This is a genomic window from Syntrophales bacterium (assembly GCA_035363115.1).
Classification (GTDB): domain Bacteria; phylum Desulfobacterota; class Syntrophia; order Syntrophales; family PHBD01; genus PHBD01.
Window position 1 is genome coordinate 1,148,379 of the sequence record DAOSEM010000001.1, and the last position, 56,467, is coordinate 1,204,845.

The 56,467-nt window shown below is 61.8% G+C and carries 57 protein-coding genes (1 of these 57 running past the window's edge); 45 read left to right on the top strand and 12 right to left on the bottom strand.

What is annotated here, in order from left to right; translation table 11 throughout:
- The first annotated feature begins 548 nt into the window (after window positions 1–548).
- From PLO63_04865 to PLO63_04890, 6 genes are all read left to right on the top strand, one after another.
- Window positions 549–1,631 carry a 4Fe-4S binding protein gene (locus PLO63_04865; protein ID HOI73461.1) on the top strand — a complete coding sequence of 361 codons (1,083 nt, stop codon included), beginning with the start codon at window positions 549–551 and terminating at the stop codon, window positions 1,629–1,631.
- 100 nt (window positions 1,632–1,731) lie between these two features.
- Complete coding sequence (locus PLO63_04870) at window positions 1,732–1,962, top strand: amphi-Trp domain-containing protein (protein ID HOI73462.1); 231 nt, start codon at window positions 1,732–1,734, stop codon at window positions 1,960–1,962.
- Between the two features lie 74 nt (window positions 1,963–2,036).
- Window positions 2,037–2,855, top strand: a complete 819-nt coding sequence (locus PLO63_04875) for a DUF169 domain-containing protein (GenBank protein HOI73463.1) — start codon at window positions 2,037–2,039, stop codon at window positions 2,853–2,855.
- A 317-nt stretch (window positions 2,856–3,172) separates the two neighbouring features.
- A complete protein-coding gene (locus tag PLO63_04880; GenBank protein ID HOI73464.1) occupies window positions 3,173–4,183 on the top strand; it encodes a TRAP transporter substrate-binding protein in 1,011 nt (336 codons plus the stop codon).
- 17 nt (window positions 4,184–4,200) lie between these two features.
- Window positions 4,201–4,686 (top strand): TRAP transporter small permease, encoded by a 486-nt coding sequence (locus tag PLO63_04885; GenBank protein ID HOI73465.1) that lies wholly within the window; start codon window positions 4,201–4,203, stop codon window positions 4,684–4,686.
- Window positions 4,687–4,689: 3 nt separating this feature from the next.
- Entirely contained in the window at window positions 4,690–5,976 is a 1,287-nt protein-coding gene (locus PLO63_04890; protein ID HOI73466.1) for a TRAP transporter large permease, read from the top strand.
- On the opposite strand, the gene PLO63_04895 is transcribed toward PLO63_04890, so the two are convergent.
- On the bottom strand, window positions 5,973–6,887 hold the full coding sequence (locus PLO63_04895) for a hypothetical protein (protein HOI73467.1): 915 nt from the start codon (window positions 6,885–6,887) through the stop codon (window positions 5,973–5,975). The two genes, PLO63_04890 and PLO63_04895, sit on opposite strands and share 4 nt — an antisense overlap.
- Before the next feature lie 266 nt (window positions 6,888–7,153).
- On the opposite strand from PLO63_04895, the gene PLO63_04900 reads away from it, so the two are divergent.
- The 3 genes from PLO63_04900 to PLO63_04910 all read left to right on the top strand — a co-directional run bounded on the left by PLO63_04900 (window position 7,154) and on the right by PLO63_04910 (window position 10,468).
- Window positions 7,154–8,134 carry a ketoacyl-ACP synthase III gene (locus tag PLO63_04900; protein HOI73468.1) on the top strand — a complete coding sequence of 327 codons (981 nt, stop codon included), beginning with the start codon at window positions 7,154–7,156 and terminating at the stop codon, window positions 8,132–8,134.
- Window positions 8,135–8,518: 384 nt separating this feature from the next.
- Complete coding sequence (locus PLO63_04905; protein ID HOI73469.1) at window positions 8,519–8,758, top strand: acyl carrier protein; 240 nt, start codon at window positions 8,519–8,521, stop codon at window positions 8,756–8,758.
- 63 nt (window positions 8,759–8,821) lie between these two features.
- Window positions 8,822–10,468: a hypothetical protein gene (locus PLO63_04910; GenBank protein HOI73470.1), complete on the top strand. Its 1,647-nt coding sequence runs from the start codon at window positions 8,822–8,824 to the stop codon at window positions 10,466–10,468.
- A gap of 15 nt (window positions 10,469–10,483) precedes the next feature.
- Here the strand turns inward: PLO63_04910 and PLO63_04915 are convergent, their stop codons facing one another.
- On the bottom strand, window positions 10,484–11,398 hold the full coding sequence (locus tag PLO63_04915) for a 2-dehydropantoate 2-reductase (protein ID HOI73471.1): 915 nt from the start codon (window positions 11,396–11,398) through the stop codon (window positions 10,484–10,486).
- Window positions 11,399–11,636: 238 nt separating this feature from the next.
- On the opposite strand from PLO63_04915, the gene PLO63_04920 reads away from it, so the two are divergent.
- Both PLO63_04920 and PLO63_04925 read left to right on the top strand, forming a co-directional pair.
- The gene (locus tag PLO63_04920) at window positions 11,637–12,047 is read left to right on the top strand and encodes an MliC family protein (GenBank protein ID HOI73472.1); all 411 of its coding nucleotides are present in this window, start codon (window positions 11,637–11,639) and stop codon (window positions 12,045–12,047) included.
- Window positions 12,048–12,234: 187 nt separating this feature from the next.
- Window positions 12,235–12,645 (top strand): 4Fe-4S binding protein, encoded by a 411-nt coding sequence (locus tag PLO63_04925; protein HOI73473.1) that lies wholly within the window; start codon window positions 12,235–12,237, stop codon window positions 12,643–12,645.
- A gap of 84 nt (window positions 12,646–12,729) precedes the next feature.
- Here PLO63_04925 and PLO63_04930 read toward each other — a convergent pair whose 3' ends face one another.
- Complete coding sequence (locus PLO63_04930) at window positions 12,730–13,080, bottom strand: hypothetical protein (protein HOI73474.1); 351 nt, start codon at window positions 13,078–13,080, stop codon at window positions 12,730–12,732.
- 168 nt (window positions 13,081–13,248) lie between these two features.
- Here PLO63_04930 and mtaB point away from each other — a divergent pair, with 168 nt between their 5' ends.
- The 11 genes from mtaB to PLO63_04985 all read left to right on the top strand — a co-directional run bounded on the left by mtaB (window position 13,249) and on the right by PLO63_04985 (window position 25,998).
- Window positions 13,249–14,631 (top strand): tRNA (N(6)-L-threonylcarbamoyladenosine(37)-C(2))-methylthiotransferase MtaB, encoded by a 1,383-nt coding sequence (mtaB, locus tag PLO63_04935; GenBank protein ID HOI73475.1) that lies wholly within the window; start codon window positions 13,249–13,251, stop codon window positions 14,629–14,631.
- Window positions 14,624–15,319: a ribonuclease III gene (rnc, locus tag PLO63_04940; GenBank protein HOI73476.1), complete on the top strand. Its 696-nt coding sequence runs from the start codon at window positions 14,624–14,626 to the stop codon at window positions 15,317–15,319. The genes mtaB and rnc overlap by 8 nt, the downstream gene beginning before the upstream one ends.
- Window positions 15,316–16,374, top strand: a complete 1,059-nt coding sequence (locus tag PLO63_04945; GenBank protein HOI73477.1) for a radical SAM protein — start codon at window positions 15,316–15,318, stop codon at window positions 16,372–16,374. Before rnc ends, PLO63_04945 begins: the two co-directional genes overlap by 4 nt.
- A 329-nt stretch (window positions 16,375–16,703) precedes the next feature.
- On the top strand, window positions 16,704–17,879 hold the full coding sequence (locus tag PLO63_04950; protein HOI73478.1) for a methyl-accepting chemotaxis protein: 1,176 nt from the start codon (window positions 16,704–16,706) through the stop codon (window positions 17,877–17,879).
- Window positions 17,880–18,093: 214 nt separating this feature from the next.
- Window positions 18,094–19,002: a GTPase Era gene (era, locus tag PLO63_04955; protein ID HOI73479.1), complete on the top strand. Its 909-nt coding sequence runs from the start codon at window positions 18,094–18,096 to the stop codon at window positions 19,000–19,002.
- 23 nt (window positions 19,003–19,025) lie between these two features.
- Window positions 19,026–20,237, top strand: a complete 1,212-nt coding sequence (locus tag PLO63_04960; protein ID HOI73480.1) for an MFS transporter — start codon at window positions 19,026–19,028, stop codon at window positions 20,235–20,237.
- Between the two features lie 168 nt (window positions 20,238–20,405).
- A complete protein-coding gene (locus PLO63_04965; GenBank protein ID HOI73481.1) occupies window positions 20,406–21,893 on the top strand; it encodes a hypothetical protein in 1,488 nt (495 codons plus the stop codon).
- 101 nt (window positions 21,894–21,994) lie between these two features.
- Window positions 21,995–23,107, top strand: a complete 1,113-nt coding sequence (locus tag PLO63_04970; protein ID HOI73482.1) for a branched-chain amino acid ABC transporter substrate-binding protein — start codon at window positions 21,995–21,997, stop codon at window positions 23,105–23,107.
- 240 nt (window positions 23,108–23,347) lie between these two features.
- Window positions 23,348–24,253 (top strand): branched-chain amino acid ABC transporter permease, encoded by a 906-nt coding sequence (locus tag PLO63_04975; protein HOI73483.1) that lies wholly within the window; start codon window positions 23,348–23,350, stop codon window positions 24,251–24,253.
- 21 nt (window positions 24,254–24,274) lie between these two features.
- A complete protein-coding gene (locus tag PLO63_04980; protein HOI73484.1) occupies window positions 24,275–25,234 on the top strand; it encodes a branched-chain amino acid ABC transporter permease in 960 nt (319 codons plus the stop codon).
- Window positions 25,231–25,998: an ABC transporter ATP-binding protein gene (locus PLO63_04985; protein HOI73485.1), complete on the top strand. Its 768-nt coding sequence runs from the start codon at window positions 25,231–25,233 to the stop codon at window positions 25,996–25,998. The genes PLO63_04980 and PLO63_04985 overlap by 4 nt, the downstream gene beginning before the upstream one ends.
- A gap of 61 nt (window positions 25,999–26,059) precedes the next feature.
- Here the strand turns inward: PLO63_04985 and PLO63_04990 are convergent, their stop codons facing one another.
- Window positions 26,060–26,638: a PilZ domain-containing protein gene (locus PLO63_04990; protein ID HOI73486.1), complete on the bottom strand. Its 579-nt coding sequence runs from the start codon at window positions 26,636–26,638 to the stop codon at window positions 26,060–26,062.
- Window positions 26,639–26,710: 72 nt separating this feature from the next.
- On the bottom strand, window positions 26,711–27,967 hold the full coding sequence (locus PLO63_04995) for a PilT/PilU family type 4a pilus ATPase (protein HOI73487.1): 1,257 nt from the start codon (window positions 27,965–27,967) through the stop codon (window positions 26,711–26,713).
- A 299-nt stretch (window positions 27,968–28,266) separates the two neighbouring features.
- On the opposite strand from PLO63_04995, the gene PLO63_05000 reads away from it, so the two are divergent.
- Both PLO63_05000 and PLO63_05005 read left to right on the top strand, forming a co-directional pair.
- A complete protein-coding gene (locus PLO63_05000; GenBank protein ID HOI73488.1) occupies window positions 28,267–28,989 on the top strand; it encodes an ABC transporter ATP-binding protein in 723 nt (240 codons plus the stop codon).
- A 126-nt stretch (window positions 28,990–29,115) separates the two neighbouring features.
- On the top strand, window positions 29,116–29,856 hold the full coding sequence (locus PLO63_05005; GenBank protein HOI73489.1) for a hypothetical protein: 741 nt from the start codon (window positions 29,116–29,118) through the stop codon (window positions 29,854–29,856).
- Here the strand turns inward: PLO63_05005 and PLO63_05010 are convergent.
- Window positions 29,846–31,012, bottom strand: coding sequence for an ABC transporter substrate-binding protein (locus tag PLO63_05010; protein HOI73490.1), 1,167 nt, complete (start codon window positions 31,010–31,012; stop codon window positions 29,846–29,848). The two genes, PLO63_05005 and PLO63_05010, sit on opposite strands and share 11 nt — an antisense overlap.
- 237 nt (window positions 31,013–31,249) lie before the next feature.
- Between PLO63_05010 and PLO63_05015 the strand changes: the two genes are divergently transcribed.
- The 7 genes from PLO63_05015 (at window position 31,250) to PLO63_05045 (ending at window position 37,439) form a co-directional block, all read left to right on the top strand.
- Window positions 31,250–32,125: a DMT family transporter gene (locus PLO63_05015; protein HOI73491.1), complete on the top strand. Its 876-nt coding sequence runs from the start codon at window positions 31,250–31,252 to the stop codon at window positions 32,123–32,125.
- A gap of 442 nt (window positions 32,126–32,567) precedes the next feature.
- Entirely contained in the window at window positions 32,568–34,256 is a 1,689-nt protein-coding gene (locus PLO63_05020; GenBank protein ID HOI73492.1) for a methylmalonyl-CoA mutase family protein, read from the top strand.
- A gap of 21 nt (window positions 34,257–34,277) precedes the next feature.
- On the top strand, window positions 34,278–34,682 hold the full coding sequence (locus PLO63_05025; protein HOI73493.1) for a cobalamin B12-binding domain-containing protein: 405 nt from the start codon (window positions 34,278–34,280) through the stop codon (window positions 34,680–34,682).
- 4 nt (window positions 34,683–34,686) lie between these two features.
- Window positions 34,687–35,658: a methylmalonyl Co-A mutase-associated GTPase MeaB gene (meaB, locus tag PLO63_05030; protein ID HOI73494.1), complete on the top strand. Its 972-nt coding sequence runs from the start codon at window positions 34,687–34,689 to the stop codon at window positions 35,656–35,658.
- Between the two features lie 139 nt (window positions 35,659–35,797).
- Complete coding sequence (locus PLO63_05035) at window positions 35,798–36,364, top strand: cob(I)yrinic acid a,c-diamide adenosyltransferase (GenBank protein ID HOI73495.1); 567 nt, start codon at window positions 35,798–35,800, stop codon at window positions 36,362–36,364.
- A gap of 311 nt (window positions 36,365–36,675) precedes the next feature.
- Window positions 36,676–37,203, top strand: coding sequence for a DUF2284 domain-containing protein (locus PLO63_05040; GenBank protein HOI73496.1), 528 nt, complete (start codon window positions 36,676–36,678; stop codon window positions 37,201–37,203).
- Window positions 37,204–37,244: 41 nt separating this feature from the next.
- A complete protein-coding gene (locus PLO63_05045) occupies window positions 37,245–37,439 on the top strand; it encodes a hypothetical protein (GenBank protein ID HOI73497.1) in 195 nt (64 codons plus the stop codon).
- Window positions 37,440–37,557: 118 nt separating this feature from the next.
- On the opposite strand, the gene PLO63_05050 is transcribed toward PLO63_05045, so the two are convergent.
- The 5 genes from PLO63_05050 to PLO63_05070 form a co-directional block, all read right to left on the bottom strand.
- Complete coding sequence (locus tag PLO63_05050; GenBank protein HOI73498.1) at window positions 37,558–38,715, bottom strand: acyl-CoA dehydrogenase family protein; 1,158 nt, start codon at window positions 38,713–38,715, stop codon at window positions 37,558–37,560.
- 183 nt (window positions 38,716–38,898) lie between these two features.
- Window positions 38,899–39,804, bottom strand: coding sequence for a CoA-transferase (locus tag PLO63_05055; protein HOI73499.1), 906 nt, complete (start codon window positions 39,802–39,804; stop codon window positions 38,899–38,901).
- Window positions 39,805–39,825: 21 nt separating this feature from the next.
- On the bottom strand, window positions 39,826–40,881 hold the full coding sequence (locus PLO63_05060) for a CoA-transferase (protein HOI73500.1): 1,056 nt from the start codon (window positions 40,879–40,881) through the stop codon (window positions 39,826–39,828).
- Between the two features lie 463 nt (window positions 40,882–41,344).
- On the bottom strand, window positions 41,345–41,689 hold the full coding sequence (locus PLO63_05065) for a hypothetical protein (GenBank protein ID HOI73501.1): 345 nt from the start codon (window positions 41,687–41,689) through the stop codon (window positions 41,345–41,347).
- A 1-nt stretch (window position 41,690) separates the two neighbouring features.
- Window positions 41,691–42,899 (bottom strand): YcaO-like family protein, encoded by a 1,209-nt coding sequence (locus tag PLO63_05070; protein HOI73502.1) that lies wholly within the window; start codon window positions 42,897–42,899, stop codon window positions 41,691–41,693.
- Between the two features lie 304 nt (window positions 42,900–43,203).
- Between PLO63_05070 and PLO63_05075 the strand changes: the two genes are divergently transcribed.
- From PLO63_05075 to dnaB, 12 genes are all read left to right on the top strand, one after another.
- Window positions 43,204–44,565, top strand: a complete 1,362-nt coding sequence (locus PLO63_05075; GenBank protein ID HOI73503.1) for an acetyl-CoA C-acyltransferase — start codon at window positions 43,204–43,206, stop codon at window positions 44,563–44,565.
- A gap of 147 nt (window positions 44,566–44,712) precedes the next feature.
- Entirely contained in the window at window positions 44,713–45,570 is an 858-nt protein-coding gene (locus tag PLO63_05080) for a 3-hydroxybutyryl-CoA dehydrogenase (protein HOI73504.1), read from the top strand.
- A 153-nt stretch (window positions 45,571–45,723) separates the two neighbouring features.
- Window positions 45,724–46,056 (top strand): STAS domain-containing protein, encoded by a 333-nt coding sequence (locus PLO63_05085; GenBank protein HOI73505.1) that lies wholly within the window; start codon window positions 45,724–45,726, stop codon window positions 46,054–46,056.
- 38 nt (window positions 46,057–46,094) lie between these two features.
- Complete coding sequence (locus PLO63_05090; protein ID HOI73506.1) at window positions 46,095–46,547, top strand: ATP-binding protein; 453 nt, start codon at window positions 46,095–46,097, stop codon at window positions 46,545–46,547.
- A 17-nt stretch (window positions 46,548–46,564) separates the two neighbouring features.
- Entirely contained in the window at window positions 46,565–47,515 is a 951-nt protein-coding gene (locus tag PLO63_05095) for a GNAT family N-acetyltransferase (GenBank protein HOI73507.1), read from the top strand.
- Between the two features lie 100 nt (window positions 47,516–47,615).
- A complete protein-coding gene (locus PLO63_05100) occupies window positions 47,616–49,283 on the top strand; it encodes a SpoIIE family protein phosphatase (protein HOI73508.1) in 1,668 nt (555 codons plus the stop codon).
- 131 nt (window positions 49,284–49,414) lie between these two features.
- A complete protein-coding gene (locus PLO63_05105) occupies window positions 49,415–50,317 on the top strand; it encodes a hypothetical protein (protein HOI73509.1) in 903 nt (300 codons plus the stop codon).
- A 143-nt stretch (window positions 50,318–50,460) separates the two neighbouring features.
- Entirely contained in the window at window positions 50,461–50,922 is a 462-nt protein-coding gene (gene rpsF / locus PLO63_05110) for a 30S ribosomal protein S6 (GenBank protein HOI73510.1), read from the top strand.
- Between the two features lie 4 nt (window positions 50,923–50,926).
- Window positions 50,927–51,193, top strand: a complete 267-nt coding sequence (gene rpsR / locus PLO63_05115; protein ID HOI73511.1) for a 30S ribosomal protein S18 — start codon at window positions 50,927–50,929, stop codon at window positions 51,191–51,193.
- Window positions 51,194–51,313: 120 nt separating this feature from the next.
- Complete coding sequence (locus tag PLO63_05120) at window positions 51,314–52,243, top strand: YybS family protein (GenBank protein ID HOI73512.1); 930 nt, start codon at window positions 51,314–51,316, stop codon at window positions 52,241–52,243.
- Between the two features lie 62 nt (window positions 52,244–52,305).
- A complete protein-coding gene (gene rplI, locus PLO63_05125; protein ID HOI73513.1) occupies window positions 52,306–52,758 on the top strand; it encodes a 50S ribosomal protein L9 in 453 nt (150 codons plus the stop codon).
- A 20-nt stretch (window positions 52,759–52,778) separates the two neighbouring features.
- Window positions 52,779–54,134 carry a replicative DNA helicase gene (gene dnaB / locus PLO63_05130; protein ID HOI73514.1) on the top strand — a complete coding sequence of 452 codons (1,356 nt, stop codon included), beginning with the start codon at window positions 52,779–52,781 and terminating at the stop codon, window positions 54,132–54,134.
- Between the two features lie 19 nt (window positions 54,135–54,153).
- Here dnaB and rpoH read toward each other — a convergent pair whose 3' ends face one another.
- Window positions 54,154–55,014, bottom strand: coding sequence for an RNA polymerase sigma factor RpoH (gene rpoH, locus PLO63_05135; GenBank protein HOI73515.1), 861 nt, complete (start codon window positions 55,012–55,014; stop codon window positions 54,154–54,156).
- Window positions 55,015–55,157: 143 nt separating this feature from the next.
- Between rpoH and PLO63_05140 the strand changes: the two genes are divergently transcribed.
- Window positions 55,158–56,027 (top strand): diadenylate cyclase, encoded by an 870-nt coding sequence (locus PLO63_05140; protein ID HOI73516.1) that lies wholly within the window; start codon window positions 55,158–55,160, stop codon window positions 56,025–56,027.
- A 124-nt stretch (window positions 56,028–56,151) separates the two neighbouring features.
- A protein-coding gene (clpB, locus tag PLO63_05145; protein HOI73517.1) for an ATP-dependent chaperone ClpB crosses the window boundary here: on the top strand, window positions 56,152–56,467 show its start. The gene runs 2,297 nt beyond the window's last position; only the first 316 of its 2,613 coding nucleotides appear in the window; its start codon is at window positions 56,152–56,154; its stop codon lies beyond the right edge, outside the window.

Genomic DNA, 56,467 nt, shown 5'->3' on the forward strand with positions numbered 1-56,467 from the left:
CGCTACCCTTTCCTCTTTTTTTTTATAGAATCAGGCTCGGATGGGGGGCCGGCATGTGGGAGCGAAGGCTTCCCTCGCGCTCAGAAGCGTTTTTTCGACCCTGCAACGTCTCGCTCCGCTGCAAAGTCATAACTCGCGCCCAGGGGCGCTCAGACAGATGACTTTGCGGGCGCTGCGCTGCGACGGCAGGGTACCCCGAAAAAGCCGCTATTCGCGCTCCGGGAAGCCCCCTCTCCCCGACGGATGTTCGCGGGGGCGCGACCGGGGGTTTCCAGAGGAGCAATCAGGACGTTTTTCCCATCCCTCTTGCCTGACAAACCGTCGAAGACGGATCGCGGGAAAGACGTCCGCGACAGCGGAAGCCCCCGTGGCAGCCCCCGCGCCGTGACCGAACCAGCCAGCCGCGGGGGCGCGGTTGGAAGTTTCCAGAAGAGCGATTGAAAACCCCTGCGGGAGCATGGGACGGGCAGTTCAAAAATGCCCGGATGCAAGGCCCCCGAAATCCTGAGCCATGAGGCGTACCTTTTAAAGATGAAAGGAAGGTTGCCATGGACGCCTATGAAAAGCTGCGGACCGTTCTGGACGCCCACCCCACCGGGGCGCCCCCGTCTCCTGCCATCGACCGGATCCTCCGGATCCTCTTCACGCCCGAAGAGGCGGCGCTGTCTGCCGTTATGAGCTTCGCCCCCCGGCCGGTTCCGGCGATTGCCGCGAAGGCCGGGCTCGATCCCGCGGATGCGGAGCGGATGCTCGAGGCCATGGCGGACCGGGCCGTCGTCTTCTGTCGGGAGAAGGACGGGAAGCGATCCTACGGGCTCCTGCCCACGATCCCAGGCCTCTTCGAGTTTCCCTTCATGAAAGGGAGGACCCGCCCGGAGCACGAGGAACTGGCGAAGCTCTGGGATGAATACCACCGGGAGGGCCTGGGGGCCTCCTTTTCCGGGAACCCGACCCCCGTGGCCCGGGTGATTCCCGTTGGCGAGTCCCTGGAGCCGGCAGGCCGTGTCCATCCCTACGAGGAGGTGGCGAAGCTCATCGGGGAGTCAGAGTTCATCGGACTCGGCCGGTGCGCCTGCCGCATCGCTGCGGGTGCCTGCAATTCGCCGACGGAGACCTGTCTCTTCTTCGACGCCCCGGCCCGGTTTCTCGTCCAGCGGGGATACGCCCGGGAGGTGGGCCGGGTCGAGGCCCTGCGGGTCCTGGGTGATGCGGAAAAAGCGGGCCTCGTTCACGTCAGCAACAACAGCGCCGACCGGCCGACGTTCCTGTGCAACTGCTGCCGCTGCTGCTGCACCATCCTCACCTGCAAGACCCAGCTCTCTCTGCCCAACGCCTTCTCGACCAGCGGCTTCCTCGCCCGGGTGGACGCGGAGGCCTGCACGGGATGCGGCATTTGCGCCGATGAGCGGTGCCCCGTGGGCGCCGCCACAATGGTGGAGGATGTGGCCGTGGTTGCCGTCGAGGCCTGCATCGGCTGCGGCCTCTGTGTTACGGGCTGTCCGGCGGAGGCCATCGCCCTGGTGCGGAGGGAGAATCCCCCCGCCGTCTGTGCCGACATGCAGGAAATGGGTGCCCGGGTCCTCCAGGAAAAAGGGAAGCTGCAGCGCTTCATGGAGGTCATGAAGGGGTAGCGCATAGCAGGGAATACGTTCAGCCCGTTTGTTTTTTGACAAGACGGCTGGTTTTCCGTACCTTGAGGAAGCTTCAGATCACGGGAAACAGGAGGCGACCATGAAAAAGAAGGCAGTGAAACGGGACGTGGAGAAAGCCGTGACCCGGGCGGCTTTTGTGCGGAAACTCCGGCGCCTGGCCGACGACATCGAGGCAGGACGTCCCTTCCGGATTCAGGTGGCGGGAGAGACGTTGACTGCGCCCGTCAGCGCCGAGATCAGCATCGAGCACGAACGCGAGGGGGGCGTCAACGAGCTGGAGTTTCAGCTCCGCTGGAAGAAGCGCCGCTGATCCGGACGTCCTGTTGATCTTTATATGAAAATGCCGGTTCCTTTCCGCACCGGCATGAGATTGGAGAGACCGTCATGGAAAGCCGGATCGCCGAGGCCATCCGCCTGAAGATTCCCCCCGTGGGCCTTCTCTGGGCCGACGAGAAGCCGGACCGCGCCATGATGTTTCAGGCGGGGAAATGGGGCTGCGTCATGTGGCTTGTGGCGGCCGCGGCCAAGGGCAGGGCGGCGGCCTGCGACGCCGGGACCTTCGGCTGCTTCGGCGGCGGTGTCGGCCTCGGGTTCGGCAACCAGTACCGCAATTTCCCCGGCGGCGAGGAGGGATTCTGCCATTTTCTGTCCAGCGGGAATGCCGGCCGGGAAGGGGGAGCGGAACTGGCCGAACAGGTCCGGCCATTTCTCCGGGATGAGGCCCTCGACCACTTCCTCCACGGTGAGCGCTATGTCAAGGATCCCGAGGGGGTGCGCCGCTTCATCACCGCCCTGCCCATGCGGGAGATCCCGGCCCGGTACATCGTGTTCAAACCCCTGGCGGACGTGGAGCCCGAACGGGACAACCTCCGGACGGTCATCTTCTTCGCCGATCCGGACCGGCTCTCCGCGCTCGTCGTCCTGGCCAACTACGGCCGGGGGGACAATGAAAACGTGTTCATCCCTTACGCCGCCGGCTGCCAGACCATCGGCATCTATCCTTACCGGGAGGCCGAGTCCCCCCGTCCCCGGGCCGTCGTCGGTCTCACGGACCTCTCCGCCCGCCTTTACCTCCGCCGCCAGCTCGGGGGCAATCTGCTGACCTTCGCCGTCCCGAAGGCCCTCTTCGAGGAGATGGAAGGCAATGTGACAGGCTCCTTCCTGGAGCGATCCACCTGGCAGGGGTTGCTGAAAGGCTGTTGAAAAAGGGCGTCTGCGGCGTTGCCCTTATCCCGTGCCACTCAACGTACTCAAAAAGTACGCCTCGCGGCCCGGGACTTCGGGCGCCTGGCATTCAACCCTTTTTCAACAGCCTTGAATAGACACCTATTTTTCATGTGAAGGGCCGTTTGCTGCAGTCCCTTGCTCCCGAAAACCGTTTGCCGGCATCATCGTCCTTGAATTTCCCCTGCCGTTCCTGTACGCAGAGCCAGTCGGCTTCCCTTGCTGACCTGCAGGAGGACGGCCCGGTTCGGCCGGGAGGTTTCTACACAGCAAATCGAGAGGAGGACTCGGATACCATGAAACGAACGGCGTTGATCCTGTTGTCCCTGGCCATGGTCGCGTTCCTGGTGGGGTGTGGCGGGGGCGACAAGCCCGCGGCAACCGGCAAAGGGGAAGCAAAGGTGGAGCTGAAGCTGGCCTCCATGACCCCCACGAGCCATACCTACAACCAGGGGGCGGCGAAGTTCGTCGAACTGGTCAAGCAGCGCTCGAACGGCCGCATCGACATCAAGATCTATCCCGAGGGACAGCTCGGCAAGGGCGAGCGGGAACTGCTGGAGGCGATCCAGCAGGGAACCATCGACGTCTACGTCGGCTCCACGGCCCCGCTGAGCGGATTCAGCGCCACCATGGGGATCCTGGACCTGCCGTTCCTGTTCCGTGACTATGCCCATGTGGACACGGTCCTCGATGGTCCCATCGGGCGCCAGCTCATGGACGAGATCGAGAAGTCCGGCATGAAGGGCCTGGCTTTCTGGGAGAACGGCTTCCGGAACCTGACGAACTCGAAGCGGGCCATCAAGGCGCCGGCCGACGCGAAAGGGCTGAAGATCCGGACCCAGGAGAACAAGATCCACATCGCCGCCTGGAAGGCCGTCGGCGTCAACGCCGTTCCCATGGCCTGGGGCGAGGTCTACGGGGCGCTGCAGCAGAAGGCCATCGACGGCCAGGAGAACCCGATCGCGGTCATTTATTCCGTGAAGCTCAACGAGGTCCAGAAGTACCTGACCCTGAGCCAGCATGTCTACTCGCCCGCGATGATCATCTTCAGCCTGAAGAAGTGGCAGGCCTTCTCGAAGGAGGACCAGGACCTGCTCCTGAAGGCGGCCCTGGAGACGGCGGCGTACCAGCGGAAGCTGGGCCGCGACAACGAGGCGAAGCAGATCGCCGAGCTGGCCGAGCGGGGCATGGCGGTCACGAAGGACGTGGACAAGGCGGTCTGGCTGAAGGCCATGAAGCCGGCCCTGGAGGAATTCATTCCCCAGTTCGGCAAGGACCGCGTGGACGCCATCCAGGCCGTGAAATAACGGGAGCGGTGCTTTCCGTGGCCGCCCTGGCAAGGCTGAACGGTTGGCTCGCCCGGGCTGCGGAGGCGGCCCTCGTCGGTTTCATGGCGGTCATCGCCGTCATCGTTCCCTACGAGGTATTCGGCCGTTATGTCCTGGGGGAGATGCCCGCCTGGTCAGGCGAGGCCGCGACCTTTGCCCTGGTATGGGTGACCATGATGGGTGGCGCCGCGGGCTTCCGGCGGGGCTACCGTATCGGCATCACCATCCTGTACGAAAGGCTGCCTTCCGGGGCATCCCGGGCCGTGCGCATCGGTGCGGACGTCCTGGTCCTCGGATTCTTCCTGGTCATGGCCGTTTACGGCGCCGACCAGGCCCTGATCAATGTCCGGCAGACGTCGCCGGCCATGGGGCTTCCCATGGCTGTTCCCTACGCGGCCCTGCCGGTGGGTTTTGCCCTGATGTTCCTTTTCACCCTGGAGGAGACGATCCGGCTCCTCCAGGGTCCAATCCGGGAGGGTTGACCCGTGCTGGCGGCCTTCCTGGTCCTCTTCGTTCTCCTGATTGTCCTCGGCGTTCCCATCGCCGTTGCCCTCGGCGGGTCCGCACTGGGCTACGTGCTCTTTCAGGACGGTCTGTCCCTCACGCTGCTCGTGCAGACCTCCTTCGCCGGCATGTCGTCCTTTCCGCTCCTGGCCATTCCCCTGTTCATGCTGGCGGGAAACCTGATGAATGAGGGCGGCATCACGGAGGACCTGGTCCGCTTCGCCCGCCTGGCCATGGGCCACGTGAGTGGTGGCCTCGGCCTGGCGACGATCCTGGCCAGCGCCATCTTCGCGGCCATCTCCGGCTCCGCCGTGGCGACCGCCGTGGCCATCGGCGCCGTCATGCTGCCGGCGATGCACGCCGCCGGCTATGACGACGACGTCTCCGCCGCGGTGACGGCGACGGCCTCCTGCATGGGACCCGTCATCCCGCCCAGCATTCCCTTCATCATCTACGGCGTCCTGGCCAACGTCTCCATCGCGTCTCTCTTCCTGGCGGGGATCCTGCCTGGAATCCTCCTGGGGGCGGCCCTGATGGGCTACATGGTCCTGACGGCCCGCCGGAGGGGATACCCCTTCGGCGAGCGGACGAGGATCGCGGATCTCGTGAAGGGAACCGTCCGGGCGATGCCGGCGCTGCTCATGCCGGTTTTCATCGTGGGGGGCATCCTGGGCGGCATCTTCACGCCCACGGAGGCCGCGGGGGTGGCGGTGGTTTACGCCCTCGCGGTGGGGGTGTTGTTCTACCGGAAGATCCGCTTCCGCCGCCTGCCGGCGGTGCTCCTGTCGGCGGGGCTGGAGACGGCGGTGGTGATGCTGCTCCTGGGGCTGTCGGAGCCCTTTGCCTGGGTGGTGGCGGTGGAGCAGGTCCCTCTGAAGGCAGTCGACTTTCTCGCTGAGTGGAGCACGTCGCCGGTCGTCTTCCTGCTCCTGGTCAACCTGTTCCTGCTCCTCGTCGGGATTCCCATGGAGACGGCGCCGGCCCTGACGATCGTCACGCCGGTCCTGGCGCCCATGGCCGAGCGGATGGGGATCGACCCTGTCCATTTCGGCGTCATCGTCTGCTTCAACCTCGTCCTGGGCCTCATCACGCCCCCCGTCGGAGGCGTCCTGTTCTCCATCTGCAGCATCTCCGGCCTTTCCCTGGAGCGCCTGAGCCGGGCCATCTGGATCCCCTTCGTGATCGCCGTGGCGGTGCTCCTCCTGGTCACGTTCATTCCCGCCCTGAGCACCCTGATTCCATCGACGTTCCTTGCCGGCAGACCTTAGCGCCCCGGCCGCCCGCGGGTTTTGTAGAGCCGCAGCGGGATGATAACGGCGAAGTACGGGATCAGGTACATCGCCGCCACCGTGGGCTCCAGGGGGCCGAAGAACCGGGAGGCGAAGACGATGACCAGAACGTTGTTGATGTTGCCGGCGGCCACGGCTCCTGCAAGCTGGTCCTCGACGGGTCCCTTTCTGAAAAGCAGCCCCCCCGGAACGATGAAAAGGACACAGAGGATGCTTGCCACGACGGTTGCCTCAACCAGGAGGGCCGGCTCCCTGCGGAAGAACTCCGCGTACTGCGAGAATACCCCGAGATTGATCAGGGCAAACAGCAAAAGTGACAGCGGATAGTTCAGCTTCAGAAGCGGCGGCAGCGTCCGGGGCGCCCAGCGCCGGAGGATCTCGACGGCGATGATCGGGATGAAGATCACCGTGGCCAGCATCCGGATCATGCCTGCGAAGGAGAGCTCCACCGCCTGCCCCAGGAACAGCTCGATCAGGAGCGGGAGCGTGACCGGAACCAGGGGAGAGGTGGTCACGACCATGACCATCACCAGGGCGCTGTTTCCTCCGACCACGCCGGAGATGAAGGGGGCCGTGACTCCCGTGGAGACGGCGGCCAGGAGGAGCGCCGACATGGCATAGGCGGGGGCCAGGACGAGGAAAAGCCCGTATACCGCCGCCGGCAGGAGGATCAGTTTGAAGAGCGTGAAGAGCACGATGGCGCCGGGCGACCGCTTGAGCAGAGCCCCGATTTCGTCCAGCCGGACCGTGAGGAAGCTCAGGAAGAAAACGAGCATCAGCAGGTGCTGCGGATAGGGCCGGAAGGGCTCCCCGAGGTCGGGAAAAAGGACGGCCGCCAGGATGGAGGCATAGACGACCAGGAGGAGTACATAGTCCTTTGTGCGCAGCATGACGATCCTTGATGCCGGCCTCATGGATGCAACCGGGGGGTGGGGACCGGCGAGGCGACACTGTATCCGATCCCTCTCCGGTTGTCAGGGGTTATTTCCGGTTCATCGGAACGGGTCCCGGGAGGCCTGGAGGCGTGCCGTTCCGGTTGCCTTATGCGGAAAGGGAAACCGGCTGGTGATCATCCGCCGGCTATAATTTCGTTGCCTCCATCGTCCTGAATCATGTAATATCAACCCCCTATTGTCGCGGACGGAGGAAGGATACCATGAAGAGCGCCGTCATCCGCGCCACCGGCAGCCACGTGCCGGAACAGGCCGTTGCCAACGAGGAACTGGAACAGTTCTCCCCGGAGGCCCGGGAACTGATTTTCCAGAAGACCGGAGTCCGCTCCCGGAGGCATGCCGCCCCCGGCGAGTGCACCTCCGATCTGGCGATCAAGGCTGCCGGGACCTGTCTGGACCGGGCCGGTTTCCCGGCGGACGAACTGGACGCCGTCGTGGTGGCCACCTCTTCCCCGGACCGGATGCAGCCGGCCACGGCGACGAAGGTCCAGCATGACCTGGGAGCCGGGAGTGCCTTTGCCTTCGACATCAACTCCGTTTGCTCCGGCAGCACCTTCGGTATCGCTCTGGCGGATGCCTTTCTCCGCTCCGGCCAGGCTCGAAATCTCCTTCTCATCGGTTCGGAAGTCTATTCGAAGATCACCAATCCGAAGGATTTCTCCTCGTATCCCTTCTTCGGAGACGGTGCCGGGGCGGTTCTCTTTACGGCGGAGGAAAACTCGGGCCGGGGGGTCCTCCGTTCCTGCATGCAGAGCGACGGCGGCCTCTCCGACGTGATCTGCGTCCCCGCCGGCGGGACGATGCTTCCCTTCGAGCGGATGACGTCTCCCCGGCAGGCCTATTTCCGGATGAAAGGGGTCGACGTCTTCGGCTTCGCCGTGGAGAAGGGGCCGGAGATCATCCGGCGGCTCCTGTCGGAGGCCGGCGTGGCCCCGGGCGACGTGGCCGGATACCTGTGCCACCAGGCCAACATCAACATTATCCGCAGGATCGCGGGGACGCTGGAGGTGCCGGTCGAGCGTTTCTTTGTGAACCTTCACGAATACGGCAACACCGCGGGGGCATCGGTCCTGATCGTCCTGGACGAGGCCCTGGCGGCAGGCGCCGTCGGCCCCGGGGATCTGGTCGTGACGGTGTCGTTTGGCGGGGGGCTGTCTTGGGGGGCGAATCTGATCCGCCTGTGACGGGCCGTTGAAAAAGGGCTGTCTGCGGCGTTGCCCTCACCCTGAGCAGCTCGACGTACGAAAAAGTACGCCTCGCAGCTCAGGATTTCGGGCGCCTTGCATTCAACCCTTTTTGAACGGCCCGGACAAGCGGGGAGATAGACCGGCTGTTGAAAAACGCCCATCTGCTGCGTTGCCCTTATCCCGCACCGCTCGACGTACCAAGGAGTACGACTCGCGGCTCGGGACTTCGGGGGCCTCGCATCCGGACGCTTTTGAACAGCCGGAGCAGATGGAGGAAATTGAACGGCCCGGAAAAGCGGGAAAACAGACCGGCTGTTGAAAAACGCCCGTCTGCTTCGTTTCCCTCGCTCCTCTGAAAATAATCGTATGAGGTGAACTCCCATGGATGAGATACTCGAGAAGATCAAGGCCGGCATCCTGGACATTTTTCCCGATGCGGCGGCTATCGTTATCACGCTTGAAATGAAGCTGGGCGATATCCCCGAGTGGGACTCCATCGCCGCGGTCAATCTCCAGACGTACCTTCAGGAAACCTTCCCGGTCCGCATTCCCCTGGACCTCATGAGCGACGAGACGGCCATCGGGGAACTGGCGGCGTTCATCGGCAAGCGCACGGCGTGATCAAGAACCGGATGCCTGTCCGGCACGGCCTTCGGCCCTGTCCGGATCCTGCGGGAGGGCGTCATGGATCCGTTCGGCATTACCGACACCTTCCAGAAGGTGGAAAGCTCCTGGCGGGGGAACCCGGAAGAACTGAACGTCCGCATCCTGGACCTGATCACCGGCCTGCATCGCATTTCCATGGAGGAAGCCACCCGGATGGGCGCCGTCCTCCCGGAAAAGCCGGCTGCCGAAGGGAAGCCCGGCGAGTCCCTGATGGAGGCGGTCCGGCGGAATTCCGACGCGGCCAGGAAAATCTACGGACTATACACCGCCTGCCTCAGGGACATCGTTGAACGGGGACCCGGCCTCAGCGTCCGCGAGCGCGACCGGGCCGCCTTCTGGATCCGCCAGCTCGTGCAAGCCCTGTCACCGGCCAATTCCTTCTGGACCAACCCGGCCGCCGTTCTCCGCTGCCTGACGTCGGAAGGCGACAGTCTCCGGCGTGGGTTCCTCCGCTGGATCGAAGACCAGGGCCGGGGCGAGTTCCTGCCCCCGATGGTGGACCGTGCCGCATTCCGGCCCGGGGAAAACATCGGCACCGCGGAAGGCGCCGTGGTCCACCGGAACAGGCTGATGGAGCTGATCCAGTATCGGCCGGCGACCGAGCGGGTGTACGCCGTCCCGGTCGTCTTCATCCAGCCGTGGATCAACAAATACTACATCTTCGACCTGGAGGAGGAGAACAGCTTCGTCCGGTACCTCACCGGGAACGGTTTCACCGTTTTCATCACGAGCTGGAGAAACCCCGGACCGGAGATGCGCGGCGTCACGTTTGACGACTACATGATCCGGGGCGCCCTGGAGGCCGTCCGTGCGGCCCGGTCCATATGCGGGGTCCCGGCGGTTCACGCCGCGGGATACTGCATCGGCGGGACCGTCCTTGCAGCCCTGATGGCCTGGCTGGCCGTGGGAAGCCGCCGCGCGGGGGAGCCCGTGGCGGACTGGACCCTCTTTTCGTCGCTGACGGACTTCTCCGAGCCGGGGGAACTGGGATTCCTGGTGACCCACCGGTCCGTGGCCTTCCTCGAGGGCCTGATGGAGCAGAAGGGCATTCTGGACGGGCGCCTGATCGACGCCTCGTTCCGGCTCCTCCGGGCGGACAGCCTGATCTGGCGGAACTTCGTGAACGGATACCTCTACGGCTGCGATCCGCCGAAGTCGAGCTTCCTGTACTGGAACAGCGATTCGACGAACCTTCCCGAGGCCATGGCGTCTTTTTATCTCCGGAATTTCTACCTGGAGAACCGGTTCCCGGAGCCGGGCGGCCTGACCATCGGCGGCCGTCCGCTCGACCTGGGGCGGGTCGCGGAGCCGCTCTACGCCGTGGGGGCGCTGCTCGACCACATCAGTCCCTGGCAGGGCACGTTCCGGACGTGCCGCCTGGCGGGCGGTCCCGTCCGCTATGTCCTGGCCGGGGACGGCCACATCACGGGGATCATCAATCCTCCCTCGGAGTTCGGGAAAAAGCGCTACTGGGCGGGCGAGGACGGCCTGGACGGAGATCCCGAGACCTGGCTCCGGGGAAGGGAAGAGCGGCCCGGATCCTGGTGGGAGGACTGGATGGAGTGGCTTGCCCGGCGGAGCGGACCCTCCGGCCCGCCGCCGCCTCTGGGCAACCGCCGCCATCCCGCCCGGGAGAAGGCGCCCGGGATGTATGTTTTCGGGTAATTCACCGGCCCGGGTCTAACCCGTCAGCCCCTTGTACACCTTTTCGTTCAACGGTGTGGGAAGGCCCAGCTCTTTTCCCGCCCGGACGATGTAGCCGTTGAACAGCTCGATCTCCGTGGGATTTCCCTTCTCGAAATCCAGCTGCAGGGATGTCTTCGTCGCCGGTGGGAAACCGGCTACCTTGGAGATGGACTCCTCCACGATGTTCGCCGGCAGGGCCACGCCCTTCGCCCGGGCGACGGCCTCCACTTCCTCCATCAGGCCCTTCAGGAACGCCCGGCTGTCCGGATTTTCCATGATTTCGCCGAATGTTTTCTTCTGGAGCGCCGTCAGCCCCGCGGAGGGGCAGATGAAGATGTATTTCGTCCAAAGGGGAACCAGCGGCTGGTCCGTGAGCGTGGCGTTGATGCCGGCTTTTTTGAGCAGCGCCTCGATCGGCCGGTACGGCTCGGCGTTTCCGTCCCGGGGCCCGAAGACGATCTGGTGGGCCGGGCTGACCTGCTTGATCTTTCCCGGCGCCTCGACGAAGGCGGAGACGTAGACGAGACCTTCCAGGATGTCCGCCTCCGGCAGGATCGCCTTGAGCCGGTCGGCGATGTCCACACCGTTGAGGAGCGGAATGACCACTGCCTTTTCCCGCAGGGCGCCCTTGAGCCAGCCGGCTGCCTCATCCAGGGAGTATCCCTTGACGCAGAACAGGACCAGATCCAGCGGCCCCGCTTCTTCCATCCGGTCCGTCACCAGATCGGGCCGGGTCGTGAAGGTGCCATCCGCCGCCGACAGGGTCAGTCCGTCCCGGCGGATCGCTCCCATGTTGAGCCCCCGGGCCAGGAAGACGACTTCGTGTTCGCCCGTTCCGGCATACGCCTTGGCCAGCTTTGCGCCGAAGACGCCCCCGACTCCCCCCATTCCCATCACTGCGATTCTCATGGCCGGTATCCTCCCTGAATGGTTGTTGTCCCGTCACCCCCAATGCCTCTTTCCTGTACCACAAGGTCCTCCGGGAGGGCATCCGAAATTCGTGTGTCTTTCCGGTTGCAATACGCGGCCTCTTTGGCGATATATGCGGCGTCCCGGTGGGTCAGTGATTGCCTGCACATGGAGGTGGATTCCCCCCGGGGAAAGCGATCCGAACACGGTACATCCTGACAGGGAAAAAGGAGGAAACATGAGCGGCATAGGAATCCGGATCGTCATCGGCGCCCTGGCGCTGGTTCTTGTCTGCGGGAACGCCCTCGCGGGGCCTGGGCCGGGCCGGCTTACGGTATCGGGGGGGATGGCCGTGAGGTACGCCTGCGAAAACGGGGATCGAGTCCTGGCTACGTACTATCAGCTCTCCGACGGCAGCCTGTCCTTCGTCAAGGTCCGAATGCCCGACGGGAAGGTGTACACCCTGCCCCAGGCGCTTTCCGCCTCCGGATCCCGGTACACGGACGATAGGGAACTGGTGTGGTGGACCAAGGGAGATTTGGCCTTTGCGGAGGTCCGGGACGACAATGGCGAGTGGACGCAGAAATACCGGGACTGCCGGGTGACGAGCGAGGGCAAGGGGGCTCCGAAGGCCGGCCGGCATCCTTGACAGACTTCCGGACGATCCGGGGAATCTCGGGAGGCGGCGGATCCGGGAGACGGAACGCTCCGGGTCCGGCATGCCGGGCCTGCATCCGGGCCGTCGCCGGCGGCACGGCGGGGGACCAGGAAGTCCTTGACTTCCCGGCTCCGTTCCCGTAGGATTCCCGAAAATTCAAGGAGAAACGGGACGTTCCATGTATTCCAGAAAGGTTGTCATCCGCTACACAGCGGACAATGTCGAACAGCCCATCATCTGCCATCTCGTCAAGCAGTACGACCTGGAGTTCAATATCCTCAAGGCCCGCATTTTCCCACGCCGGGACGGAATGATCGTCCTGGAGCTGGGGGGTGCGAAAGAAAATTTTGACGCGGGGATCCAGTTCCTGAGGGAGAATGGGCTGAAGGTGGAGCCTCTCTCCAAGAGCGTCAACCAGAATCGCGACCGCTGCGTGCACTGCGGAGCCTGCACGTCCTTCTGCCCAACCGGCGCCCTCGCGTTCGAGGCGGGCTCGGCGCAGGTGGCTTTTGACGCGGAAAAATGCAACGGCTGCGAGCTCTGCGTGTCCGCCTGTCCCGTCCGGGCCATGGAGGTGGACCTGCTGTAGCGCCCTCCGGGAACCAGACTCCCGGCTCATGCCGGAGGCGGGCGACCGGCCTTTGCCGGTCCGGGGAAGCGCTCCATCCCGCCGTCACTTCCCTTTTGCAGGTTTCTCCGTCTCCTTCGCGTCGTCCTTGACGGCGCGCCCTATGCCGTCGGTGATTTCCCGGCCCTTCTGGTAGACATCCTTGCCCTTTTCGTACACCTTTTTGCTTGTGTCGATGACCTCGGAAGCCTGCTGACTGGTTTTGTGGATCAGGGCCTGGACGTCTTTCGTGCCCTCGAAGTAGAAGTATCCCGCCATGCAGAGCAGGACAAGAGCGACCACGAGCGCCAGTTTCAGAAGCTGCTTGAAGAGGAAGTACAGGAGAATCAGGCAGACGAAAATCAGGGCCATCAGGGCGACCGGGTGGGCGGTCAGGTAATGGGTGATGCCTTCCATGCAAGGTTCCTCCTCGGGAATTCGCGGCATTCTAATGCAGTTGCCCGGAAATTTCCAGAGGGCCTTTGATCTTGACAAACGAAGGGCGGCCGCCGTAACAGGGGGACATTCCCGGGGTCCGCGGGAACGGTTCGGAAGTGCATATACGGTGGCGTGTAAGGTGGTGATTTGACCGACAGGGGCAGGAAAAAGCCGGTGGCGGCGCTGGCCACGCTGGGGTGCAAGGTCAACCAGTGCGAGACGGCGGCGGTTGCCGAGGCGCTCCGGGAAGCGGGTTTTTCGGTGATCCCTTTCCCGAGCCGTGCGGACGTCTACGTCATCAACACGTGCACCGTAACGGCCCGGACGGATTTCCAGTCCCGCCAACTGGTCCGGCGGGCCTGCCGGGCCAATCCGGAGGCCGTGGTGGCGGTCACCGGCTGCTATGCCCAGTGCCGCCCCGAAGAGCTCCGGCGGATCCCCGGTGTCCGCCTGATCGCGGGAAACGCCGAGAAGGAGCGTCTCCCGGAGCGCCTGCGGGAGCTCCTGCGGGAGAAGCATCCGCCCGGGATCGGACCCTCCGTCGAGGTGGGGGACATCCGGGACTGCCGTAAGGCCGGCAGCCTGTGGGCCGGCTCTTTCCCGGAACATACCCGGGCGTTCCTGAAGATCCAGGACGGCTGTGACGCGGCGTGCAGCTACTGCACCGTTCCCCGCGCCCGCGGCCCTGTCCGGAGCGTCCCCCCGGAGGAGGTCTTGCGGCGCCTGTCCCGCCTGGCGGAGGCCGGTTACCGGGAGGTCGTGCTGACGGGGATCCATCTGGGGGCCTACGGCCGGGACCTGCAAGGGAGCGGGGACCTGACGGACCTGCTGGAGCGGGTCGAGGACGGAGGCATCGTGGACCGCCTGCGCCTCAGCTCCATCGAGCCCGGGGAGATCCCCGACCGGATGCTGGCGCTCCTGCGCCGGGGAAAGCGCCTCTGCCGCCACCTGCACGTCCCGCTCCAGAGCGGCGACGACGGGATTCTCCGGGCCATGAACCGGACGTACGGGCGCGAATTCTATCGGACGCTGGTGGAGCGGATCACCGCGGAGGTTCCCGGCTGCGCCGTCGGGGCGGATGTCATGGCGGGCTTTCCCGGGGAGGATGGACGGTCCTTTGCCAACACGGTCCGCCTGATCGAAGGCATGCCGCTGGCCTACCTGCACGTGTTTCCCTATTCCCGGAGGCCCGGGACGCCCGCGGCGGAGTTTCCGGACCAGGTGGGCGACGGAGAAAAGAAGGAGCGGGCGGCACTGCTGAGGGAACTGGGGAACCGCAAGAGGAGGGACTTTGCGGCCTGCTTCATCGGGAAGGAAGTGGAGGTCCTCCTGGAGGACAGAAGAGACCGGGAGACGGGACTCCGGAAGGGATTTTCCGGAGAATACGTGCCCGTCCTGGTGAACAACGGAGAAAAAAAGGATGTTAACCGGCTGGTTCCGGTGGTTCCGGTGGAAGCGCGGGAGGGAAGACTGGTGGGGGCGATCGGCGCCCCTGACCCGGCAGCGGCGAAACGCCCTGCGGGTGCTTGAAAAGAGCCTGGGACATTCCTTCGGAAGCATCGAGCTCCTGAACGTGGCGCTGACGCACCGGTCCTATGCGAACGAAAACGCCCATCTCGGCTGTGCCGACAACGAGCGCCTCGAGTTCCTCGGGGATGCGGTGCTCCAGCTCTGCACCAGCAATCTCCTGATGCGCCTGTTTCCGGGGGATGCCGAGGGCCAGCTCTCGAAGCGCCGCACCTCCATCGTCAACGAGCGTCCCCTGGCGGAACTGGCCCGGCAGGTGAGCCTGGGCTCCTTCCTTCTCCTGGGAAAGGGGGAGGAACACTCCGGCGGCCACGAAAAATCCTCCATCCTTTCGGACACCTTTGAGGCGGTCATCGCCGCGATTTACCTGGACGGAGGATACCCGGCGGCGAACCGTTTCATCGAGCGGTTCTTTGTCCCGCTGATCCGTGAGGAGGGCCGGGACCTGATCTACCGCGACTACAAGTCCGATCTCCAGGAGCTGGCGCAGGGCCGCTTTCGCTTCATTCCCCGCTATGAGCTGGTGGGCGAGTTCGGCCCGGACCACGACAAGACCTTCGAGATGGAGGTGACCGTGGCCGACGTCGTTTCCATCCGGGCCCTGGGAAAGAACAAGAAGGAGGCCGAACAGGAGGCGGCCCGGCGGGCCCTCGATCTCCTGGCCCTCCAGGAGGGAGGGAGCGTTCCGTGATCATCCCGTTCTTCCTGCCGAATCGGGGCTGTCCCCAGCGTTGCCTCTTCTGCAACCAGTCGGTGGCCTCCGGCGAAATCCCGGGAGACCTCCGGGAGGAGGGATTTCACCGCCGGGTGAGGAGCGCCCTGGACGGACTGGACGGGAAAGAGGGCAAGCGGCCACGGCGGGTCCAGATCGCCTTTTACGGCGGGAACTTTACGGGCCTCTCCCGGGAGAGCCGGAGGGATCTCCTGCAGTGGGCCGACATGTATCTCCGGCAGGGGAGCGTCGACTCCATCCGGGTTTCCACCCGTCCCGACCACCTGGATGCAGGCGTCCTCGACGAGATGAAAAGCCATGGGGTTACCACCGTGGAGGTGGGCCTCCAGTCCCTGAAAGACGCCGTTCTGGATCTCTCCCGAAGGGGCCACACGGCCGCCGACGGGGAGCGCGCCGTTGGCCTGCTGAAGGAAAGGGGATTCGAGACGTCGGTCCACCTGATGGCGGGCCTTCCCGGCGACAGCCCCGTCGTCTTTGACGATACGGTCCGCCGGACGGCGGCCCTGGAACCCGACATGGTGAGGCTCCACCCCACGATCGTCCTCCGGGGAACCGCCCTGGAGGAGGAATACCGGACCGGGCGCTACCGTCCGCTGACGCTGGCCGAAGCGGTGGAGTTGTGCGCCGGGGCCGTCCGCCGCTTTTCCGCCGCCGGCATTCCCGTCATTCGCCTGGGGCTTCAGCCGACGCCGGGCATGACCGGGGGAGACGGCATCGTAGCCGGACCGTTTCACCCCGCTTTCGGTTCCCTGGTCCATGAATCCCTCTTCCGCCAGGGAGCCGCCACACTGCTGGAAAGAATGCCCGGAGTCCGCCGGGATGCCCGTTTCCGGGTTGCCCCGGGGGACGTGTCGTTCCTCCGGGGCCAGCGAAACGGCAACCTCCTTGCCCTCCGGGAGCGCTTCCGCCTCGATTCGCTGACCGTCGAAGAGGACGCCGGCCAGGCCCGGGGGGTCCTGGTCCTGGAGTCGGGGCCGTCCCGTTCGGCCGTCAACTGCCTGGTCCGGCCCTGACGGATCTCCGTTCAATTCCCTCCGCTTCGGCCCTTGCCTTTTCCTCTGCACCCGCATGCATCGCATCGGCATGTCTCTTGCAAAAGCTCCTTCGGTTGATTTGAAAATCAGGCCGATATCCAGAAGAAACAAGGCCTGAAAGAGCATCTTTTTTCCATAACGGGTTTTCCCATCGATGGATGCTTGACGATCGAGTCAATCCGTTGACGGTACGGGGCGGTTCATTCTGCCAGACGGAGAAGGACCGCCGGACGATGCCTCCGGCAAGCGGGAGCCCGCTGCCCGGTATAACCATTACACCAGTTCAAATTCGAGTTGAGGAGGTTGCTATGGATCACGTTCGTGAAGTAATGGGCTTCGGAGGAATTCTTTTTGGCATGCTGGCTTTCGTTATATGCGGGCTGCGGGTCATCTTCGGGAAGAACCGGCCAACCAAGATGTATCTGGTTGTCGTGCCCGTGATCCTGCTCACGGGCCTGCAGTTTTACCTGATCGGGCGGTTTTCCCTCACGATCTCCTGGTGGGGCACGCTGGCCGCAATCGCGGTGGGCGGCCCTTTCCTGCTGGTTTCATTCGTTGTCATCGCCAGGCGCAAGGCGATCCCGATCCTGAGTTCCGTTTATGGAATCACCACGGGAGTGGAGGAGATCGTCGTGGGAACGGATCAGATGACGTCATCCAGCTCCACGCTGGCGGAGGGGGCCAGCGAGCAGGCCGCGGCCATCGAGCAGACCTCGGCATCCCTCGAGGAAATGACGTCCATGACCGCCCAGAACGCTGAAAACGCGAACCAGGCGAATGCCCTGATGTCGAAAGACACCCGGGAAAGCTACGGCATCATGGAGAAAAAGATGAACCTGATGCACGAGGTCGTCCTGGCCAGTGTCCAGGCCGGCGAGGAGACCGCCAAGATCATCAAGACCATCAACGAGATCGCCTTTCAGACGAATCTCCTGGCGCTGAACGCCGCTGTCGAGGCGGCCCGTGCCGGGGAAGCGGGGGCCGGTTTCGCCGTCGTGGCCGAGGAGGTCCGCAGCCTGGCCCTGCGCTCCGCAACGGCGGCGCGTAACACGGAAGACCTGATTGCCGATTCGACGGGGAAAACACGCCAGGCCTCGAACCTGTTCGAAGAGATAAACAAAGAACTTGCGAGGAATCGGAATATCGCGATGAAGGTAACGGACCTGATCGGACAAGTCGCCGAAGCCTCCAGGGAGCAGGCCCAGGGGATCGACCAGATCAATCGGGCCGTGGCGGAAATGGACAAAGTCGTCCAGCAGAATGCCGCCAGCGCGGAGGAATTCTCCGCCGTGACCGAGAAGATCAAGGATCAGGTGAGCAACATCCATGGCTACGTCGACAGGATCAAGCCCATCCTCGGGGAGGAGATCATTCTGGCCATGGGGAAAAGGGCCGGCGCATCGGGCAGGCCGATGAGGGAAGAAGACGCTGCGTTTCCGGTGCATGTGGGGGAAAGGCCGTTGAGCCTTCCGGCAAAAGTCTGAAATTGCGGGTGTCCTGCCCGGAGCGGCTTTCGGTCCGATGGCGCATCGGATTTCAGGGGCCGTCCTGAACGGCAGGCAGGCCGCCGTATGGAGTACAGGGACCGGCTGAGGGATCAGCCGGTCCTTCGCATTCAAGGGGCGCGTTCCGGGGGGATTTCGCCGTAAGCCGTTCTTCCATGTTTCCCGATCGGCTCCCGTATGCTATGACCACCCCATGGAAGACCGTTCCCCCTTCAAGTCCGGTTTCATCGGCATCATCGGCCGGCCCAACGTGGGCAAATCCACCCTCCTGAACACCATCCTGGGGGAGCGCCTGGCCATCACCACACCCAAGCCCCAGACGACGCGCAACCGGATCATGGGGATCCACACGGATGCGCAGGGCCAGTTCATCTTTCTGGATACGCCGGGGATTCACCGCGGCGACAATCCCCTCAACCGGTCCATGGTTTCCGCCGCCCGGGAGACGTTCCGCTCCGCCGATATCCTGCTCCTCCTGGTGGAGGCGCCCCGCATCGACGGGAACGACCGGGAGATTGTCGCGTCCCTGGCGGAGCTGTCCCTGCCGGTGATCCTCGGGGTCAACAAGATCGATACGATTCGGAAGCCCCTCCTCCTGCCGCTCATCGACGAGGCCCGGGGACTGTATCCATTCCAGGCGATCGTTCCCCTGTCGGCCCGGAGCGGCGATGGAGTCCCGGTCCTCCTGGAGGAGATCCGGAAGCTCCTTCCGGAAGGCCCGCCGCTCTTCCCGGAGGACACCCTGACGGACCGGCCGGAGCGGTTCATTGCCGCGGAGATCGTCCGGGAGAAGATCATCCTGTCCACGAGGCAGGAGATCCCCTATTCCTCCGCCGTCACCGTAGACACCTTCCGGGAGGAGCCCGGGCGGCGGCTGATCCGGATCCAGGCCACGATCCACGTGGAGAAGGAGTCCCAGAAGGCGATCCTGATCGGCCGCAAGGGGGCCATGCTCAAGGAGATCGGCACCCGGGCCCGGCAGGAGATGGAGCGGTTCTTCGATTCCCGGATTTTCCTGGAGCTGTTCGTCCGGGTGCAGAAGGACTGGACGCGGGATCCGCGGGCACTCCGGGAGTTCGGGTATGCGGAAGAGGACGGGTAGCCGCAGGGGGATAGATTCCGCCGATGAGCTGGCGCGAACGGATCGTCGACGTCCTGGGCCTGAAGAGCAGCATGGTCGCCCTGCTGTCCATGGTGGTCCTCGTCGGCCTGGGGGAAAAGATGGCCGAGCGGTTCCTGCCGCTCTACCTCCTGGCCCTGGGAGGCGGCATCCTGTCCGTCGGCATCCTCAACGCGATGGACAATTTGCTGTCGGCCCTCTACTCCTTTCCCGGCGGCTACCTGAGCGACCGCCTGGGGACCAAGCGGGCGCTCCTCGTCTTCAACCTGATCGCGATGTTCGGATACGCCATCGTGATCCTCTTCCCCTACTGGCAGGCGGTGATCGTCGGATCCGTCTTCTTCCTGTCCTGGACGGCCATTTCGCTCCCCGCCACCATGAGCCTCGTCTCCCGAATCCTGCCGGAGAACCGGCGCACCATGGGGGTCTCCCTGCATTCCCTGGTCCGGCGGATTCCCATGGCCCTGGGGCCCCTTTTGGGAGGGCTCCTGATCGGCCTCTACGGGGAAAAAACGGGGATCCGCCTGGCCTTCGGGGTTGCGCTGGTCCTGGGGCTTGTTTCCCTGGTCCTGCAGCAGGCGATGATCGAGGACGATCCGGTGCGGGGTCGTGGGGAGAAACGTCCCTCCCGGCTGTGGCGGTTCATGAGCCCGTCCCTGAAAAACCTCCTCGTCTCCGACATCCTGATCCGCTTCGCCGAACAGATCCCCTATGCCTTTGTCGTTATCTGGTGCGTGAAGAACAACGGGATCAGCCCGTTCCAGTTCGGAATCCTCACCGCCGTGGAGATGGCCGTGGCGGTCCTGGTGTACATCCCGGTGGCATACCTGGCGGACCGGAGCGCCAAGAAGCCCTTTGTGGTGATCACCTTCGTCAACTTCACGGTCTTTCCGCTGTTTCTCCTGTTTTCCACGTCGTTTCCCATGATGGTGGCGGCCTTCGTGATCCGGGGACTGAAGGAGTTCGGCGAGCCCACGAGAAAGGCCCTGATCCTGGACCTGGCCCCGGAGGACCGGAAGGCTGGGATGTTCGGCCTGTATTACCTGGTACGGGACGTGATCGTCTCCGGAGCCGCCCTTGCCGGGGCGTTTCTGTGGGAGGTCTCGCCGGAGGTCAACATGCTGACCGCGACGGCCTGCGGCTTTCTGGGGACCGTCTATTTCTGGATCTTCGGCAGGGACCTCGGAGGGACGGGAACGCCCGCGGAGTCTCGTTGACGGAAGAGAAATGAGGAACCCTGCATCGTGATCAAGAGATCTTCATGGAAAAGAGCTTCCCGGAGCGCAGCCTTCCTGATTTGTGCCTGCCTCCTTCTCCAGTGTTCGTTTCCGAACGCGGTTTTATGGGACAGCGGCGAGAAGAAACCGGATCGGCTCTCGGGGGAAATGGAAACCCTCGTTTCCCGCGTGGAGAAGAAGCAGGAGAGCGCCTCCGGTTCCGACGGAAAACTCCGCATCACCTATCCCTATGACGGGTCCCTCTTTCCCCCGGAGATCGCCTCCCCGACAGTCACGTGGAATGACGATGATCCCCGGTCGCGGTGCTGGCTGGTTGCCGTCCGGTTTGAAGACGGGCGGTCCCCCATCTTCCTGCTGACGGAGGAGCGGTCCTGGACGCCCGGGCGGGAGACCTGGGAAGCCGTCAAGGATCACTCGAAGGAGAAACCGGCGACGCTGACCGTAACCAGCCTCCCGGACCGCCGATCGGGAGACGTTCTGTCCGGGCACACCGTTTCCATCGGCACGTCCAGAGATCCCCTGGGCGACTCCGTCCTCTTCCGCCAGATTCCCCTTCCGTTTGCCGTTGCCAGCAAGAGCTTCGAGAAGACCCGGTGGCGCCTGGGCGACATCTCCTCGTACGGAAAACCAGCCACCGTCATGACGGGCATCTCCGTGTGCGCCAGCTGCCACGCCGTCTCATCCGACGGGAAGTGGATCAGCATGGAGTACAACTACGGCGACGACAACGGAGCCCAGTTCATCACGCCGGTCCGGAAGGACATCGTTCTCACGAAAAAGGACTTCTTCACCTGGAGCGACTTTCCGAGGTCCGGCGTTCTCCCGCCGACGCGGGGGCTGTACGGGCGGATGTCCCCGACGGGCCGGTACGCCGCCGCGTCGGTGAACGAGATCTCCTACGCCGCCGTGATGGACGACCTGGACTACTCGCAGCTCTTCTTTCCGACCTTCGGCGTGATCGCGGTTTACGACTCGAAGGACGGCTCCATCAGGCTGCTCCCCGGCGCCAGCGACTATGATTACGTCCAGGCCAACCCGGCCTGGAGCCCCGACGAAAAATACCTTCTCTTCTGCCGGGCCAGGACCAAAAACGAGGTGCACGCGAACATCCTGAAGGTGACGACGGTCTTCGAGAAGAGAAGCATCCACGAACTGAACAAGCTCTACAACATTCAGTACGACCTTTACCGTGTCCCCTTCGATGGAGGGCGCGGAGGGGTGGCCGTGCCCCTGAAAGGGGCGTCGGAAAACGGCATGAGCAACTACTTTCCCCGCTATTCGCCCGACGGGAAGTGGGTCGTGTACACCCGGAGCCGTTCGGGGAGCATGCTCCAGCCGGACAGCGAGCTCTGGATCGTTCCCGCCAGGGGAGGGGAGGCGAGACGGATGAAGTGCAACCGGAAGACATTCAACTCCTGGCACAGCTGGTCGTCAAGCGGCCGCTGGCTTCTGTTCAGCTCCAAGGCGAACGGACCCTACACGGAGATTTTTGTCACCCACGTGGACGGGGAGGGGAACGATACGCCGCCGGTACTCCTGGCGCGGTTCAGCGACACCGGCTATGCGGCGAACGTCCCAGAGTTCGTTCCCATTCGTGCCGACGCGATCCGCAGCATCCGGGTTCTGGGTCCCTGATCGGTTGACATCCCCGGGAAATCCTGCTATGAGACCGACGCTTCTTAAATGGTTGTTTTCAGGAAGATTGCTCGCTTAATCCCATCCCCAAGGAGGAGATCATGAAACGCATTGCACTGTTTGCGGTCGGGTTGCTGCTGTTGACTTCCACCGCCATGGCCGCCGGTCCCGTGAAGATCGGCCTCATGGCGCCTCTCACCGGTCCCTGGGCCAGCGAGGGGAAGGAGATGAGGCAGGTCCTGGAGATGCTGAGCGCGGACCTGAACGCCAAGGGCGGGCTCCTGGGACAGAAGGTCGAGGTCATTGCCGAGGATGATGGCGGGGATCCGAAAACGGCGGCCCTGGCAGCGCAGCGCCTGACCACGAAGGGCGTGGCGGCGGTGATCGGGACGTACGGCTCCTCCGTCACGGAGGCATCCCAGAACATCTACAACGAATCGAAGATCATCCAGATCGCCAACGGGTCCACGGCGGTCCGCCTGAGCGAAAAGGGGCTGAGGTACTTCTTCCGCACCTGCCCGCGGGACGACGAGCAGGGACGGGTGGCTGCCCAGGCCATCCAGAAGATGAAGGCGAAGAACGTGGCGATCCTGCATGACAACACCACTTACGCCAAGGGCCTGGCGGCGGAGACGAAGGCCCTCCTGAAGGGCGTCAACGTCGTCTTCTACGACGCCCTGACTCCGGGCGAGCGGGACTACACGGCGATCCTGACGAAACTGAAAGCGGCCAGGCCCGACGTCGTATTCTTCACGGGCTACTATCCCGAGGCGGGGCTCCTCCTCCGGCAGAAAATGCAGATGAAGTGGAACGTCCCCTTCATCGGCGGGGACGCCCAGAACAACCCCGACCTGATCAAGATAGCCGGCAAGGAGGCCGCCAATGGCTTCTACTTCCTCAGCACGCCGCTTCCCAAGGACCTGCCGACGAAGGAATCGAAGGCCTTCGTGGATGCATACAAGAAGAAATACCGGGAGGCCCCGAGCTCCATCTATGCGCTCTTGGCCGGGGACGGATTCCGCGTGATCACGGCGGCCATCAAGGAGAAGAAGTCCGTCGATCCGGATGTGCTGGTGGCCTTCCTGAAGAAGGGCTTCAAGGACGACCGCGGCCTGACCGGGCGGATCGCGTTCAACGCGAAGGGCGACCGGGTGGGCGAGCTGTACAGGGTCTACAGGGTCGACGCGAAGGGGAACTTTGTCCTGCAGAAGTAACGGTCCGGGTGCTGGAACCGGCCGGATTCCAGCGGCCGGCGGACCGGACTGGATGAAGGGGGCGGAAAGGGGCGTTTCCTTTTCCGGTGTTATTCCATAGAGAAGGAGGGGTTCGGAGGGGCTGCGGTTGGAGCCGCGAGGAACCCCTTTTGCACGTCTGGTTCAGACGGCACAACGTGAAGTGCGCAGATGCCGCCGCCTTCCCGCGGGCGAGGCGGCGGTTGCGGGAACGGATCCGTCGTGGAGGAGTTTTTTCAGCAGTTTGCCAACGGGCTCGCCGTGGGCGGGATCTATGCCCTGATCGCCCTGGGCTACACCATGGTGTACGGGGTACTCAAACTCATCAATTTCGCCCATGGGGACCTGTTCACCATCGGCGCCTACCTGGGGCTGACCGTTCTGGCCGCTCTGGGACTGACCGAATTCTACGGTGCCGTCATCGGCGTCCTCCTGGTGGCGGTCATGATCATGGGAATGCTGGCGGCCATCGGTGCGGTCCTGGACCGGGCGGCCTATCGCCCCCTGCGGGAATCGCCCCGCCTCTCGGCGGTGGTATCCGCCCTCGGGGCCTCCATCTTTCTCCAGAACCTGGTGATGCTCATCTACGGGGCCAGGTTCCAGGTCTATCCGCTGGATCTCCTGCCGTCCACCGCCGTCTCCCTGTTCCAGGTGGACATCCCCGTCGTGAAGATCATCGTCCTGGCGGCGTCAATCATTCTAATGGCGGTCCTTTATCTCTTCGTCCAGCGGACCCGGATCGGGACGGCCATCCGGGCGGCCGCCATCGACCAGGGAGCGGCGAGGCTCATGGGGATCGACGTGAACCGGGTCATCCTGATCGTGTTCCTCATCGGACCCGCCCTGGGCGGCGTGGCGGGCCTGATGGTGGGACTCCTCTACGGACAGATCAACTTCACCATGGGATGGACGTACGGCCTCAAGGCCTTCACCGCGGCGATCCTGGGCGGGATCGGCAACATTCCCGGGGCCATGGTGGGAGGCCTTCTCCTGGGAGTCATCGAGGCCCTCGGCGCCGCCTATATCTCCATCGCCTGGAAGGACGCCATTGCCTTCTGCGTCCTCATCGCGATCCTCATCGTCCGACCCACTGGACTCTTGGGTGAACGGGTGGCGGAAAAGATCTGAGAGCCCGGGGGTAAAGGACGCATGAAAAACAACAGAAACGCCATCCTTTTCTTCCTGTCGGCGGCCGTCCTGGCGGTGCTCCCTCCGTTCCTGAACGCCTACTGGGTGGATGTCCTCAACGCGATCGGAGTCTATGCCATCCTGGGACTCAGCCTTAACCTGATCGTGGGCCACGCGGGGCTGTTCAACCTGGGCCATGCAGCCTTCTTCGCCATCGGGGCCTACACGGCAGCCATCCTCAACACGACCTTCGGAATTCCCATCCTGTGGCTCCTCCCGGTTTCCGCCCTGGCCGCCGGCCTTTTCGCCGCAGTGGTGGCCCGTCCCATCGTCCATCTCCGGGGCGATTACCTTTGCATCGTCACGATCGGCGTAGGCGAGATCGTCCGCATCGCCCTGGTCAACGACGTGTTCGGGATCACCGGCGGGGCCAACGGAATTTTCGGAATTTCCCGGCCGTCGGTGTTCGGGCTCGTCATCCGGACGCCCCATGAATTTTTCTACCTCATCGGGTTCTTCCTGATGGTCACCATCGTCCTGTTCCACTTCCTGGAAAACTCCCGCTTCGGCCGAGCCCTGAACTATCTCCGGGAGGACGAGGTGGCCGCCGAGGGGAGCGGCATTCCGACGGCCCGCTACAAGCTCGGTGTTTTTGCCCTCGGGGCAGCATGGGCGGGAATGGCGGGGCTGATCTTCGCCTCCAAGATGACCATCATCGCCCCCGAGTCCTTCAGCTTCTGGGAATCGGTCCTGATGTTCACCCTGATCATCCTGGGAGGGGCGGGAAGCATCCCCGGCGTGCTCCTGGGCGCCGCCCTCATCGTCGGGATCCCGGAAGTCTTCCGTGACCTTGCCAATGCCAGGATGCTCGTGTTCGGCGCCGCCATGGTGGCGATGATGATCTTCCGGACGGAGGGAATCATCCCCCAGAAGCCCCGGGTCTACCGGCTGGAAGGAATTTCCGGGGAGGAACGGCCGTGACCCCTCTGCTCTCGCTCCAGGATCTCACCAAATCCTTCGGCGGCCTCACGGCGGTGAACCGCGTCACCTTCGACGTGGAGGGGGGAAGCATCGTCGGGCTGATCGGCCCCAACGGCGCCGGCAAGACGACCGTCTTCAACCTGATCACGGGCAACTACAAGCCCGATGCGGGCCGGATCCTCTTCGAGGGAAAACCCATCGGCGGCCTGCTCACCTCGAAGATCGTGACCCTGGGAATTGCCCGGACGTTTCAGACGATCCGGCTGTTCCAGAGCTTGTCCGTTCTGGAGAACGTCCTGGCGGGCTGTCACTGCCGCATGCGGGCCGGATTTCTCTCGTCCATGCTCCGGACGCCCTCGCAGAGGCGGGAGGAACGCGAAGCGGTGGCAAAGGCCGTGCGGGAATTGTCTTTTGTGGGTCTCCACGAGCAGGTGAACCAGCTCTCCCGGAACCTGTCCTACGGGAACCAGCGTCTACTGGAAATTGCCCGCGCCCTGGCGACGGAGCCCCGCTTCCTGATCCTGGACGAGCCGGCGGGGGGAATGAACGAGCAGGAGACTGCCCAGCTGGCGGGACTGATTGGGCGGATCCGCGACCGCGGGGTCACGGTGCTCCTCATCGAGCACGACATGTCCCTCGTGATGAAGGCCTGCGAGAAGGTCGTGGTGCTGGAAAACGGGGAAATGATCGCCGAGGGCACGCCGGAGCAGATCAAGGAAGACCCGAAAGTCATCGAGGCCTACCTCGGGGTCGAGGGGGACTGAAATCCTGCAATGCTGAAGGCATTCACACCGGGAATACCTGAAAAACAGATCTTTCGCTTCTTCAGCGATTCACCAGGAGCAGATTGACATCCCGGCTGCTTTCCTTGAGCAGATGGCGCAGGACGGCCTTGTGGGCGGCGAAATCGTAATTCAGGAAGGCGTCCCGGACCTCTTCCGTCTCTCCGAGAAATCGGATTGCGACATGAAACCCCTGCTCCTGCTCGATGGAGCGGAGGACTTCCCCGTAAAGCGTGAGCAGGACATGGGGCTGTCCATAGAGGAGCAGCTTCAGCTCTAGAATTTCGCCCGGTTCGAACGCCTCGAGGGAGGAAAAGCGCATCCCGTTGGCGCTCAGGTTCAGAACCCGGAATGAAAGGGCTATGAATCCCTTTCTCTCGGGAATCAGTAGACTCAGGATGGCCGACAGCTTGTTGTCCAGGCGGGAGAGGACCTCGGAGAGGGACGCGCTGTCCAGGGAGGGGGGAGTCGTGAAGTCCACGATGATGGCCCCTTTTTCCACCTTCGAAACGAGTTCGTCGGCGGATGTCGCCGCAACGCGGAATGTCGCCATGGGCTGGTACGTATTAACCCTGGAATACCGGCGCAGATTCTTTTCTTTTTTTGAAGGTTTTCTTTTCAAGAGCATAACCCCCTGTTGTAACCGTGCATTTCATCCACCAGACCGGGATTGGGGCGGTCGGCGGGGAACCGGTCATCGTTTCTCGAATTCCTTGATGAGTTCCTCAATGGAGGCTTCTTCTTCGATACTTACCAGGTTTTCCAGGCCGCCCACGTCATGACCGCGCCGTGATGCAACGGCAGGTCCCTGCACGACCTCGAACGTGTCCGGGGCCGAGGCTGCCTCCGGAATGCGCAGAGGGGCCTCTGCGAACCCTCCCTTGCTCAACAGGGCTGAACGATACATGGGCTCCTGGGCCTCTTCTTCCGAAGGGCGGAAGCTTTCCGACGGGGAGACGAAATTGCGTCGCGTCGAGAGAAATTCTTCCATGTAGCGGTCCGACGAGAACATGCCGCTTCCTTTCCCTGTCTGGAGGAAGCCTTCGATCTGATGCAGCTTGTTGTCCCGGATGACCGTTTTGACCGGTGAGGTTCCTCTCAGGATGGAAAGGAGGGGAACCCGGAAATCAATTCCCTTGACGGATACGAGCTGTTGCACGATGAGCCAGGAAATGACGGAGGCAAGCTGAACCCGGATGGCATCCTGGGCGTCCGGAGGAAAAGAGTTCAGGAGCCGGTAGATTGCCTCTTCCACGCTGGAGGCGTGCAGGGTTCCAATAACCAGGTGGCCGGACTCGGCTGCGTTGAGGGTCAGGCGCATCGTCTCGGGATCCCGGAGCTCGCCGACCACGATCACGTCCGGGTCTTCGCGCAGGATGTCGACGAGTCCCTGGTCGAAAGACGGCATGTCCACGCCGAGCTCCCTCTGCTGGATGATGCATTTCTTGGAGCGGAATCGATACTCGATGGGGTGCTCCAGGGTAATGATGTGTCCCAGCCGGTTGAAATTGATTTCATCGATGATGGCGGCAATCGTGGCCGTCTTTCCCACGCCTGTGGCCCCGCAGATCAGGACGAGACCGGCGTCCGCCTGGCTGATTTCATGGAGACAGGGATGCAGATTCAGTTTGTCGATCGTAGGAGGATTGCCCGGCAGGACACGGATGGCCATGCTCAGCCCGCGGCTGGTGCTGAATGCGTTGATGCGTAAGCGGGCGCGGGCGACGCTGACGCCGAAGTCCACGGAAAAGCGCTCCTGCAGGGTCTGGAACTGTTCCGGGGAGATAAGCTTCCGGACGAGCACGTCGATTTCCCTGGCGCTCCAGGGACTGGCGCCATGGAAATAGATGCGTCCGTGTTTCCGGAAGGCCACCCGGTGGCCGGGAATGATATGAACGTCGGACGTCCTTTCCTGGATTGCCTGTTGAATCGTTTCTTCGAAACGCTTCATGATGTCCCCCCAACAGACGTGTTAAATATGCGTAAGATAAAAGAACCGAAGGCTGAGCCGGGACACCTGCCTTGCCATTCCCGGGGTATCGTCGCGTGCTCCATGGCTTCTATGAAATAGCAGCAAAGTAATTACAAAACGTTCTGGTAAATGCAAGGGGAAATGTTTTGGATTGTTGGATATTGCTGGTTTAGAGAAACGATCGATCGGGTCAGGAAGCAAGATTTCCCGTTGACTTCACCGGACCGAATATTTATGGATGCAGCCGTGCCGTTCATGACACGGCGGCGAGGAGCAAGATGTCGGAGATCCTGGGAATCAAGAACCTTCATGTTTCCTACGGGAATGTGGAAGTCCTGCATGGAATCGATCTGTCCGTAGAGGAGGGAGAGATCGTATCACTCCTGGGCGCCAACGGAGCCGGGAAATCGACGACCCTCCTGGCAGTCAGCGGGCTTGTCCGTTCGTCCGAAGGGACGATCTCTCTGGATCGGGATCCCATCCACCGCCTTCCCGCCCACGAGGTTGTCAAACGCGGGGTTACCCAGGCACCGGAGGGCAGGCGGATCTTCGGAACCTTGACGGTGGACGAAAACCTGACCCTGGGCGGCTTTGTCCGTTCGGATGCCAAGGGGATCGAAAAGACCCGCGACTGGGTCTACCGGTTGTTTCCCGTGCTGAGCGAGCGGCGTGAGCAGCTCGGCGGGACGCTGTCCGGGGGCGAGCAGCAGATGCTCACCATCGGCCGGGCTCTCATGGCCAGGCCCAGGATTCTTCTCCTCGACGAGCCTTCGCTCGGCCTGGCGCCGCTTCTCGTCCAGACCATCTTTCAGACCATCCGGGAAATCAACCGGGCCGGCCTGACGGTTCTCCTGGTCGAGCAGAACGCGCGGGCGGCCCTGAAGCTGGCGAATCGGGGATATGTCATGGAACTGGGCCGCATCGTTCTGGAGGATTCGGCAGCGAACCTGCTTGCGAACCCGGACGTCCAGAGGGCCTACCTCGGGGGGAGCCACAACTGACGGCGTTGCTGGGGAAGGCAGTCATGCGTTCCCAACAAGCGTGAAACGGCGACGAATGGATTTTCGCCTGTACGGATTCCTTAGCGATGGGAAACCGGCGGCCGGTGTGGGGAGAGGAGGGGCGCCATGGACGATATCCGCTCCGAGTTGAAGATTGCCCTCTACCGGAAGGGAGCGGCTCTCCTTGGATTTGCAGACCTCCGGGATCTTCCACCCGATTGCAGGATGAACCTGCCCGTCGGGCTTTCCATTGCCGTTGCCCTCGATCCGGTTATTGTTGCCGGCATCGGGGAGGGGCCGAATGCGGCCTATTTCGACGAGTACGGGCGGTTGAACCGGCTTCTGGCGGAACTCGGCCGGATGGCCGCGGAAATCATCGCGGACCGGGGATGGAAAGCCGTTTCCGTGGAGCCGACGCGGGAGGTCTTCTCCTCCGATTTCCGGACGCCTCTCCCCCATAAAACGGTGGCCACCCGGGCCGGGTTGGGCTGGATCGGCCGCAACGCCCTCCTGATCACGGAACCTTATGGCTCCGCTGTCCGCCTGATGACGGTTTTGACGGATGCCCCCTTCACGACATCCCCTCCGGTGGAGGTGTCCCGGTGCGGGACCTGCAGGCTGTGCGTGGACAAATGTCCCGGGCGGGCGCCGCGGGGGGAGGAATGGAGCGTGGGAACGGACAGGGACGAGATTCTGGACGTTTATGCCTGCCACGCCACCGCCCGGAATCTCTCGGAACAGGCGGGCATCGCCGCCACGACGATCTGCGGTATCTGCATCGCGTGCTGTCCCTGGACGAAGCGTTATCTGAGGCAGAGCCTCCGATCCGACCGTCCGAGTCAGGGGATCCGGACACTTACGGATTGACGTTGGCGAACCACACGAAGCGGCCGTCCTGGATCTTCATGATGACAGCGCTCTTGATCGGATCGCCGGAGCCTTCGCGGAATTCCATCACTCCCGTAACCCCTTCGTACCGGGGGATTCTCGCCAGCGCATCCCGGACGGCCTGTCTGTCGAGCCTTCCCCCCGTCCGGAGGGCCTGCCGGAGAAGACCGAAAGAGTCATATGTGAGGGCGGCCACGTCATCCGGCACGCTGCCGTATTGCTTCCGGTAGGACTCCACGAACGTCCTGGCCTCTTTCGTGGCCGTTTCCGCGTCGTAGTGGGTGCTGAAGTAGCAGCCGTCGCAGTCCTTTCCGCATGCAGCCGGGAGATCCGCTGTGCCCCATGAGTCGCTGCCGAGGAACAGGGCCTGGATCCCGAGTTTTCTTGCCTGCCGTATCTGACCGGGAACCTCCGTGTAGTGATTAGGGATGAAAATCACGTCCGGCTTGGCATTCCGGATTCTTGTCAGCGGATCCGTGAAGTCCCGGGTACCGGCGGTGTAGGGCTCGTATGCAACGATCTTTCCCCCTCTCCGGATGAACACATCCCGGAACACCTCCGCGATACCCCGGCTGTAGTCCTTCGTTTCGTCGAAGAGGACAGCGGCCGTACCGGCTTTCCGCTCGTCATAGGCGAATTTTGCCAGGACCTGTCCCTGGAACGGATCGATGTAGCACGCCCGGAACACGTATTTCTTGGGTCCCCCCGTCCGGGCGTCCAGAGTCGTTCGGGGAGTGGTGGATGATGGAGATATGAGGACGGTCGCGGCGCTCTCGGCGGCGTCCGAGGCGGGGATGGCGAAACGGCTCTCGTTGGGACCGACGATGGCCACGACCTTGTCGCTGTCGATCAGCTTCCGGGCAGCCTGTGCCGATGCGTCCGCCTTGCCGCCGTTGTCCATGACCAGAAGTTTTACCTTGTATGTCCTGTCCCCGATGGTCAGTCCGCCGCCGTCGTTGATTTCCTTCACGGCCAGCTCGGCGGCGTTTCTGCAGGAGAGACCTACCGCGGATGCCTCTCCGGTCAACTCCGCGATCAGTCCAATCCGGAGGTCCGTCAGGCTGTCGGAGCCGCTGCATCCGGCCAGGAACATAAGAAGCGGGACCAGCAGCGCGGACCGAAGTGTTTTCATCATGAACGGCGTCCTCCCTGTCTGTCGGGGTATGCCCATTTTGATAAAGGAATGTCCGGTGTGAATCAAGGAGAATAAACGGAATCGGAAACCGGGTGTGAAGACCCGGCCTCCGGAAAGGCACGGCGGCGAAACGAAGCCCTTGTGCCTGCGGGGATGCGATGGTAAAGAGAAACCGGTTTCCCGCCGGCCCGCATCCCGTTTTGGCGGATCCCCCTCCCAGCCATGCGCCAGGAGTCTATGGACAACCAGAAGAAAGCCTACGGGTATGCCCTGGCCACGGTATTGCTCTGGTCGACGGTGGCCTCAGCCTTCAAGATCACCCTGCGCTACCTGACGTTCCTGGAGATGCTCTTTCTGGCTTCTCTGACATCCACCGTGGCGATCTTCGGGATCCTGTGCATCCAGGGCAAGCTCGGCCTTCTCGGGGGCATGACCCGCCGGGAGTGGCTACGCTCGGCTCTCCTGGGACTGCTGAATCCGTTCGCCTATTACCTGATCCTCTTCAAGGCATACGACCTCCTCCCCGCCCAGGAGGCCCAGCCCCTGAATTACACCTGGCCGATCATGCTGGTCCTCCTGTCCGCCGTCATCCTTCGCCAAAGGATCCGCGCCGCGAGCATGATCGCGATCCTCCTCAGTTTCGCAGGCGTTCTGGTCGTTTCCACCCAGGGCGACATCCAGAGCCTTCGGTTCACCAACCCGGCGGGAGCGGCCCTGGCCCTTTCCAGCTCCATTCTATGGGCCCTTTTCTGGCTTCTCAACGTGAAAGACACCCGGGACGAGACGCTCAAGCTATTCCTGTGCTTCGTCTTTGGCACGGTCTATACGTCTGCGGCGCTCGCACTGTTTTCCCCTCTCCGGTGCCTTCCCCTCCAGGGCCTTGCGGGGGCCTGCTACATCGGCCTTTTTGAAATGGGCATCACCTTCGTCCTCTGGCTGAAGGCGCTGACCCTGTCCCGGAGCGCCGCCCAGGTCGGCAACCTGATCTACCTTGCCCCGTTTGTTTCTCTCTTTTTCATCGCCGTGACGGTCGGCGAGCCGATCCTTCCCTCCACCGTCCTGGGGCTGTCTCTGATCATGGTGGGAGTGTTGCTCCAGCGGCGCCTGTCATGACTCCGCGAACCGTCCCCGGAGCCGGCCAACCTCCCGGGGCGGTTGTGACAATTTCTTGACAAATGACCGGAATCAAGTTAGCAAATACACGCTTTACCAGTGCCCGCAGTTCATGGGGATGGTCTTTCGGAACCGGACCCTCAGGCTCTTGGCAGAAGCGCTCGTCTTGATCCGGTGTTCGGTCCGGAGGGGGGTTTTCAGACACAACATTCAAAGATCACGGCCGTATGGTCGGAGGGTATGAGTGTTTGTTCCATTCATATCGCACCCCCCCTGCATTCTTTCCCCGGTTCTGTTCGCCTGGCCCGCTTTCCGCGGCGGGTTGTTTCCCTTTTCGTTTCGACTGTACGACCGATGTTCCGATCCATCCGGGAGGCCGCGCCGGGATTTCCTTCCGCGGCGCTGAACGTTGGCAGCGAATACTTTGAAAGGAGGGGGTAACGTGTATTTCGCTACGGAAGTGTTGACACAGTCGAGTGAGCTCCGGAAGAAGTGGGAGGATGCGGTCCGGAAGGTGATCGCCAAGAATGCCGACCAGAAGCCCGAAGCGCTATGGTCCACCGTCTCGGATCTTCCCATTCGGCGGCTCTACGGGCCCGAGGACATCAAGGACATGGACTTCGTCCAGGACATCGGGTATCCCGGCCAGTTCCCGTTCCTCAGGGGCAACCAGGTGACGGGGTACCGGGGGAAGTACTGGACGTTCCGCATGTTCTCAGGCATGGGAGACGCCAAGACGACGAACCAGCGGTGGCACCTGCTCCTCAAGGAGGGACAGACGGGGCTTTCCACGGCCTTCGATTTCCCGACCCTGATGGGGTATGACACCGATTCGCCGAAGGCCCGCGGGGAATGCGGAAAGTGCGGTGTCGCCATCGACACCCTGGAGGATTTTCTCCAGCTTGTTGAGGGCATCCCCATGGATCGGGTGACGACGTCCATGACGATCAACCCACCGGCGACGGCCCTCTGGGCCATGTACTGCGCCGCCGCCGAGATCAGGGGAATTCCCCTGAGCAAGATCGGCGGGACGATCCAGAACGACATGCTCAAGGAGTTCATCGCCCAGAAGACCCTGATGTGCCCGCCCGAGCCGTCGGTGAAGCTGATCAGCGACACCGTCGAGTTCGGAACCAAGCATGTCCCCCGGTGGAACACCATCTCCATCAGCGGGTACCACATCCGGGAAGCCGGCGCCACGGCGGTGCAGGAGCTGGCCTTTACGCTCCGGGACGGCATGGAATATGTGGAGGACGTCATCCGCCGCAAGGGGCTGGACGTCGATTCCTTTGCGCCCCGGCTGTCCTTCTTCTTCAATTCCCACATCGATTTCTTCGAGGAGATCGCCAAGCTCAGGGCGGCCCGGAGAATCTGGGCCAAGGCCATGAGGGACCGCTACAAGGCCAAGGACGAGCGGTCCTGGTGGATGCGGTTCCACACGCAGACGGCGGGCTGCTCCCTGACGGCCCAGCAGCCCTACAACAACGTCGTCCGCACGGCCACCGAGGCCCTGGCGGCCGTCCTGGGCGGGACCCAGTCGCTCCACACGAACTCCCTGGACGAGGTGCTCTGCCTGCCCTCGGACCATGCCGTTCAGATCGCCCTCCGGACACAGCAGATCATCGCGGAGGAAACGGGGGCGGCCAACACCATCGATCCGCTGGCGGGTTCCTACTTCGTCGAGGCCCTGACCAACGAGATGGAGGAGAAGGCCTGGGAGTACATCCACAAGATCGACGAAATGGGCGGTATGGTCGCCGCCATCGAGAAGGGCTTCCCCCAGTTGGAGATTGCCGACTCGGCGTACAAGTACCAGCGCCAGATCGACGCCGGGGAGAAGATCATGATCGGGATCAACAAGTACCTGACTGCCGATGAAGCGCCCATCCCGTTCCTGGAGATCGACGACAGTGTCGAGAAGGAGCAGATCGAACGCCTCAGCGCCGTCCGCCGGAAGCGCGACAACAAGACCGTGAAGCGCTGCCTGGACGACCTCAAGGGTGCCTGCAAGAAGGGCGAGAACGTGATGCCCTACTGCATCGAGGCCGTGAAGAACCTGGCCAGCGTGCAGGAGATCTGCGACGTCTACCGCGAGGTTTTCGGCGAATACCGCGATCCGGGACTCTACTAGCGAGGAGGGAGGGACAGCTCAATGGCAGACAAGAAACTGCGAATCATGGTTGCGAAACCGGGCCTGGACGGTCATGACCGGGGGGCCCGCGTGCTGGCCCGCTGTTTCCGCGATGCGGGCTTCGAGGTCATTTATACGGGTTGTCACCAGACGCCCGAGCAGATCGCCGCGGCGGCCATCCAGGAGGATGTGGACATCGTCGGGCTGAGCTGCCTGTCGGGGGCGCACCGCTATCTGTTTCCGGCGGTGGTGACACTGCTGAAGGAGAAGGGAGCGGATGATATTACCGTCATCGGCGGCGGCATCATTCCGGACCAGGATTTCAAACTCATGTTTGACGCCGGTCTCAAGGCCATCTTCACGCCGGGGGCCACGCTGGACAGCATTGTGGAATGGATCAACACGAATGTACAACCAAGGGCGTGACATCATGGAAAAAGTCAATAAAATCAAGGCGGGGGATGTCAGGACGGCCTCCCGCCTCATCCGCAACCTGGAAGACGGCGTCGATGAGGCCCGCACGACCATCAAGCACATCTTCCCCCTCACGGGAAAGGCCCACGTGATCGGCATCACCGGGTCCCCCGGGGCGGGAAAGAGCACCCTCGTGGACGGTCTCGTCGAGTGTTTCCGGAAGCGCGAAAAAACGGTGGGCGTCCTCGCCGTGGACCCCACCAGCCCCTTCACGGGAGGCGCCATCCTGGGCGACCGGATCCGCATGCAGCGCCACGCGGAGGACCCCGGGGTCTTTGTCCGCAGCCTCGCCACCCGGGGTGCCCTGGGCGGCCTGGCCAAGGCCGTGGGAGACGCGATCCACGTCATGGATGTCATGGGAATGGACATGGTGATCGTGGAGACCGTCGGAACCGGCCAGCAGGAGGTGGATATCATCAACCACTCCCATACGGTGATCGTCGTGCTGATTCCCGGGATGGGAGACGAGATCCAGGCCATCAAGGCCGGGATCATGGAGATCGCCGACCTGTTCGTCATCAACAAGGCGGACCGGGAGGGATCCTCGAAGCTGCGGCGGGAACTCATGGCCATGCTGGACATGGCACCGCCGAACACGTTTCCCGGAGGGTGGCGGCCGCCCATCATCCGGGTGGAGAACGCATTTGAACCGGAGGGATTCGGAAAAAGCCTGGAAGAGCTGACGGCAACCATCGTGGAACATTATCAGCATCTCGTAAAACACGATCTGCTGGGATCCCGGATCCGCCGGAAGGCCGTGGTGGAGCTCAACGAGGCGGTCCGGAACTGCATGCTCGAACCGGTTCTGAAACGTCTTGTTGCCTCCGGGGAGATGGAGAAGATGGTGGAGATGCTCCTCAAGAAGGAGTCCGATCCTTACACCCTGGCGGAAAACATTGCCGGACGGTATTTGAAAAACTGCGACTGAGCGGGGCCATCCGGATGAAGCGGCAGCAGACCCGGGATTTCGCCCTCCGGGGGCATTGCCTCCCGGAGGGAGCCCGGGTTTTTTCATTGCTGTCGCAGGATGCCGCTGTCCACCGTCCGTAGGAAGAAGGAGTGATGGAGTGGAAGCAGCAGGCGATGATCGTATCACGGAAGCCCTGTCCCGGTTCAACCAGGGGGTGGTGATCGTCCTGACGGGCAACGGGAAGGGAAAGACCACGTCCGCCATGGGACAGGCCCTGCGGGCCCTGGGACACGGGAAGAAGGTTCTTGTGATCCAGTTCATGAAAGGCAGGAAGTACGGGGAAGTCCTGGCGGCGGAGCGGCATCTGCCGGGGATCACGATCGTCCAGAGCGGCCTCGACAGCTTCGTGATGCGGGACAATCCGGCCCCGGTTGATGTCGAGCTGGCGAGACAGGGGCTGGAGATGGCCCGGGAGGCCCTGGCGGCGGGGAACCATGACATGGTGATTCTCGACGAGATCAACGTCGCCGTCGATTTCAGGCTGATCCCCCTCGCGGACCTGCTGGCGCTGATCCGCAGCAAACCGGCGGCGGTGGACCTGATTCTCACGGGCCGCTACGCGCCACCGGAGGTCCTGGAACTCGCCGATACGGTCAGCGAGATCCAGGAGGTACGGCATCATTATTCGAAGGGGATAAAAGAACGGGCCGGCATCGAATACTGAGACGACCTCGGAACAAGCCCGGATGCTTCGTTGCGCTTCACCCCTCGTCACTGCGGCGTACGAAAAAGTACGCCTCGCTCCTCGGGAGTCGCGCGCCTCGCCTGCGAGCCTTTTGCGACGTCGTCCATGAGGAGTTTCCGAGACTACGGAGATAGGTTATTCACGGCTCGGGACTTCGGGCGCTTTGCATCCGACCATTTTTGAACAGCCCGGAGACGACGTCGGAAAAGCCCCGGAGGCGGCGTTGCGCCGGATTGTGATTTCTCATGGCAGGCAGTCATCCATTCGAAAATTCACCATGGTTCAGGCGAATGAAGGCCTCTCTCCGCAGGGGAGGAGCGACGGAGGTGCGGCCGATTGCCGTCGATTCCGTTGTCGTGGACGAGCGGGTCAGGCTTAAATGCCAGGTGCCGCTCTGCGACAGCTATGGACGGAATTTCACCTGTCCCCCGTTTCTCCCGCCGGTATCGGAGTTTCGGGAGATGCTGCCCCGCTTCACCAATGCCTTGCTGGTGCAGGTTTCCGCTGACGGTCCGTTTGATCCCCCGAAAAGCGTTTTCGTTTATGCGAAAAAGCTTCATGAACTGATGAACCGGGCGGAGCGGATGGCGTTTGTGGAAGGCTTCCGTTTCGCCGCGGCCCTGATTGGAGGCTGCTGCCGTCTCTGCAATGAGTGTGCGGCAGTCCGGCCCGGAGAGCCTTGCCGCCATCCATTCCGGGCGAGGCCTTCCATGGAGGCCATGGGCATCGATGTCCTGGCTACCCTGGAAAAGGCGGGGCTGCCGGGGCGGTTTCCCGTCCACAAGCGGGTTGACTGGACGGGGCTCCTATTGTTCTGAGAACGGGCGGTTTCGTTCCTGCCGCGAGGAGGAGAATCGTTATGGCCATTTTGAAGGAAGGGGGAATCCCCATCGGCAGGATGCTCTTCATCCCGCGGGAAGGGGACCTGAAAAAGGAAGATCTTGAGATCGAGTCAAACGGCCAGTATTCGCTGATCGAGCGTCCCGACTGTTTTGTCATCAAGAACGGCGAGTGCTGCCGGAGCATCCTGGTGAAGGTGTTCCGAAAGGAATAGCCGTGCGCAGAGGCGGCGGCGACAGGCCGGCTGCAATTCCTGTTCAACCGTCGGAATGAAAAAAGAGCCTCCGGGGTCCCCCGGGGGCTCTTTGCGTTGTCGCGTCGGCCTTCAGGCCTTATTTCAGGCTGCTCAGGATGTCCCGGGCGATGATGACCCTCTGGATCTGGTTGGTTCCCTCGTAGATCGAGGTGATCCGGACGTCCCGGGCAAAGCGCTCTATCGGGAATTCCCGGGTGTAGCCGTATCCGCCCAGGATCTGAAGGGCGTTATAGCAGGCCCGCTCCGCCGCTTCCGTGGCGTAGTACTTGGCCATGGATGCCTGGCGGGCGAAGAACCGGCCGTTTTCCTTCTGGTAGGCCGCGTTCATCAGGAGGAGCCGCGCCGCTTCGAGCTCCGTGTAGGACTCGGCGATCATCCACTGGATGGCCTGAAAATTCGAAATGGGCTGATCGAACTGACGGCGCTCCAGGGCGTACTTGGCGGCATACTCGATGGCCGCCTGGCCGATGCCGAGCCCCAGGGACCCGATGCCGATCCGGCCTCCCGCCAGTTCACCCACGGCGGTCCGGAAGCCGTCGTTCGGCTTGCCCATGAGGGCGTCTTTGGGAACCCGGCAGTCCTCGAAGATCAACTCGTTCGTTATGGACGCGTGCTGGCCCATCTTGTGCTCGGCCCGGCCCACGGTGAATCCCTTAAGCCCGTTTTCCACGAGGAACGTGCTGATACCCTTTCCTTTGGGAGCGGATTTGTCCGTCACGGCCCAGACGACGAAGACGCCGGCGTACTCTGCGCTGGTGATGAACATCTTGTTGCCGTTGAGGACCCATTCGTTGCCGTCCAGGACAGCGGAGCACCGCATTCCGGCGGGGTCCGAGCCGGCCGTGGTTTCCGTCAGGCCGAAACCGCCGGCATAGTACTCGCCGGAGCAGATTTTCGGGATGTATTTCATCCTCTGTTCTTCCGAGCCGATGGCCTGGATGACCTCGCAGACCATGTTGTTCACCGACATGGTGACGCCCGTGGAAGCGCAGGCCTTGCCGATCTCGGTCACGGCCAGGCTGAAGGCCACGACGCCCGCCTCGGATCCGCCGTAGTCGGCCTTCACGTTGATTCCCATGAGTCCAAGGCCGGCAAGCTTCCTCAAGTTGGCGCAGAAGGCCGCTCGGTCGTCCTGCTCGTCCAGTTTTGCCGCCAGGGGCTCGAGTTCCGTCCTGGCAAAGTTGCGCGCCGTGTCCTGGATGATTCTTTGCTCTTCCGTGAGATCTAGATTCATCGTTTCTTTCCTTCCCTCCGAATGTATTACGCGCCGGCGGACTCCGTTGGCAGCGGTTCTGGAGGGCGCCGGATCATGCGCGTTCTCTTGAAAGTCCGGGAAGGGGGATCCATCCCCCCCTCCCGGACGGCTGGCTTGCAAGCGGCGCGGGGCATGGAGTCCCGGCGCCGATTGTGTGAGGCATCAGGCCCCCTTGTCGATGATGGCCTGAATTGCGGGCGTATAATCCGTCTTCGCGGGCAGGAAGATCAGTTCCGGATCGACGAACTCCCGGAGCACGAACAGCTCCCTGTAGGTCGGATGTGGGGTTTCACCCTTGACATTCGACACATTGAGATCGAAGCCGCAATTCTCCTTGACCTGTTCCACCGTGACGCCCGGATGGTGGGTCTCCAGGTAGATGATCCCATCTTTGTCGAAGCGGTAGACGCCCATGTTGGTCACGACGGCGGTGGGACCGCAGTCGGCGAAGGCGGTGTTCTTCCAGACTTCCTTCTTGGGTTTCCACTCGTTGGTCTTGAAGTCCCAGCACCACCAGCCGGGGGTGGTCGTGTAGTCGTTCCGCTCCAGGAAGCGTCGTTTCTCCTGGAGAATGATGTAGGCGGTCCGTTTTGCCATGGTCCCGATGTCGGAGTTTCCGCCGGACCCGGTGAAGCGGTGGGAGGGGGCGAAATAGTCTCCAATGGAGGTCACGTTGACGCCTCCATACTTGTCGATCGCCGCACCGCCGAGGAACCCGAGTGTGACGTAACCCTGCTGCAGGTAGTAACCGAAGGTGTCGACGAGGCCGCCCAGGGTGGAGCTCATGTTGGCCGCCCGCTGGTCGCAGACGGACATGGGGACGTGCATCGTCTTGCCGTCGCAGATTCCTGATTCGTAGATCAGGGTCGCCTTCGGCGCGTTCGTGAAGTTGGCCGTCATGATGCCCACCATGGGTAGCCCCGTGCCGGCGAACACGATATCTTCATTCCGAACTTCATGAGCCACGGCAATGGCCATCAGCTCCGGAAGGATGAATTCCCCCGGCTTCGCGGACTCATTGGGAATCAGGTCGATCAATCCCATCAATTCTTCCATTGATTTTGCCATGTTTCGTATCCCCCCTTTCTTTTAATAACCGCTTCGTGCCACGGACAAGGGCATCTTCATCCTGGGCGCCGGTTTCTTTCCTCTCATCATGCGAACGCTGTAACCGGTCGTGCTGTCCGCCTTCAGGTCGAGAAGCCGTTTGGCACCCAGCTTGACAACGAAGTCTTCCCAGCTCTTGGGACCGAAGACCCACTCGTCGAGCCACTTTTTCAGGTCATCGTTGTTCCGGGAGGCCTTGTCCATATCCCGCATGAAGGGCGCGTCGTAGTCGTAGTAGAAGGGAACCGAGCTCGGGAATGCGCCCCATGGGCACTCCACGACGGCGTCCACGACGAAGTAGGGGATCTGGTTCGTCTCGGGAAGTTTTCTCATCTCCGATTCAGGGACAATCTCCTCGGCGAGGATCACGACCTTGTCACAGGCAAAGGAGATCTCCTTGTCGATGGTGCCGACGCCGCGCCAGCGGGCCGTTCCCTTGTCACCGGCCTGGGCGACGTGGATGATGGCCAGCTCCGGCTTGGCTGCCGGCAGCAGGATGGTGTCACCCTCGCCCCAGAAGGGTTCTTCCATCTGGATAAATTTCTTCCGGGGGATTTTGGCATTCTTGCCGTCCCGCATGCCCGCCTTGCCGAGGGCGTCATATTTGGGATTGTAGAGATCGGAGCCCAGGGGGGCGGAATAAGGGATGAAGGGCGCCCCGATGGCGCCGGCGAGGAACCGCATGGCCATGGCGCCATGGGAATAATCCTCCAGAATCACCTTGCCGGCCTTGTAGTGCCGCTCCAGGTTGATGTCGATCTTGCCGGCCATTTCACCCCAGCCCATCCAGTCCGTCTCATAAATCTTCATGGCGTTGACGGAGTTCAGCAGCCAGGTACACACACCGCCATGCCGGTCGATGACATGAATGTCTTTGATGCCCTGACGGACCGTCTCCCAGGCGAAGGCGAAGGGGTTCCGGTTGAAGCCCGTGAACCCGCTGAACGCGCAGATGACCCCGTTGTGCATGTACGTCTTGACTGCTTCCTCCAGCGACAGGATCTCCGCCTTTTTCGATTTCCCGCGAATTCTTGCCATTGTTACCTCCTTTTCAGTGCAATGATAAACCCCCTTGAATAACCTGAAAACTCATAAGAACAGACCGGCTCTGTGTTTTGTGTGCTCACCTCCCTTCTTCGTGAAGAAATGAATGATGGCCTGATGTACGGAAAAAGACGCCGCAGGGAGCGGCAATGTGCTGATCATTCCGCGGCGGATGCGAGAGGAGCGGCATAAAGAGATCCCTTGGGCCTCTCAGGGCGAACTCCTGTTGAATGGTGCAACTGTTATGTCAGAGGTTGAGGAAACGACGATCCGCCCGGCCTCCGGCTGACCGGTTTACCCGGTTCTGGTGCAGTGTCGGGGGGCGGGCATGACGGGATGAAATTCGAAATAGGGTATAAGGGATCGGCCCCTCGGTGTCAAGAAATAATTGGGGATGTTTCCAGGGGTTGAGACCTCCCCGGTACCATCGCGGCGGATGCGGCGCAGGGGAGGCCGGTCATGCCGGCCGGGGAGCCATCTCTTCCAGGATCTCATCCAGGTAGGCCGGGGGCAGCGATTCGCCGAGGGTCTCCATGTCCGTCTCCAGGACTTCGCAGAGGGCCAGGGTCAAACCTTCATACAGGATCATCAGATGGTGGAGGGACTCTTCCGCCCGCTCCTCCAGCAGGGCCTCTTCCAGGGTTTCCCGGATGAAGGGGTCTCCTGCCAGATCCAGCGAGGACCGGCCCAGGGCTTCCAGGTACCGGGACGGCGCCTCGTCGCTGCTGTAAAGGATCGCCATCTGCCGGAAGGCCAGATAGCAGTAGATCGCCCGCTGGGTGATGTCCTCTTCGCCAAGCATATCATGCTCCTTCGGGGTCGGAAAAAAGGCGTTCTCCCCTCCGGCTCCGGTCGAAGCAGCACGCCTCCATGCCGGGGACGACTACGCGCACCGTGGGGATGCCGGTCGCATCATCCGTCAGGTCCACGGCAATCACCCGGTCCAGGCCGCGGTTCGCGCATCTGGACATCAGGAGGCGCACGTCATCGCAAATGTCGTCCCGAAAATCGGCGTCCATGTCGCCCAGGCTGATCTGCCGGTGGCTGAAGAACCGGTAATCCTGTTCCTCCTCCCGGAAATAGGCTGAGCAAGCCTCCTGCAGGCCCGCCAGACCCTTCGTCTGCAGGAACAGGGCGCGGGTGGTGACGATTTCCAGCAGGGCCCGGGCCAGGGCCACGCGAGGATCCAGGTGGGTTCCGAAACCGTCGATGGGGATCATGGAATCGTACTGCAGATCCCTGGAAAAGGCGGCGATCGTGGGTACCCCGACGTCCGAGGTGATGTTCTTGGCCACGATTTCGACCTCCGCCTCGCTGAATTTTCCGATGATGTCGAGGAGGAAGGCATTGCCGTCCGCCGCCTCCACCGACAGGGCGTCCAGTGCCTCGGCCCGGTACTGGGCGATGCTCCAGGCGTCGCGCTCGATCACCTCCGTGAGGCCGTGTTCCACGGCTTCTTCCAGGGTATTGCCTGCGGCGATGCCGTTGGTGTGGGTGTGGATGACCAGGATATCGTCCAGATGAAAGGGATGAAAGACGGCGCAGGCGGGCAGGTATACCCCCTCTTCGCGCAGGAGGTCGTAGCCCGCGGTCCAGAAGATGGGACGGTCGTCGTCGTACTCGCTGACCCGCGAGAGAATCAGGTCCGGCGGGTGGAGGACATTGAAGCGTTGGGACAGCCGGCGGTAACTGTCCCGGATCAGCCTTTCCCGATGGATTTCCCGGAACTCGGATGCGTATCGCTCAACGGACTCCATTGTCAGGGATACCCGGGCCTGGACGGGCGTGATTCCCTTGCCGGTGTGTCGGGTCTGGGATCCGTCCGGACGGATCCTCCGGCAGGTGAAGACCGGGATGCCGATGCGATCGTCTCCCGCGGCGTCCCGGACTTCCAGCATTCCGACGGTCTCTTCCAGGCGGGCGATGAGCGCCAGGGTCTCCGCGGGCGGGCATGAGCGGTGGGTCTCCAGGATGTAGGTCTTCGGACAGGGCTTGAGCGAGAAGGGCGGCATCCGTCGTCTCCTGGTGGATCGGGGCTGCCGGATCAGCAAACTACGCCTGCCGGCGACGGGAAGGAAGTCAATCCCATATCGGACGGACTGTCAACCGTTTTGTGAAGCGATATCCGAAACTCCCGGAGAATCCGGCGGCGGGAGCCAAAGAAATTGACAAACAGCCGGGGTTGTGAGAAAAACCGGAACCAGTCTTTTACTGGTAAAAGCGCCTTTTTCCCCCTTCCCCAACATAGCAACGAACCGGACCTGCACGGCAGTGGAGCGCGCGGGGCAGGTCCGGGGGAAATAAAAGGAGGATGAGATGGAGAAGGTACCGCAGAAACTGGATAAAACCAGACCAAAGTTTTACGCCGATGCCAAGATCAGCGGGTTCGGCGAACGGAAACCCGATTATTCCGGCATGGGGAGAAAGATCAAGGGGCAGTTCAAGGGACTCCGCGAGGTGGTCTGTGTGGAGGCATGCCGCACACCTTACGGTGTCTTTGGCGGGTCCCTCAAGGGGTTCGACGCCCCCCAGCTGGGAGCCCTGGCCATCAAGGAGTGCCTGCGGCGGACAGGCGGCAAAGTCAAGCCGGAGGACATCGATTATGTGTTCATGGGCCAGGTGGTGCCTGCCGGATGCGGACAGGTGCCGAGCCGCCAGGCGACCCTGCTGGCAGGACTTCCCGAGTCCGTGCCGTCCATCACGGTGAACAAGGTCTGTTCGTCGGGCATCAAGACGATCGACCTGGCCGTTCAGATGATCCAGACGGGAAGGGCGGAGGTCGTCATCGCCGGGGGCCAGGAGAGCATGTCGAACTGTCCATACTCGCTTCCCGACATGCGCTGGGGAAACCGGATGGGCCTTCCCAACGGAAGGATGGTAGACCTGATGGTCTATGACGGTCTCTGGGACGCCTTCTACAACCGGCACATGGCGATCCATGGCTCGGAAACGGCTGACGAGTTCGGATTCACCCGGCAGGACCAGGATGAGTGGGCGTACACCTCGCAGATGCGGGCCGTGGAGGCCATGAAGGCGGGCCGCCTGGACGATGAGATCTTCCCCGTGGAGATCAAGAAGGGCAAGGACACGGCGGTCTTCGACAAGGACGAGGGCCCCCGGACCGGAACGACCATGGACGGCCTGGGCAAGCTGCCTCCCGTCTTCAACCACAAGAGCACCGTCACGGGACAGCCCGGCAGCGTGACCGCGGGCAACGCGCCCGGCGTGAACGACGGCGGCGACGTCTGCATGCTCATGAGCGCCGAAAAAGCGAAAGAGCTTGGCCTGAAGCCCCTCTTCACGATACTCGGTTACGCGGAGGTTTCCCAGCCGACGAAGGACATCGCCACGGTCCCGGGGCTCTCCATCAAGAAGATCCTCGAAGAGAACGATCTGACACTCGACCAGGTGGACCTGATCGAGATCAACGAGGCCTTCGCCGCCGTCGTCCTCGTCAGCGCCCGGAGTATCCTGGGCATGTCCAAAGAGGAGATGATGAAGAAGGTCAACGTCAACGGAAGCGCCATCGCCTACGGTCACCCCATCGGGGCCACCGGCGCCCGGATTCTCATGACCCTCGGGTATGAACTGAGGAGGCGAGGAGGCGGCATCGGCGTCTGCGGGATCTGTTCCGGCCACGCCCAGGGCGACGCCATGCTCATCCGGGTGGACAAGTGAGGGAAACCGAAGGGATCCGATAGATTGATCGATCCATATTGACATTCCGGAAACGGCAGGAAAAAAGGGGGAGACGGCGGGCTCCGGGCCCGGCCGCCTGTCCCAGCCGGCCGTGTTCCAGGGGGAAAAAAACAAGGAGGGCAGGAGATGACAATCAAGACAATCGGTGTAGTGGGTGCGGGTCAGATGGGAAACGGAATCGCCCAGGTCGCGGCATCTCCGGGCGGTCTGAACGTCATCATGAACGACATTGCCGAGCCGTTCGTAAACCGGGGCTATGACACCATCTCCAAAAATCTCGACCGGCTGGTGGCCAAGGAGAAGCTGACGGCGGACCAGAAGGCGGAGATCCTCGGACGGATCCGGAAGAGCACGAACGTCGAGGACATGAAGGACGCCGACTTTGTCGTGGAGGCGGCGGTGGAGCGGGAGGACCTGAAACTGGGGCTCTTCAAGAAGCTCGACGAAATCTGCAAGCCAGGGGTCATTCTCGCAACGAATACCTCATCCATTCCAATCACCCGGATCGCCGGAGCCACAAAACGCTCCGGACTGGTCATCGGGATGCACTTCATGAATCCCGTACCGGTCATGCGGCTCGTGGAGATCATCCGTGGTCTCGCCACATCGCAGGAGACGTACAACACGACGGAAGCGCTCAGCAAGCAGTTCGGCAAGGTCCCGGTGGAGTGCAACGATTTCCCCGGATTCGTGTCCAACCGGATCCTGATGCCCATGATCAACGAGGCGGTCTATGCCCTGATGGAGGGCGTCGGGCAGCCGAAGGCGATCGACGATATCATGGTCCTGGGGATGAACCACCCCATGGGACCGCTGGCCCTGGCGGACCTGATCGGCCTGGATACCTGCTGGGCCATCATGGACGTCCTCTACAAGGGTTTCGGCGACTCCAAGTACCGTCCCTGCCCTCTCCTGAAAAAGTATGTCGACGCGGGGTTTATGGGACGAAAGAGCGGTCGCGGTTTTTACGATTACAGCAAGTAATGCGGCAGCCAGCCGCCATTCCGTGGTAAGATTCCGTCACCCTCTCCCGGCATGTCCGGGGGAGGGTGACGCGGAAACGGCCGCCGATTTGGGCCGAACCCTTTCCAAATGCCGCTCCCGCGGGGTATCCGGCCGGACGATGGGGGAGGATCCATGGAAATCGATACCCGCAAGGAAAAAGACGCGGTCGTTGTGTCCGTCCGCGGGCGGATGGATGCCCTTTGCGCCCCGGACTTCGACCGGATCCTGGAGCACTGCCTGGAACGGGGGGAGAGCCGTTTCGTGATCGACTTCAGCGCCCTGGAGTATATCAGCAGTGCCGGCCTTCAGTGCATCCTGGAAGCGGCCCGGCAACTCGAGGAAGGAAAAGGGGAGATCTCTCTGGCCAACCTGAAAGGGCCGGTCCGGGAAGTCTTTGAAATATCCGGTTTCGATACCCTTTTCCCGATCTATGATACGGTGGAAGCCGCTTTGAATTCCGACTGATCTTCTTCAGCCGGCCCTTTGGACCCTGTATGCCGTCCATGAAGCAACCCGCAACACTGGATTCCCTGAGGCCGTTCATGACCTTTGTGTCGAACTGTCTGAGCCATCGGGGCTTCAGCCCGCACCGGTCGAGCGAGATCGAGCTTGCGGTGGAGGAGGCCCTGGTGAACATCTTTCGCTACGCCTATCCTGACCGTTCCGGTGACGTCGAGGTCCGGTGCCGTGCCATGGAGGACGGGCAGCTCGTCATCGAGATCGAGGACGCGGGCATTCCCTTCAATCTCCTGTCCACACCCGATCCTGAGTTATCCACGGAGATCAGCCGTCGCAAGGCGGGTGGACTCGGGATCTACTTCATTCGGAAAATGATCGACGACATTCGCTATCGACGGGATGGGGACCGCAATGTACTGACTCTGGTCGTCTCCCCGGAAAGGCCGGCTCCGTTCATGGGCGAGCCGGGATGCCGTCATTCCGGTCAACCCCTGTAGACCCGGGAGGAACCCCCATGGGTGACCAAAAGAAGGTCCGAGTGGAGAAATATCTTCGGGCGTCGGTCCTCAACGATGTCGTCGAGCTGGAAAAAAGGGTGTGGAACCGGGACGGATACCGGGAAGTGAACGCCCCGATGCTGTATTTCGAACTGGCCTACCTGACCAACGGGCTCGTTCTGACGGCGTTCGATGACGGAATCTATCCCGAGGAGGAACGCCGCCGCATGGCCCAGGAAGACCCCTGGTATGCCCAGGACCGGCCCATCGGCTTCCTGGTCTGTTTCGCCGACTTCGACAAGCGGGGTCATTTCTGGTACGGCGCCCGGATGGGCGTGGACCGGCTCTACCAGGACAAGAACATCGGCGATGCTCTGGTCCGTGTTCTCTACGACTGCGCCAGGGAGAGGGGCATTTCGAGAATCCGCTGGACCTATGATCCCCTCGTCTCGAGAAACGGCTATATTTACATTCACAGGATGGGTGCTATCGTCCGGGAAATCGGATTCAATTACTACAGCGCCGTCTTTACGAGCGACGAATTCAACCGGGCCATCTCGACAGACCGTTTCATCGTGGAATGGCTTATCCAGACCGACCGGGTCCGCGACCGGATCGAGCGTGGGATTTTCCCCTCCCTGCACGACACGTCGGAGATGACGGACGAGAACATTGTCAACTCCGTGGACTTGGACAAGGAAGGACTCGAGTGTCCGGGCGGGAAAAATGTCTTTCATCTCAACACCTCGCCCCTGTTTGTCGAAATTCCGTACAATCAGGATCGAATCCTGAAAACGGACCGTGCCAAAGCCCAGCGACTGCGGGATTACTGTCGAGCCCTGTTCATGCATTACCTGGCCAGGGGCTATGTCGTCCGCGGATTCGTGGTCGGCAGGGAGCCCGACGGGCGTCACCGGCCCTATTATCGACTGGAGCGGGAACCGCGCGGGAAGACCCTCAATATTTAAGGGTGATTATGAAGTACGGGGAGTGCCGTCCGAAGGCGGGTCCGGCAACAGGGAGCATCGGGATGGCGAATGCATTGATCGATCCAAGAGCGGGCAACCGGTGAAGCTGAAGATCCCCATTCGCACCAAGCTGCTTCTCGCCTTTCTGGGATTGCCGGTGATCTCGCTGGTCATCTTCGGCTATTTCGCCTTCGAAGATATCCGGCAGATCGGGAACTACGCCCTGGAGAGCAGTTCCTCCCTCGGGGACAGCGCCGCCGGAGACAGCGCCCGGGCCCTGGAAGACCTGGGAGAGAGCATCATCACCCAGAAAGCGAGGGATGTCGCCCTCCAGTGCCGCATCTACCTGGATGCCCACCCCGGCATCCGCCTCGACGAACTCAGGAAGAAACCGGATTTCCAGAAAATCGCCGTCCAGTCCGTGGGGAAAACGGGCTATACCCTGGTCTACGACCGCGGAACGGGATTGATGAAGTTTCATCCGAATCCGGAAATCGTGGACTTCGATCTCCAGCAGTGGCGGGACAAGCTTCCCGACTTCTGGAAAATCTTCGAAAAAACCTTCGACGGCTCCCCCAACAGCGGTTATTACGACTGGCTCGATGTGGACGGAAGCATCCGGCGAAAGTATATGTCCATCGTGCCCGTTCGTGACTCCATGTTCATGGTTGCCGCCACCACGTACATTGACGAGTTCTCCATTCCCGTGAAGGAGACGAAGAAGCGGATCGACGCGACGACCCGGCAGATCAACGAACACGTCAATGAGACCCTGGACGATATCTACAGGAATTTTTTTGCATTCCTTCTTGTTCTGATGGTCATCGTCCTCGGTGTTGCCGTTTTTATCTCCCGTACGATTACGCGGCCTGTTCTTTCCCTGATCCGGGGCGCCAAGGCCATCGGTCGCGGGGAGATCGACCACCGTGTGGAAGTGCAGACGGGGGATGAGATGGAGGAACTGGCCGCGGCATTCAACCGCATGACCATGGACCTCAAGGAACATATGGCGGTCCTGAAACAGACAACGGCGGACCGGGAGGGGCTTCTCAAAGAGCTGGAAATCGCCCGGGGAATCCAGCAGCGGCTGATTCCGGACCGGGCGCCCCGGATCCCGAACATCGACCTGGCGGCGAACAACATCCCGGCCCGGGAGGTGGGAGGGGATTTCTACGACTTCATCCCCGTTCGGGACGACCTGTGGGGTGTCGTCATTGCCGACGTGTCCGGCAAGGGAATGCCTGCGGCCATGTTTATGGGCCTGTCCAGGACAGTGGTCCGGGCCAGCGCCACGGGAACGCTCGACCTGGCGCATGCGATCCGGCAGGCCAATGAACTGATCTGCCGTGATTCCACATCCGGAATGTTCGTCACCCTGTTTTATGCCGTTGTCGAACCGGGTCCGAAACTGAGGTATGTAAATGCCGGTCACAACCCTCCAATCCTGTTGCGCAGAGACGGGAACGATCCGGAGTATCTGAAGACACACGGGATTGCCCTCGGGGTAAAAAAAGACATTCACGTGCAGGAAATATCGCTTTCCCTCTCGGAGGGGGATCTGGTCGTTCTCTATACGGACGGCGTCACCGAAGCGGTTGATGAAAACGATCAGACCTTCGGCCTCGACCGCCTGAACCGGGTGGTGCGGGATAACCGGCACCTGTCCGCCGGACAGATCATCATGAAAATTCAGGACGCCGTCATTGCGTTTGCCGGAGGAAGGCCCCAGTTCGACGACATCGCCCTGGTCGTTCTCAAGGCCATATAACCCGGCACCAACCTTCCGCCGGGGACATCCGGGGCCGGTGTCTTTGCACATTTCTTCTTGTCTCCCCCTGGCGATTGGAGTATAACCCTTCTAATTTGTAAGGCAATCAACCGATGGAAAGAGGAGTGCCGATGAAAGATCGCCTGACCCAGTTGGCCGACCTGCTGGACATCGAGGATCACGATGCGGTCGTCGAGGAAATACGGATCATCGCCTCCCTTGTCTTTCCCCGTTTTGATTATGGGCCGTTCGATCGGGCGTATGGTGATATCGTCCGATTGTTTCGGGGGGATTATCCGGGCTATCGTTGTTCCAACGTGGACTACCACGACTTGAGTCACACCCTGTCGGTCACCCTTGCCATGACCCGTCTGATGCATGGAGCCATCGAGTCCGGCTGTCCGCTCACGGAGAAGGAATTCGATGTCGGCCTCATCTGCGGACTGATGCATGATACCGGTTATATCCAGCGAAGCGGAGATACGGAAGGTACCGGGGCGAAGTACACGCTTGTCCACATCAACCGCAGCGTCGAGTTTATTGTTGAATATTACCGGAACGACCCCCTGTTCCAGGAAGAGCTTCCTTTTTTCGACAGCATCCTGCAGTGTACCGGTCTCAACACCAGGGTCGGAGAAATCCAATTCCAGAGCAAAAACATCAGGTGCCTGGGACAGATGCTCGGCACGGCGGACCTGCTGGGGCAGATGGCCGATCGGCATTACCTGGAAAAGCTCCTGGACCTTTATTATGAGTTTGTTGAAGCCGGGATCACGGCGTATTCGAGCCAGTTGGACCTGCTGGAGAAAACCCGGGGATTCTTTCAGATGACCCGGAAGCGGTTCAGCGATGAATTGGGAGATGTGTATCTGTACGGCCGGCATCACTTCCGGAAGCGATGGAACATCGACGAAAACCTCTATATGAGCAGCATTGAAAAAAACCTGAACTACCTGGATTACCTGGTTACCCATCGCCGGGACGAATACCGGTTGCATCTGCGCAGAACGCTCAACAAGAGGATGCAGGCCTGACGCACAGACGGGATTGCCTGCCCTGTCGTTCTAGAAAAGGCTTGATTTATCCATCCCGATGGGATAGAAGGCGACTCCTTTTTTAAGGGGTCAGACTCCTTGCCCAGGCATCCTGCCCGGGCTGCATAGCCGTGAGGAGGTAAATGAAATTGAGGAGATATGAGACAGTTTTTATCATCCATCCGGACCTGAACGACGAGGAAGTCGGCGCGTTGACGGATCGCTACTGCGACATCATCGCGGCTTATAAGGGCGTTCTGGTCAAGGTGGACCGGTGGGGAAAGCGCAAGCTTGCGTACCTGATTCGCAAACAGTCGAAGGGGACGTATGTTCTCCTGGACTACGCCGGGTCGAGTGCCGTCGTTTCCGAAATGGAGCGGAACTTCAAGATCGACGATCATGTCCTGAAATACATGACGATCCTGAAGAACGAGAACGTCAGCCTGCAGGATATCGAGAAAGAGACTGCCCAGAAGAGCGGGGAAAAGGCTGAGGATTCGACTGCGGAACCGTCGGGTGCACCTTCCGAGACAAGGGCTCCGCTGACGGTTGTTTCACCGGCATCGCCACCGGTCCAGCCGGCGGCAAGGGAACAGGGGGAGTAGAAACATGGCGCATCCATCATCGGGAAGCCGGCCGTCGAGGCCGCACAAGAAGTTCTTCCATCGGCGGAAATTCTGCCGTTTCTGCACGGACTCCAATATTCAGATCGATTACAAGAACCCCTCCATTCTGCGGGACTTCGTTACCGAGCGGGGCAAGATCATGCCCAGGAGAATCACCGGGAACTGCGCCGGGCACCAGCGCGAGCTGACGGTAGCCATCAAGCGGGCCAGGACCCTGGCGCTTCTCCCGTTTGCGGTTCGAGAGAGCTGAAATCGATCCCGGCCGGACCCGACGGCGGGGTATCGAAGCGGCGAATCAGCGGGCCGGACGGCGCGCAGGATTTCCAGCTCGAGGTGGAGGACCTGGGGAGGCGGTCTCGGAGGGATTGCGTTGTTTGCCGGTTTTCTCTGGACCACGCTGATCTGCCTTGCCGCCTTGTTTCTGCCTTTTGCCGGGTCGTTTCTGATTCCCCTGACTCCACTGCCCTTCCTTTACCATTACCTGCACCAGGGCAGAAGGCGGGGTGCGATCATCCTGATCCTGTCGTGGATCGTCGTCTTCGGCGTTCTGATGATGACCGGTGCAGGATCATCGATGCCGGTCATCCTTCTGGCGGGGCTGGCCGGTGTTGCCCTGGGGGAGCTCCTGAGCAGAAGGCTCTCCCTTGAAAAGGTCGTTCTTTATCCGGTTCTGGTCTTTTTTGTCACGGGCTGCATTGCCCTTCTTGCCCAAAGCATCCTGACGGGCCGGGCTCCGTTCGCAGTCCTGGAAGCCTATGTGGCCACCGGTATTCATGACAACCTCCGGATTTACGGCATGCTGGGCCTGCCGCCGGAGCAAGTCCAGGAAATCCGGGATCAACTGCCGGAACTCATCCGCTTCTTCTCCTCCATTGTTCCGGCGCTTGTCATCGTGATGGCCACCGTCGTTCTATGGCTCAATGTCCTGGTCGGGGGCGTGCTGATCCGCCAGCGAGGCGGGATGTATCCCGATTTTGGAGACCTGACCCTCTGGAAGGCGCCGGAACGGATCGTCTGGTTCCTCATCGCCGCCGGCGGGTCCATGCTGGTTCCGGCCGAGCCGGTCCGGCAGATCGGCTCGAACGTTCTGATTCTCTGCCTGTTCGCCTACCTGTTCCACGGATTGGCGATTGCGGCTTGTTTTTTCAAGCGGAAGAGGATTCCGCCTTTTTTCCGATATCTCTTTTACGGCCTGGTCTTTGCCCAGCAATACGTGGCCCTGACCATGGCGATCCTCGGGCTGGTCGACCTGTGGCTGGACCTTCGAAAATACATCGGAGAACGGGGCGGTCCTTCCTGATCAGGCAGGTTTGATTTCCAATAACGGGATGCGATACTATCCATAAAAAAGGAGCATGAACCATGAAGGTGATTCTGAAGGAAAATGTGGATTCCCTGGGCAAGGTCGGTGAAACGGTCAAGGTGTCCGACGGGTATGCCAGGAACTTCCTCATTCCCAAGGGGCTTGCTGTGGAGGCGAGTTCGAAGAACGTGAAATCGGTGGAGGACGATCGGCGACGCATTCTTCAGAAAGCGGAAAAAGATCGCCGGAAGGCCCAGGCAATGGCGGATCACCTGGCCGGTGCCACCTTCGTCATCCGGCGCCGGGTCGGGGAGCAGGAAAAGCTGTTCGGCTCGGTGAACGCGAGGGACATCGAGGAGTGCGCCGTCGAGATGGGATTGGAACTGGAGCGGAAATGGATCGTCCTGGAGGAGCCCATCCGGGAGCTGGGAACCTTTCCGCTCAAGGTCAAGCTGCCGGGGGGTGTGACGGCTGAAGTCACCGTTTCCGTAGAGGCGGAGCAGGAATCCTGAACGGTTCATCCCGGAGGGCCATGAAAGACATCGACGCCTCCCTGCATCGGATTCCTCCCCAGAACTTGGAAGCGGAGCAGTCCATCCTCGGGGGGATTCTCCTGGATAACCAAGCCCTGAACCCCGTGCTGGAAGTCTTGGACTTCAAGGACTTCTACAGCGAGGCGCACCGGAGGATTTTCCGGGCGATCGTGGAGCTTTCGGACCGTAACGATCCGGTTGACCTGATCACCCTGAGCAATCTGCTCAAGGAGAAGAAGCAGCTCGATCCCGTCGGGGGGACGGCATACCTCGCCTCGCTCGTGGACAACGTGCCCTCGGCCGCCAACATTGCCTTTCATGCCCGGATCGTCAAGGAAAAGGCCATCCTGAGGGGGTTGATCGGGACGGCCACGGAGATCCTGGGCAAGAGCTACGACGCCTCGGCGGACGTCGACCAGGTGCTTGATGAGGCGGAGCACGCCATCTTCGAAATATCCGAGCGGAAAATCCGGCCCACCTTCTGGCCCTTCAAGACGGTCATCAAGGAAAGCATCCGGACCATTGAGAAGCTGTATGAGCGCAAGGAACTGATTACGGGCGTTCCGACGGGCTTCGAAGGGATCGATACACTGACCTCCGGCCTCCAGAAGTCGGACCTCATCATCGTCGCCGGACGGCCCAGCATGGGCAAGACGGCCTTTGCCCTCAACATCGCCCTCAACGCTGCTACCCTGTCCAGTGCGCCGGTGGCGGTCTTCTCCCTGGAAATGTCCAAGGAGCAACTGGCACTCCGGATGCTGGCATCCGAAGCCAAGGTGGATTCGCAGAGGATCCGGAAAGGATTGCTGGGGGAAACGGATTGGCCAAAGCTCATTGCCGCCGCGGGTAAACTGTCGGAAGCGCAGATCTTTATCGATGACACCCCCGCTCTGAGCGTTCTGGAGATGAAGGCCAAGTCGAGGCGCCTCAAAGCGGAAAACGGTCTGGGGCTGGTGATCCTGGACTATCTTCAGCTCATGAAAGGCGGCGGCTCCCGGGATTCGCGGGAGCAGGAGATCTCGGAAATCAGCCGTTCCCTCAAGGCCTTGGCCAAGGAGCTGGCCGTGCCCGTCATCGCCCTTTCCCAGCTGAACCGGAAAGTGGAAGACCGGACCAATCGGCGGCCCCAAATGGCGGACCTCCGGGAGTCCGGGGCCATCGAGCAGGATGCCGACGTGATCGCCTTCATCTACCGGGACGAAGTTTACAACCGGACGGAAGAAAACCCCGAAAAGGGCATTGCGGAAATCATCATCGGCAAACAGCGGAACGGTCCCACCGGGACCGTCAAGCTGGCCTTCCTGGAAAAGTACACGAGTTTCGAGAACCTGGCCCGTTCCGACGTGGAGCCTTAGCCGCCGGGCCGCCGCACGATCAGTTCCCCAGAAGCGGTGTTTCTTTTCCCAGATAGGGAAGAGCCGTGGCCAGTTTCTTCAGAGCCTGCTTTTCGATCTGGCGGGCCCGCTCCCGGGTGATGTTGTACCGGTCCCCGATCTCCTGAAGGGTTTCCGGGTCGTCCGCCATCACCCGGTGGCGGATGATGTAGCTTTCCTTTTCGTTCAGCATGGCCATCGCCCCGGCGATATTCTTCTGCGCCAGTTCCATTTCTTCTTTCTTGATCAGTGAGATCTCCTGGTCATCCCCGTCGTAGGTCAGGTAATCCAGGTGCGAGACTTCCCCGTCGTCGCTGATCGTTGCGTCCAGGGAGAGGTCGCGATGGCTGAGCCGCAGGTCCATCTGTTCGATATCGATCTCCTTGACCCCCAGGGCCTCGGCGATTTCCGAGAATTCGGGGTTTTTCTGGGAAAGGGCTTCGAGTTTCTTCTTGGCCTGGCCCAGCTTGAAGAACAGCCGGCGCTGCGCCTGTGTTGTACCGATTTTGACGACACTCCACGTCTTGATGATATAGTTCTGGATGTACGCGCGGATCCACCAGACAGCGTAAGAGATGAGGCGATAGCCGCGATAGGGATCGAACTTTTTCACGGCATGCATCAAGCCGATGTTGCCCTCCTGGATGAGGTCGGCCAGCTTCATTCCGTAATTCCTGTATTCGTGGGCGATCTTGACGACGAACCGGAGATTGGAAACGACCATGTGTTGAGCCGCCTCCATGTCGTTGTATTTTCGGAAACGGACTGCCAGGCGGAATTCTTCTTCCGGTGTGAGAAGCTCGAACTGGTTGATCTCCGAGATGTATCGATCAAGCGTTCCCGTGAGGGAGGGAAGTTCCAAGGATCCTCCTGCAATGCATTGATATCAAAATAAATTAGCCTGGAGAGAAGATTCCTGTCAAGCCTTTTGTATTCACCGTCCATTCCTTGACAGGGAACGGCCCGGCACTTAATTTAACGTCGATTATAAAAGAAGGGTACGCCATGAATTCAATCAGCCAGATTATTCTCGATGCGGCCTGCAGGATTGCCAGGGAGGCGGAGGCAAGGGCGATGCTTCTGTATTCCGATCTGGTGGACCAACTACCTTCCACCAATGACGGAACGTGCTGTTATGACCTGATTGTCGTCACCCGGGGGGATGAAGAGATCCCTGATCATATCCGGAGCAGGAGCATCCTGATCAATGTACCCGATGTCAAGCTGACGCGTCTCGGCCAGATCAAGATCGCCATCACCAAGGGGATCGCCATGGGCATTTTCCGGAAAGGGGACAAGGTCGTGTGTCTCAGCGGGGTGTCCCGATTCGGGTATGCCGACAGCCTGTTCGTCATTGACGTTGGAAAGGAATTCGAGATCCTCACCTCCGAAAACATGACGGGACTGACCGAAACAGTCTATCCGGAGGTCTTCGGAACCGTTCTGAATCTGGCCCTGGAACTGGCCGCCCAGGGAAGGGAAGGCCGGAAAGTGGGTACCATCTTCATCCTGGGGGATCACGAACGGGTTCTTCAGCTCTCCCGGCAGATGATCATCAACCCCTTCATGGGCTATGCCGAGGAGCAGAGGAACATTCTGAATCCGGACCTCAAGGAGACGATCAAGGAATTTTCCGCCCTCGACGGGGCGTTTGTTCTCCAGGACAACGGCGTTCTCGTCACGGCCGGGAGGCACCTGAGCGCGGCCCTGGAAGGAAAGGACTTTCCCCACGGGCTGGGAAGCCGCCATATCGCGGCGGCTGGTATCACCAGCATCACCGACGCCATCGCCATCGTTCTGTCCGAATCGTCCGGCAACGTGACGGTTTTCAAGGGCGGGAAGATCTTCGTCAGCATCGAAAAGCCCACGGAATAGAGTGATTTGTGCTGCCGGCCCGGCCGGGCAGAATGCAGTACCCGGATGCATCGGATGTTTCCCGGCTGTTTCCCATGCGGCTGAAGCGGCCGGTTGAATAGAGAGAAAAACAGCGGAGGTTGTCATGCGTTTCGATAAATTCACCCTGAAAGCCCAGGAGGCTCTGCAGGAAGCGCAGGCCCTGGCACAGAAGAACGGCCACCAGGCTGTGGACGTGGAGCACCTTCTCCTGGCTCTGCTTCGGCAGCCGGAGGGAGTCGTCGGCGAGATCATGGGCAAGCTGGGCGCCGACAGCGGGAGGCTGGAGAAGGAGCTTGACGGTGCCCTGCAAAGGATCCCCAGGGTGGAAGGAGCGGGAAGAGGACAGACGTACCTGTCCCCCCGGCTGGGACGGGTCCTGGATCAAGCGGTATCTGAGGCGGCGCGGTTGTCCGACGAAT

What these genes read in the sequence shown, in the direction of transcription:
- PLO63_04865 (HOI73461.1), top strand. Translation starts at nt 549, where the DNA reads ATGGACGCCTATGAAAAGCTGCGGACCGTTCTGGACGCCCACCCCACC.
- PLO63_04870 (HOI73462.1), top strand. Translation starts at nt 1,732, where the DNA reads ATGAAAAAGAAGGCAGTGAAACGGGACGTGGAGAAAGCCGTGACCCGG.
- PLO63_04875 (HOI73463.1), top strand. Translation starts at nt 2,037, where the DNA reads ATGGAAAGCCGGATCGCCGAGGCCATCCGCCTGAAGATTCCCCCCGTG.
- PLO63_04880 (HOI73464.1), top strand. Translation starts at nt 3,173, where the DNA reads ATGAAACGAACGGCGTTGATCCTGTTGTCCCTGGCCATGGTCGCGTTC.
- PLO63_04895 (HOI73467.1), bottom strand. Translation starts at nt 6,887, where the DNA reads ATGCTGCGCACAAAGGACTATGTACTCCTCCTGGTCGTCTATGCCTCC.
- PLO63_04900 (HOI73468.1), top strand. Translation starts at nt 7,154, where the DNA reads ATGAAGAGCGCCGTCATCCGCGCCACCGGCAGCCACGTGCCGGAACAG.
- PLO63_04905 (HOI73469.1), top strand. Translation starts at nt 8,519, where the DNA reads ATGGATGAGATACTCGAGAAGATCAAGGCCGGCATCCTGGACATTTTT.
- PLO63_04910 (HOI73470.1), top strand. Translation starts at nt 8,822, where the DNA reads ATGGATCCGTTCGGCATTACCGACACCTTCCAGAAGGTGGAAAGCTCC.
- PLO63_04915 (HOI73471.1), bottom strand. Translation starts at nt 11,398, where the DNA reads ATGAGAATCGCAGTGATGGGAATGGGGGGAGTCGGGGGCGTCTTCGGC.
- PLO63_04920 (HOI73472.1), top strand. Translation starts at nt 11,637, where the DNA reads ATGAGCGGCATAGGAATCCGGATCGTCATCGGCGCCCTGGCGCTGGTT.
- PLO63_04925 (HOI73473.1), top strand. Translation starts at nt 12,235, where the DNA reads ATGTATTCCAGAAAGGTTGTCATCCGCTACACAGCGGACAATGTCGAA.
- PLO63_04930 (HOI73474.1), bottom strand. Translation starts at nt 13,080, where the DNA reads ATGGAAGGCATCACCCATTACCTGACCGCCCACCCGGTCGCCCTGATG.
- PLO63_04950 (HOI73478.1), top strand. Translation starts at nt 16,704, where the DNA reads ATGGATCACGTTCGTGAAGTAATGGGCTTCGGAGGAATTCTTTTTGGC.
- era (HOI73479.1), top strand. Translation starts at nt 18,094, where the DNA reads ATGGAAGACCGTTCCCCCTTCAAGTCCGGTTTCATCGGCATCATCGGC.
- PLO63_04960 (HOI73480.1), top strand. Translation starts at nt 19,026, where the DNA reads ATGAGCTGGCGCGAACGGATCGTCGACGTCCTGGGCCTGAAGAGCAGC.
- PLO63_04965 (HOI73481.1), top strand. Translation starts at nt 20,406, where the DNA reads ATGGAAACCCTCGTTTCCCGCGTGGAGAAGAAGCAGGAGAGCGCCTCC.
- PLO63_04970 (HOI73482.1), top strand. Translation starts at nt 21,995, where the DNA reads ATGAAACGCATTGCACTGTTTGCGGTCGGGTTGCTGCTGTTGACTTCC.
- PLO63_04980 (HOI73484.1), top strand. Translation starts at nt 24,275, where the DNA reads ATGAAAAACAACAGAAACGCCATCCTTTTCTTCCTGTCGGCGGCCGTC.
- PLO63_04995 (HOI73487.1), bottom strand. Translation starts at nt 27,967, where the DNA reads ATGAAGCGTTTCGAAGAAACGATTCAACAGGCAATCCAGGAAAGGACG.
- PLO63_05000 (HOI73488.1), top strand. Translation starts at nt 28,267, where the DNA reads ATGTCGGAGATCCTGGGAATCAAGAACCTTCATGTTTCCTACGGGAAT.
- PLO63_05005 (HOI73489.1), top strand. Translation starts at nt 29,116, where the DNA reads ATGGACGATATCCGCTCCGAGTTGAAGATTGCCCTCTACCGGAAGGGA.
- PLO63_05010 (HOI73490.1), bottom strand. Translation starts at nt 31,012, where the DNA reads ATGATGAAAACACTTCGGTCCGCGCTGCTGGTCCCGCTTCTTATGTTC.
- PLO63_05015 (HOI73491.1), top strand. Translation starts at nt 31,250, where the DNA reads ATGGACAACCAGAAGAAAGCCTACGGGTATGCCCTGGCCACGGTATTG.
- PLO63_05025 (HOI73493.1), top strand. Translation starts at nt 34,278, where the DNA reads ATGGCAGACAAGAAACTGCGAATCATGGTTGCGAAACCGGGCCTGGAC.
- meaB (HOI73494.1), top strand. Translation starts at nt 34,687, where the DNA reads ATGGAAAAAGTCAATAAAATCAAGGCGGGGGATGTCAGGACGGCCTCC.
- PLO63_05040 (HOI73496.1), top strand. Translation starts at nt 36,676, where the DNA reads ATGAAGGCCTCTCTCCGCAGGGGAGGAGCGACGGAGGTGCGGCCGATT.
- PLO63_05045 (HOI73497.1), top strand. Translation starts at nt 37,245, where the DNA reads ATGGCCATTTTGAAGGAAGGGGGAATCCCCATCGGCAGGATGCTCTTC.
- PLO63_05050 (HOI73498.1), bottom strand. Translation starts at nt 38,715, where the DNA reads ATGAATCTAGATCTCACGGAAGAGCAAAGAATCATCCAGGACACGGCG.
- PLO63_05055 (HOI73499.1), bottom strand. Translation starts at nt 39,804, where the DNA reads ATGGCAAAATCAATGGAAGAATTGATGGGATTGATCGACCTGATTCCC.
- PLO63_05060 (HOI73500.1), bottom strand. Translation starts at nt 40,881, where the DNA reads ATGGCAAGAATTCGCGGGAAATCGAAAAAGGCGGAGATCCTGTCGCTG.
- PLO63_05065 (HOI73501.1), bottom strand. Translation starts at nt 41,689, where the DNA reads ATGCTTGGCGAAGAGGACATCACCCAGCGGGCGATCTACTGCTATCTG.
- PLO63_05070 (HOI73502.1), bottom strand. Translation starts at nt 42,899, where the DNA reads ATGCCGCCCTTCTCGCTCAAGCCCTGTCCGAAGACCTACATCCTGGAG.
- PLO63_05075 (HOI73503.1), top strand. Translation starts at nt 43,204, where the DNA reads ATGGAGAAGGTACCGCAGAAACTGGATAAAACCAGACCAAAGTTTTAC.
- PLO63_05080 (HOI73504.1), top strand. Translation starts at nt 44,713, where the DNA reads ATGACAATCAAGACAATCGGTGTAGTGGGTGCGGGTCAGATGGGAAAC.
- PLO63_05085 (HOI73505.1), top strand. Translation starts at nt 45,724, where the DNA reads ATGGAAATCGATACCCGCAAGGAAAAAGACGCGGTCGTTGTGTCCGTC.
- PLO63_05090 (HOI73506.1), top strand. Translation starts at nt 46,095, where the DNA reads ATGAAGCAACCCGCAACACTGGATTCCCTGAGGCCGTTCATGACCTTT.
- PLO63_05095 (HOI73507.1), top strand. Translation starts at nt 46,565, where the DNA reads ATGGGTGACCAAAAGAAGGTCCGAGTGGAGAAATATCTTCGGGCGTCG.
- PLO63_05105 (HOI73509.1), top strand. Translation starts at nt 49,415, where the DNA reads ATGAAAGATCGCCTGACCCAGTTGGCCGACCTGCTGGACATCGAGGAT.
- rpsF (HOI73510.1), top strand. Translation starts at nt 50,461, where the DNA reads ATGAAATTGAGGAGATATGAGACAGTTTTTATCATCCATCCGGACCTG.
- rpsR (HOI73511.1), top strand. Translation starts at nt 50,927, where the DNA reads ATGGCGCATCCATCATCGGGAAGCCGGCCGTCGAGGCCGCACAAGAAG.
- rplI (HOI73513.1), top strand. Translation starts at nt 52,306, where the DNA reads ATGAAGGTGATTCTGAAGGAAAATGTGGATTCCCTGGGCAAGGTCGGT.
- dnaB (HOI73514.1), top strand. Translation starts at nt 52,779, where the DNA reads ATGAAAGACATCGACGCCTCCCTGCATCGGATTCCTCCCCAGAACTTG.
- PLO63_05140 (HOI73516.1), top strand. Translation starts at nt 55,158, where the DNA reads ATGAATTCAATCAGCCAGATTATTCTCGATGCGGCCTGCAGGATTGCC.